Origin of the sequence: Schlesneria paludicola DSM 18645, assembly GCF_000255655.1 — a bacterium.
Classification (GTDB): Bacteria; Planctomycetota; Planctomycetia; order Planctomycetales; family Planctomycetaceae; genus Schlesneria; species Schlesneria paludicola.
This window is the reverse complement of the sequence record NZ_JH636435.1, coordinates 230,686-288,356: the sequence shown is the minus strand read 5'-3', so window position 1 is coordinate 288,356 and position 57,671 is coordinate 230,686. Positions and strand designations below refer to the sequence as shown.

Genomic DNA, 57,671 nt, shown 5'->3' with positions numbered 1-57,671 from the left:
ATCGCTTCTGATTTGGACATGACAGCTCCCTGCCAAAGGCACGTGGAATACGAAGGGCGCATCCGTAAATGGGCGACGCATCATTTTGGTGCACAGAGATACAAGCCTTCAGGGCTGTTTTTTGCAATAGCATAAAAACGAACACTCCACCATTGACTACAAGCGACATGAGTATACACTTGGCACCTTGAAATGGGAGTGATACGCGGCGAAACGTCTTCGTTTATATGTACCGCCGTTTTTTGCATCGCCTTAATCGAGCGGTGGCGCACTCGTCCAAAGCCGCAAAATATCGACAGTGTTCTAGTTTGCCACTCAGCAGAAGGATTACTGGGATGCCTAGTGCGTTGACCTATCCTGGCGTGTATGTGGAGGAGGTTCCGAGCGGACTGAGAACTGTTGTCGGAGTCGCGACCTCCGTCACCGCGTTCCTCGGTCGTGCCACCCGCGGACCGACCACGGGGCCGGGAATTTCCGTCTTCAGCTTTGATGAGTTCGAGCGCCGCTTTGGCGGCCTTTCACTTGAATACCCGTTAACCTTTGCTGTGCGAGACTATTTCCTCAATGGCGGATCGCAAGCTGTCATCGTGCGGTTGGTGCGGTACGACAGTGAAGCGAATAACGCGACCTTGAATGCCGCCGTAAAGGCCGCCGAGGATGCGTTGATTGGGCATGAAGATGATGCCGCGTTGCAGAAGGACCTGCGCGATGCCCAAAATCTTCAGAATGTGACGGCAGAGACGGCGAAAATCAGTCTCGCGGCTGAGGATGACTCGAATGCGGCAACCAAATCCGAACCTCTGGATCTTACCGCTTCATCCCATGGCAATTGGGGAAATCATCTGTGGATCAAGGCGCTGGTCCAAGTGTCTGACGACAATGGAAATCTGAAGAAGCGGTATCATGTCGAAGACAGCAGCGACCTTTTTGATTTGACGATTGTGGAACGCGTGCCGTTGTACTCCAAGAATGGAGTACCGATTTATCAGGTACTTCAACTGGAAACAATCCGGAATATCGTCTTCAAAAAAGATTCGAAGTCATCGCGTCGAATTGATCGCGTTCTAAGTACCGAATCTCAATTGTTAAGTGCGAACAACACCAAGCTCAGCGACAAGAATCCATTACCGATTTTCGAGCTGGACGAGACTGGAAGGCGAATCGCACTCATGGCGGGAGTAGCGAATTCTGCCGCAACGGCCAAATTTGGTCCGATGCTCGGAGAAGAATTCAGCACGCAGCTACCAAAGGTCAGCGGTGCGGCGACGAAAGTTGCAATCGCAGCCACTCTCGCTGGAAAAACGGACGCCGATATTGCTCAGGACGCCGACAAGGTTGCCTCGGACATCGCGGATGCCATCAAGGCAAAAAAACAAGACACAGAAATAGAAACGATCGTGAAAACGGCACTTGCAGCCATGGAAGCTGCAGTGCCAGCACGCCAATTCGAAGGTGGGCGGAATGGTCAGGAGTTGCTTCCAGTTGATTACAAATTCAAAGCCCGCCTCCAACGGGTGGACATCTTCAACTTAATGTGCCTTCCCCCGGATTCGATCGATGGGGAGATCGATCCTAAAACAACGATTCTAGCTGACGCCCTGGACTACTGCGTCAAACGCCGCGCGATGCTCATTATCGATCCACCTTTAAGTTGGAAAGCGGCAGGATCGGATGTGGCCGCTGTGGTCGATGCGCCTTCAACTAGGCTGGCAGATCTCAACCTCAATGGTCCCGAGACCAGAAATGCGGCGGTTTACTTCCCCCGCGTGACCCAATCGAATCCCGTCCGCGATGGCGTCGTTGAGGCATTCGTCCCTTGCGGGATCATTGCGGGACGTATGTCCGCAACAGATGTTTCGCGGGGGGTTTGGAAAGCCCCAGCAGGCATTGACGCATCGGTTGGCGGCACAGTCGGATTGGACTACGACTTGACAGACGACGAACATGGACAGTTAAACCCCGTGGGGATCAACTGCCTGCGTGGCTTTCCGATTTATGGCCGAGTCATTTGGGGCTCGCGCACCTTGCGTGGTGCGGACGCGCTCGCAGACGAGTACAAATATGTTCCAGTACGCCGCCTGGCCCTCTACATCGAGGAGAGCCTGGTCCGCGGTACGAAATGGGTTGTTCACGAACCAAATGGCGAAGTTCTATGGTCCCAGATTCGAGCGAACGTCGGCGCCTTCATGCAGAACTTGTTTCTTAACGGGGCACTCGCGGGAACCTCGCCACAGCAGGCCTACTATGTCAACTGTGACAAGACGACGAATCCGGACAATTTCGTGAATCTCGGAATTGTCACGATCAAGGTCGGATTCGCACCGCTACGGCCTGCCGAGTTCGTTGTCATTCAATTGTCGCAGATTGTCGGCACAACAGGTTGATCGGACTCGCTGGATCGAATCTCAGTTGGTCCACACGATTTCCTGGGCGGCGCGAAACCTGGCCTTCGACCGCACCGATCTTCCAATTCTCCAACAAACACACTTGGGAGTGCCCTTCATGGCCCAGTTTCCAGGCAGCATTACGAAGCGCCTCGATCCTTATAAAAACTTCAAGTTCCGTGTTTATTTTGTCGGTAAAACCGCTCCGGTTCTAGGCGTTAGCAAGCTCGGCGGCTTGAAGCGTACGACCGAAGTTGTCTCGCATCGGGACGGCGCGATTCACAACCATAGTTTCAAGGGCCCTGGGAGGACCAACTTCGAAGCGATCACCATGGAGCGTGGGGTCACACACGATACGGAATTTGAAGAGTGGGCGAACCTCGTTTGGGCCCAGGGCACCGTCGCCGGTGCGCATATGTCGCTGGAGAAATTTCGCCGCGACCTCTATATCGAAGTGTTGAATGAACAGGGCGTCAAGGCGATCGGCTACACCGTCTATCGATGCTGGGTTTCGGAGTTCCAAGCCTTGTCGGACTTCGACGCGAATGCGAATGCCGTCTTGATCGAGCATCTCAAGATTGAAAATGAGGGTTGGTTGCGCGATCCGCAAGTCCAGGAACCAACGGCTCAATAATGTTGGCCGCAATCTGACGAGGTGCCTATGCGCGGTCTGAGCGATCAGGAAGTGATGGACATCTGGGACCGCGGGCAACGTCAACCAGCGTGGTTTCGGGCGTTGCTTCCGCTGTCGATGATTTTCGATAAACCAATCGAAGAACTACTGGATTGGCCACTGGGTTTGCGAGATGGCTGGCTACTGACCTTGCGAGCCTGGACTCTCGGACCGACTTTGATGGCGGCGGGGCAATGTGGTTCCTCTCGTTGTCAAAAAGCCGTGGAAGTCGAAATTGCCATACAGACTTTGTTGGAAGCCTGGCCGAAAGACTGGAAGGCGTTGCAAGGTATATTGGCTCATGCTGGCGGTTCGTGGACTTTGCGAGCCGTCAATAGCCGTGATGTCGCGGAGGTGAGCGCCAAGGGATCTTCTCCAGAGGATCTTTTGCGGCGGTGTGTTGTTGAAGGTGGCGACTTCCACGATCTCATGACAGAGAGCTCACGAACAGCGTTCTTGGCCGAAGCCGAAAGGGTGCTTGATCGCCTGGACCCGCTGTCGAATATCGAATTGGAGTTAACCTGCCCGGACTGTCAGACAATATGGAGCGAGCCGCTCAATGTTGTCGAATTCTTTTGGGAGGAAATTGCCGCCGCCGCGAAAACAGTGGCTCGAGATATTCACGATCTGGCAATTGCCTATGGCTGGACCGAACGAGAGATCTTCGGATTGAGCCCCGCGCGACGAACGATCTACCTGAGCCTGATTCGCGGACAAAGTCGGCCGAGCCTGCGGTCTGGAACAACTCAACTGGGCGGCACCTTTAGAACCGGAATGATCTGATGGGCCACCTTCAAACGATTCTGCAACGAGAGCAAGCCCCCGTCGCGAGTGCGCCGCCACTGGTCGGTCCAGGCGAATCGCCGGGCCTTCGTCCATGGTTTGCTTACCGAGATCTGCGAGTCACCACCGAGCAAACAAGCGCGACTGACGACATTCCGATCTTAGAACATTCACTCGAAGAGCCCGTCTCGAGGGCGTCCCAGTCCAGAACAGCCCCCGCGGACCAGAATTTCCGCGTCCGGCCAACGGCGTATGAGCATTCTCATTCACAGTCGTTCCCTCAGATTCCTAAACTTCCGTCAGTCATGGTGCCACGCATACCGTCATGGGGAGAATCACTTCCCGCACCAGTCCGAACCATTCAGTCACCTCCGCAGATTGTTCCGGATCGGCAAGCTCCAGAGTCCACGACGACGCCCGCCTTTTCGCAACCTCTCAAACCAGCATTGCCAAAGCTTTCAGAGAATTGGAGCCCGCCAGATCCCTATTCACGTCCCTTGATTGAGCCGGATACATCGGCCGCTCATCAGCCACGGGGAATCGACTCGAGTTTCATGTCTCGCCCAGAGCTTACGGAGGATGAGAGACATTCCTATCCCTCGCAACAGTCGCCCCCAATGGAATGGACCGAAGCAAAGCCTCCTAATTCAAGTCTTGCAGCCAGCTCCGCGTCTGGATCAGCGCCTGAGACGACGACGCGGCTTGAATCGATCAATTCGGTTCGCCGCGAACCATCCGTCGATCGTTCTGAAGAACGAAGTCAGCGTACCCCTGATGAGATGACTCGCCGCAACCAGCCTGTCCCCGCAAATTTCATCAGGTACGAAGACGACTCCAAGACAGCCGCAGAACCAATCGTCCAGCCAGCTCCTTTGCAGATATCGATCGGCCGCCTTGAAGTACGAGCGGTTGTCGAACCGCGACCGCAGTCTGATCGCCGGACATCGGATCGATCAAAACCTGCGATTCCCACCCTTTCCGAATACCTCGAGCGTCGTGCGCGGGAGTCACGGTGATGGTGGAATACCACGCAATTAAATCTGTAACGCGGGTGCTTAAGGACATTCTGACAGAGGGAGTGCGCGGTCCCAAAGTCGAAACCGTCCCGCTGGACCTAATCAACAAGGATGTGAATGCAGGCCTGAACCTCTACCTGTATCAGGTGGAACGTAACGGTCGTTGGAACAATATGTCGGTTTCACCTTCGACAAAGCCTGTCGAAGCTCGCGCACCGTTGGCCGTGACATTGCGATATCTGTTGACCGCACATGGCCAAAATGACTTGGATGCACAAGACGCGCTCGAACGCGCTCTGTCCCTGTTCGCCGACCATCCACAGGTCCTGCACGACCGAATTCAAAAGATCGCGGCGAATTCGTCGCTCGCACGACAGATCGAACCTGTTCGCTTAACGATGATCAATGTCGAAGCGCGCGATCTCTTTCATTTGTGGTCGACATTCCAGGCGCCGTATCGAACCAGTGTGCTTTTCCAAGTCGAAGTCATCCTGATTGAAGGTGGTCAGCCGAGCGGTTCGCCGCCACCAGTCGCAGTCCGTCAACTGGGCACCCCAGCCATCGGTCTCGATCCCCCATTTCCTTTTATCCAAGACGTTGAAATTGTCACCGAAGTAAATCGCACCATCGCATTCCGAGCGGAACGGGAGTTTGCTGTCGGCGAAAAGCTGGTGCTTCGCGGTTACCACTTCGATAACGTTTATTTCGTACGCTTCACTCCTTGGCCAATGGTTCAACCAGACCAGGAAGAAGTACTCGTCCGCGTCACCACTGCTGATCGGACGAACTCCGACGTAACCATCACGCTTAATCCCGCCCCCGGCAACTGGCGGGCAGGCAAGTATCGCGTGACCACGCTGACGCCGCAAAGCTCGCCTGAAAAAGCTTTCGAGCAGCAGTCCAACGCGGTCATCATCGAAATTGTGCCTCAACTGGTCAGCGTGCGCGTCAACGGAAATGCGCCCGTATTTGATCCGAGTCAGCCCCCGGAACGAGCCATCAAAGCCATCCCAAACGAGCACGGCGAGATTGCGATCTCCATTAGCACCAATCCTCCAGTCCGTGCGTCGCAAAACGTCATTCTAATGCTGAATAGCCAGCCCATTCAGCCGGACTCACCACCGGATGGGACAGATCAAATTCACTTTACCATGACGAACTTCGATGAGGGAATCTACTGGTTGCGACTCAGCGTAGATGGCACCGAAAGCCGACTGATCGATCGCTCTCAAATTCCTTTGGCATTCCGAGCGTTCCGAGTGGAGATCAAATTCGCATGAAAAGTACCGCTCCGCAGTCAGCGCCCGTCGTCACCATGCCAAACCTCCCTTTGCCGGAGCAAGATCTGGCTTTCCTGTCCGCGGCACTCCATTGTCTCGAATTGAGACTGAGAAAACTCGCCCATGGTGAAGGCCATTGTGAACTGCCGTCCGACTACGCGGGTGAGTTCAAAAAGGCCCAGGAGGCTTTCGATCACGCTCGAAGCCATCGCCCCTCCTTTGAAGTGATGATTGAACGCCTCCAACTCACTCAGTTCGAGGCCCATCTACTGCTGCTCTGCATTGTTAATGAGTTGAGTTCGGTGATTTCGGTTCTGTGCGGGATGGTCCCACATTCACCTGGCGCATACGTTTCGCTGGCAGTGGCCAAACTTGTGTTTCCCGGTGAATTTGATTGGGCCGCATTGAGCCCGGATCGTCCCTTGCGCCGATTGCGTTTGATCGACATAACTCAGCCTGCAGGCAGAACATTGCTGACGTCTCCGCTGCGCGTTGAAGAGCGGGTGTTTCACTATGCGCGAGGTGAACGTGATCTCGATGACCGATTGACCGCTTGGCTGCACCAGTTCGAGCCACCATCCCTCGCTGGTCCTTTGCCTGACTCGCATTTAGAAATTGTCAACAACCTGCTGGATGGCCTGCATCGATTCCCGCGTGGCGCAGCACTACCTGTGGTGCAACTGGTTGGTCCCGACCGACTCGGGAAGCAGTTGTTCGCCCACGAAACCGCCGCCAATTGTTGCCGGACGTTGTTTCAGGGTGTCGCCAGCGCGCTGCCGTCCTCGATCAACGAAATGGACGATCTCGCTCGGATCTGGGAACGGGAATGCCGCTTGATCCCAATCGCGCTGTACCTGGATGCCGACGATTTGGATCCACCTGGCTCGGACGTGACCGATTCGCATCAGGGTGCCGCGACGGGTCTGTCCGCAGTCAGCGCTCAGTCCGTACTCCGACTCATCGTGCGGACGCATCGGCTGGTATTCTTGAGCGTGCGAGAGCGTTGGCCGCTGAATAGTCTAGGACGCGATTCACTGACTTTCGACATCGGCCGTCCTCATCCCGATGAACAAGAGGATGTCTGGATTGAATCACTCGGTGGTGACGCGCACGCCGAGCAGCAGGCCACGCTTCTTTCCGGCCAATTCGACCTGCATACGGCCGTCATCCGCCAGGTCGCGAACGACGTTCCACGCCCCGATCACCATGGCAGAGAGCTCGTGCGATGGAAGGACGCACTGTGGGACGGATGTCGTCAGGAAGTTCGGCCGAAACTGGAATCGTTGGCAGCTCATCTTGACCCCAAAGCCAATTGGGAGCGGTTGGTTCTGCCCGAACCGCATCTCGAGCAACTGGCGGAGATTGCCAACCAGATTCGCTTCCGTCACGTTGTCCATCGCCGTTGGGGACTCAGCGATCGCTTTTCACGCGGGCTGGGGCTGTCTGTCTTGTTTGCGGGGGAAAGTGGTACGGGCAAGACGCTGGCAGCGGAAGTGCTGGCCTGCGACCTGCGTTTGGATTTGTTCGTGATTGATCTCTCTGCAATCGTGAGCAAATACGTCGGCGAAACGGAAAAGAATCTTCGACGTCTCTTTGATGCCGCTGAACAGGGTGGCTGCGCACTCTTGTTCAACGAGGCGGATGCATTGTTCGGGAAGCGTAGTGCTGTGAAGGAAAGCCAAGACCGTTTCGCCAACATTGAAATCGACTACTTGCTTCAGCGAATGGAAGAGTTTCGCGGCCTCGCAATCTTGACAACAAATCGGAAGTCAGACCTTGATCAGGCCTTTCTACGTCGGTTGCGCTTCATTGTCGATTTTCCAACTCCTGATCGCTCGCAGATGATCGCGATCTGGAAACTTCTGCTCCCCCCGCTCGAAGGATATTTCGATCTCGACCAGCTAGTTGAACAGATGTCTGCGGGACGTGCCGGGCGACATCCTGACCAGCATCGAGTGATCCCGACCAAGAATCTGGACTACCCGCTCTTGGCCCAACTCAGCGACCAGTTGAATGGTGGTGGCGCGTTCAATGCGTCCATCAACGCGGCATTTCGAGCAGCCGCATCGCGATCGGCCGTCGGCATGGAGCACGTCAAGCCTGCGATCAAGGCCGAGTTGGATAAACAGGGGCTGTCGTATCGACCGTCCGATTTCGAAGAGGGGGCGACGTCGCCACCTGTGTCGCCTCAGCGCCGCGAGGCAGATCGCTTGCGTCAGGCGAACGGCAACCACGTCAAGGCGGTTGGAGGCACGAAGCGATGAGCCTTCACCCTCGCATCGCGGCACCCCAGGCCCAGGCCCAGGCCCAAGCTTCGGCGCCGGCAAATCGACCATCTGCACAGGTCGTCATCGATTCGGTCGTGTTGCATGGCCTGCCACTGAAACGCAGCGACGCCGACCGGGTGCGCATGGCCCTGGTGTCGGAATTATCAGCCCGTTGGACCGTCGCGGAACTTACCCGTCTGGAACACAGATCACAGCAACTTCCCGAGATTCGCATTCGAGCCACGGATACGCCCGAATCGATCGCTCGAGCGTTGGCCAATGCCCTGATGGAACAAGAATCCAGCCAAGGGGGTTCGCGATGACATTCGCCTCAAAATCGCCACTCACGGTCTCTGCGATTGCGAACTCGTCGTCAGACTTTCTCTACCGTCAGTGTGCCTGCGGAGCTCGTAGGTCTGGCGGTAAAACGTGCACTGCGTGTCAGTCGCGCGAAGAAGAACAATCCGGCGGCAACTTTCTGCGTCGATCAGCGATTTCATCCGGCGCCGGTGCTTACAGTGCTGTGCCGCCGATTGCTGGCGATCTGTTCCATAAATCAGAATCGAAACAAATACAACGAAAGCTGATCGTCAACGAACCGGGTGACAAGTACGAGCAAGAAGCGGACCGCGTGGCCGAGCAAGTCATGCACATGTCGCAACAAGCGACATTTTCGGTGAACGCAGGTGGCCAGTCATCATCTGTAATTGGTGACGCACATGATCCTCAACTTTTTCGACAAACTGCGCCAACGCCTTCTCCACCAAGAGTCCCAACTCATGCTCTTGAGTCAATTCAACCACAATCCTCCAACATGCTTAGCAACGCCGTCGTTGCGATTTTTCGCGATGCAGCACGAGATGTTCAAGCAGCGACCGGGTTTGATATTTCGGCTAACGTCGGAGACGCGACCCGTGCGCTCGGATTCACAACGAACAAGGCGGGAGCCTCGAATTTCACTTGGCATAAGACCGGACGAGCGGTAGATCTTCCCCAAAACCTTCCATGGATCGTCATTGAAGACCCCGCATCGCAAACATCAATGCGATTTCGACTTTTCCTGCCAGTAGCAACCCCCACTACAACTTCTCCTCCAGATGCCGGTGCCACTGCGAATGCTCAAGCAGTATCAAACGTGCCACAGCATCGATTCACACGCACGCCGAAGACTCAGGATATATTACTTGATGGCAGGTCAGTGAAGATCAATGGCGGATTCCCAGGAAACAAGATCTTCAAGAGCGTTTATATTGATGTCACAACGATCCTGGAAACTAAGGGGTTTTCGAGGATTGACGCGCAGCCACAATGGGAGACGGTCCCCACTAAGACTGAATGGTGGCACTACGAGCGGCGCGATGGAAACGACTATTTCACTTCATTACAGCAACTGTATTCGGACGCAGAAATTGAAGCGGGCTTTAAAAACGTCGTCGCTGGCATGGCAGCGGCGCAGAAAACCGCTGCGGCAACGCGGATGCGGAGTGAAGGATTTCCCGAGTCGATCGTCAACAAGATTATTCCCCCGCCAGCACCTTCGCCATCGAAACCCCACCGAATTCAGCGACATCCTCGCGAACAAGGATCTGCGATTGCCTCGCCGATGGTACACTCCGTAGTCAACAGCCCGGGTCAGCCGCTTGATCGTCCAACCCGACACTTTTTTGAACCGAGATTCGGATACGATCTATCACACATACGTATCCATACCGGTGATGCTGCATCGCAGTCCGCGGCCGACGTCAACGCAACGGCCTATACCGTTGGAAATCATATCGTTTTCGCTGATGGGCAATTTCAACCGACTCTTCAATCCGGGAGAAAGCTGCTCGCACACGAACTCACTCATACACTTCAGCAAAATCGCCCGCCACTTGCATCAGATCTCATTTGTGCCGCAGGCAACCCAACCACAAACGCTCCAATTGAATACGCCTATCGTTCTACCGCCCCCCAGTTACAACGACAGCCACATACTAGCCAGACTCTCAGTGCACCGACGGGCCTCACCGAAGAACAGATGGCCTCGCTCGCAGCGCTTCGAAAATACTTTAATTTGCCCGCACTTCCGACGAAATCAAAGCCGACCATTGTTGGCATTCTCATTCTTCCAGATGGATCACAAGCACGAATTCACAGTGGAACCTTTGGTGGTCCGGATGGCGGAACTCATCGCGGCCATATACCGAGGGGAAGCGGCACTGGCTTCGATCGCTTCACACTTGGTCATGTTGAGGGCCACGCCGCCGCAATTATGCATGAGCGTGGCATTTCGTCCGCAACACTCTTACTAGAAAAGAAATTTTGCCCCAATTGCGATTCGAATTTAATGCAAATGCTACCACCAGGATCTCAACTGAATGTTGTTTCTCCTGAGTGGACCGAAGGTGTGAAAAGCTCGGTGTTTCGACATCCCGCAAGTCCACTGATCGAGTCTCGGCCACAAACAAACAAACGTCTATCGTTGCCGACGACAGTCCCCATTGAGCCCACCGGCAAGTCATTGACTGCTCCCGAGGCCTCTGTCAGTCCCCCCGTTGAACGTCAGAATCGAGTGGTTCGGCCCAACACCCCGGCACTGCAAGTCATTCCGCCTGAAAAACCTGATTCTCTCGTAACGAATGCGCGCGACATCGCACGTTCCGTCTCCGATTCATCGTCGTCAGAAATCAAAACGCTTCGACTCGCTAAATGGATGACGAATGGGCTTCAGTTATTGTCGTTTCTCGACAACCTAAAGTCGTATAGCGACTATTCTGCGATGTCGGTGAGCGGCCTTGCTGGACGGGGGTTTGTGCTTACGAAAGAGATTCAACAAGCCAGAGAAGCCGAGCAGAGATCGAGGCGCACTCTTGATGAGTATCAGCAGTTCTCCCGCGAACTTAGCCGCAAACAGTTGCAATTCTTCCGCTCTTCGCGGGACCCAAGAGCCGCCAGCCAGGTCGCGTTTCAACTCAGTAGCCTGGTCGCAGAACTCATCAAACGACGACTTGAGTTCGAGAATCAGATGTCTAGATTGCTTGCAACCGTCGCGGAAGTGAATTCAAAGCGAGGAGCAGCGTTAGAGATTTTGAAGGATCCACATGCATCAATGGGGCTTTTTATGGCCAGCGTGGGAACTGGAGAATTGGCCATGCTACTCGGTGCCGCCGAAGATTTCGCGAAGATTCGTGGTGCGTTGAATTCTGCGGTAGCGAGCATCAATCAAATGTTGTCTCAAATGCGTTGTGATGAGGAGTTTATAAGAAGCTGGTATGAGGCATCGATTTCTGTCTGTGAGAGAGATGGTGTGTGCAATATGCCTCGTGCGACAAAATAGTATAGACGTAAGTTAACGTAGAAATTCGAATGCTGCTCTTGCTAACAATAAAAGTAAGCTCGCAATTATGACATCATCCCCCGTTACTCCTCTCATTCTCAAAGGTGCGCTTGTCAGCATCGGTTTGTCGCGGGTGCCCACCCTTGTGCTGTTTCAGTACAATCCAGAGAGCATCACACGAAATCTGATGCCTCGGCGGGCCATGTCCAAGGGATGGGACGCCGAATCCGGCAACCCGGCTGAGTCGTTAGGATTTGCCGGGCCACCGTATGAAACGATTTCATTTACGCTTGTGCTGGATGCGACTGACGGGCTGGAAGTCAAGAATAAAGTCGCAGTGACGACGGGGATCTTACCCGGCTTGTCGGCTCTCGAAATGCTGATCTCGCCTTCAAAAGCTGGCAGTCTTGCGACGGAAGGTTTGAAAAAAGCAGGGGTCATCAGTGCAGTCCCGGATAGTCCACCGTTGACATTACTGTTTCTCGGTCCGGCGCGCGTCTTGCCTGTCCGCATCGACAGCCTGGCGGTGACCGAGGAAGCCTTCGACCCCAACCTCAATCCGTTTCGAGCCAGCGTGGCTGTCAGCCTTACTGTATTAGGCCCCGACGACGTCGAAGACAGTGGGCTCCCCTATCTGTGGGCCGTCAATTACTCGACCGTCGTCAAAGAAGCGCTCGCCCTGGTCGCCACTGGCCAAGCGGCGGGCAGGATCGACTCCACGATTCAAGAAGCTATCAGCCGATTTTAAGCATTGATGTACGGGAATGATTTCGAGAGGTGCGTTTCCATGGTGTCCGAAAACAGCCGGTACTACGAATGCGAACATGCCAGGGTCAGCATCATTGACGGAAGCGGCCGTCCGCGCGAAGTGACCTACCTGAGACGTCGTTTCCTGCCTCCGCTTTCCGATATCGGCATCGACACAGACCAGGAAGGCTCGCCCACATTGGCAGAATCGGGCATGCAGGTGACGGCTCTGGGGCAAACACTGCGAGCTCACGTGGTCGATGCCTGCGATCGATTGGACATCCTCGCTTGGCTCGCGCTGGGTGATCCACTGTTGTTCTGGAGAATCGCAGATAGCAACCCCTGCATCTTTCCTGATGAAGTGACCGAAGAACCTGGGACTTGGATTGTCGTGCCGGAAGGTGCGGGGCGGTCACTCATTCCACTGCGATCGTTCTAAGATTTGAAAGTGCTCCCCAATATGAATTTGCTCGCCGGAACACGATTGGCGTTCTTGATCGGCAAAACGATACCAGAGCCAGCACCGGCGTCCTTCGTCCGCGCTATCGAAGAGATCGAAGTGATTCAAGGTGACACCGCAACAGGTCGCGATGCGTTTCGGATTACGTTAAGCGTCGGACGATCGGGAGTTGGTGCTGTTGAATACGATCAGCTTTCCACGGGATTGCTAGATCCACTGCAGAGGGTGGCTGTCATAGGACAGATTGGGGCCAGCCCGGTGGGAGTTCTGGATGGAATGATTCTGGACCACCATTTTGCGCCGAGCACCGAGCCGGGCCGTTCGAAACTGATTCTTACTGGTGAAGACATTTCCGTCTTGATGGATTTTGAAGAGAAAAACAAGGCGTATCCAAATCAACCCGACGGGATCATCGCGATGCAGATCGTCGGAGGCTACGCAAAATATGGCCTGGTACCGCCGGTGTCTCCCTCAGGGCCGATGGAGACCGTGTTGCAACGTGTTACGACCCAAACCGAAACTGACTTTGCATTCTTAACGCGTTTAGCCGCACGCAACGGGCACGCATTTTATGCCGAGCCAACTCCCGTTCCGGCCGTCAGCCTTGTCTCCTGGGGACCGGAACGACTCGGTTCGCCTCAATCCGCTCTCACGATGAATTTCTTAACTGGAACAACAGTGCACGGTTTGCGTTTTCACTTGGACGCGTTTAGCCCTCGAGAAGAAACACTGCCGGCGACAGGTGCGTTGCCAGGCTTGGGAGGTTTCGCCGGGGCACAGTCGACGAGTCCGCCATTGGCCGCCATGCCCCAAGCCCCTGTACGAAGACGCATGGCCCGTGATGCCACGAAAATGTCGACGGCACGAGCTCAAGCGCGCCTTGCCGCAGGAAGATCCGCCTCGCCCGATGCCTTGGTTGCCGAGGGGGAATTGGACGTCGCGCGCTATGGCCAACCATTACGTGCCCGACGACTTGTGGGTCTACAGGGCGCGGGTCCTGCCCACAGCGGCCTGTATTACGTACGCCAAGTCACCCATCGCATTCGACCTCGGATGGGTCAGTATTTACAGAGTTTCACGATGGTCCGCGAAGGCCGCGGCTCGACCACCGCAGTGGTCCGTCGCTAACCGCATTTGGTTCAGATTGACAGTTGAGGGACATACCTATGACCAAATCAGTTGCCGCTTACCACGCTCGGAACTCGCCGGACATCATGGGCCGAGGTTTCCTCGGTAAGTTCCGCGGCAAGGTGGTTGATAACCTCGATCTCGAGCAGAAAGGCCGGGTCAAAGTTTCAGTCAAAGATGTGCTCGATGGAGAAGAGCTGGGCTGGGCGATGCCGGCCATGCCCTATGGCGGCAATGGTGTGGGCTTTTTCATGATCCCACCCAAGGGGACCGATGTCTGGGTCGAATTTGAAGGGGGCGATCCGGACTTTCCGATCTGGACCGGTTGCTTCTGGCCAAAAGATTCCACAAGTACGTCGCAGTTGCCGCCGGGTGCGGGGTTGCCGTCTGTCAAGGTGATCCAAACCGAATTTGTCACGATCACGATTGAAGATGTTGCAGGCGGAAAGTTGACGATTCAGACGAAAGCCGGAATGAAGCTCGTCATGAATTCCGAAGGTGCTGAAATTAGTACCAAGGCCGGCGCCAGTGTGAACCTTAAGGGTAATGAAGTCTCGATCAATCAGACGGCTTTGCAGGTGAAGTAACATGCCAGGATACCTGATCGAAAAGGCGGCCATCATCTCTTGTTTACATCGGGGAACGTGTAGCACGCAGATTGTGGCTGAGCGCGTTCGGCTTAGCGGCAGTCCGGCCCTATTGAAGACCAGTAACCTGGTCATTTCCGGTTGTTCATTGCCTTCTCCACCGACAGGAAATGGACCGGATATCAGCGCCACCTGGATCGCCGGAGCGACGCGCGTGAAGTCCAATGGCGTGGCATTGCTCTTGTCCGATGCTCAGGGGCAATGCAAGTCATCTGGACTGGGTGTCACGATCAAACAGACGCAGAAACGCGTCAGGGCAACGTAAGTTCAAACGGCGCAACGCCCCCCTCCGGGCGACACCATTCACCGTGAAGAGAAGGAAACCGCCATGTTTTCAACATCGAAAACTCGAAACGCACGGCCAGATCCCCGACGAAACGCCACGCCTGCGTCCCCCTGGTCGATCGGAAATGATGGGCGCACCAATACCGTCGTGGGCGCCGCCAAGGTGCGCCAGTATCTAGAAACCTATCTGTTCACCGCCCCGGGCGAACGGCTCAATCGCCCCACCTATGGTGCCGGAGTGATGAACCTGATCTTCGGTGGCGCAACGCAAGTTGAGCAAACTCTGAGGCAAGGTATTGAAGGTGGACTGACGCAAGAGTTACTGGATCTTATCGAAATTCTCGCAGTGGAATCGAACGTGGTGGATTCCAAAATCTGCGTCACGATTCGCTATCGGCTCCTGCAACCTGGCACTGCCGGTGAACAACCCCTGCATGAGACTTTTGAACGCCCTTTGTAAGGCAACTTTCCATGATGATCGAGTCTCCGATGTGGAGCAATGATCGATGAACGTGCTTATCGACGACCAAACGGAACCAGACCGCCGCAGGCCGGCGTGCGCAGACCGTGCGCAACGCCGGCAATGGGTTCGGGACAATCCACGCTGGTTTGGCATCGATTACATCGAGGTCGAGCCACATATCGACGGGGACTTTTGGAAACTTCGCGTTGGATTGCTCGACGCCGACCTACCGGGTCAATTGGTTGCGGCGAATTTTCGAATTGAAAGCGCTGGCGAATCACGTCGGCCGACGATTCGGGTACAAAGCGTCGAACTGTGTGACCCCTGTGATCCAACAGTTCCTGCCGCCGCCATGCTGACTTTACGACCCCAGGATTCTGATCCGTCCGATGCTTGCCCGGGCGACTTCGGAACCTATTTTCTTCGACTCGTGGAAGTACAACCCGACCGACCTGACGAACCATCGCTTCAGCGGAAACACGATGTCGATCCTGTTTTTGACCGCGCGAACTTCCGTTTCACACCGCCAGACGACTGCGACGATGGAGTGGAAGTCGATTGCGCATTGCGGACTCCCACACGAGTGCGCTCGACCGGTGGATCTACCGCCATTGACTATACGGCCCGAGATTATGAAGGTCTGCGCGAACTCCTCATGCGTCGGCTGCAATTGACGACCCCTTACTGGACAGAGCGGCATGCCTCCGACTTATTTGTGACGCTTGTTGAATTATTGGCCTATGCGGGGGACCGATTGTCCTATGCACAGGATGCAGTGGCAACCGAAGCTTACTTAGCCACAGCGCGCCGCCGAATCTCGGTTCGTCGGCTCGTTGGGCTCATCGGTTACAAGATATCAGAAGGCTGTGCCGCTCGATCGTGGCTGTGCCTGGATCTCGAGCCAGGTGACAAATGGGTCAAAATCGAAGTGGACGACGTCGTGTTTCTCACGGCCTCGCGAATCAATCGGTCCTATCAAATCGTCGACGGCGGACCGCTGGCGTTTATTCCGCTCGCGCCAACTTGGGGACAGCGAGAAGAAGGGGCAGATGCGTATCTATTCCACCCGTCTCTCAACACACTTTATTTCTATTCATGGGGAGACGAAGTGTGCCAGTTGGAGAAAGGCGCCACTTCAGCCACGCTCTGGCACGGTCCAGGACAGTTTCCGACGTACAAGCCAGATCCGCATAAGACCCAACGCACGAGGATTGATTCTGGTCCATCGCCTAGTCCTGGAGACGTGATTGTCTTCATGGAAGTGATCGGTCCGCGTACCGGTGCTCCTGCTGACGCCGATCCCGCGCATCGCCATGCCGTACGCCTGGAGGATGTTCAACAGGTCTACGATCCCGTGATAGAGCAGACTGTCTGGCAAGTTTCATGGAATGTTGCAGACGCCTTGCCGATGCCACTAACAATCTCTTGCCTGATCCCCAAGCAGATCAAGAACCAGACGGACACAACTCGAGCCAACAAGATGACCCGACAATCTTGGGAATGCGAACGATGTTCCGATGTGACAGTTGCCAAGTGCAACGTCATGCTAGTGGAGCATGGTGAATGGCGTCTGCAAAAGCAACATGTGCAGGTGCCTGCCAACTTGATGCGGCCTCCCGAGTGCCAGTCATCCGGCTCCGCCGGTGACCCGTTGGAAATTGCGGCCGCATTTTGCCCCGTCATCGCCGATGGTCCGATCACTCACGCAGAACCGTTCCCACGAATGGATGATGTGGCACTTCGGCAAGCGCATCTACTGAGGAAGTTCCGATCGCGGCTCGATGGAGTCTTGGTGCGAGCAAACAGCTTTCTAACGACCAGAAAGCGCCCTCTGACCGAACATGATTCGATCGGACGTCTGCTACGAGGTCTGTATAGTGAGGTGGATCGCGGCCTGGCAAAATTGAATCTGAGGCCCCCATCTGCCAGGGCGACTCCGGAAGATCTCGCGAAGCGCTGCGCCGAACAACGCCGTGCCGTCGGGAAGCTGCGAATGATTTCTCGAGTTCGTCGAAATGAAGTATTGCGATGGATTGACGCCTTGATTCGCCGACTTGAACGAGGTCGGCCGCTCATTCAAGAAGACCTAGAACAGTTTCAGAACGAGTTCGGTCTCACACGTGACCACTTAGAAGAAGAGGGCCTGATCTGGAACTCTGCGCGATGGCTGGGGCCAGCCGCAGAAGCCTTGACCTCTGATCCATCTCGATCCGTCCCAAATATTGTCCTACAGGACGCTCAGAGAACGAACGAGTTCTGGTTGCCACAGTACGATCTGCTAGCCAGCGGACCAACTGATCGGAATTTCGTGGCAGAGATCGATGAGAGTGGACGAGCCCACCTGCGATTTCCGCTTCCCGTCGATTCGGCCGCATCGATCGCTGATGATGATACGCTGGGACAGTGCGTCAATCCCGGTCAGGAGTTTATTGTCAGGTATCGCACAGGATCAGGTGCGATTGGCAACATCCCCGCCGAGGCCCTAACGACTTTCAAACTGATAGAGCGAGATCGCACGTCCGCTCCGCCACGTATGGCAGCGATTCACGATTCGCAGCCAGTCGAATCGCAATTCGCAGCGATCACACCAACAACCATCACGGGCATTTTTCAGCCACTTCCGGCGAAGGGTGGGGTGGACCCCGAAACGCTGGAGCATGTTCGTCGCCTGGCGCCCGGTGCGATTCAAGGTCGCCTGGACAGGGCCATCACACCTGACGACTACGCCACACTCGCCCGCCGGCATCCTGGAGTCGCGAACGCCGCAGCGACTGCTCAATTCGATGGCGTCGGCACGCGCATCGTCCTGGCAATCGACGCAGCCGGACAGGCCGAAGCATCGGCTGAACTGCTGTCACAGATCCGGGGCAGGATCGACGCCTTCCGACGAATCAATCACGACATTGCCGTGGTACCGGCGATTTACGTCGCATTGGGGCTGACGCTGTCCTTCCGTGTCGAGACCAGTGCACAAGCAGGACATGTCCGCGAAGCCTTACTGAAGGTGTTCTCTTCGGAACAAGGTGGCTATTTCCATCCTGATCTTTGGACTTTCGGGCGGTCCGTGGAAGTTGGAGCCATCCTGGCGCAGGCGAGGTCGGTGGCGGGTATCAGGGATGTGTCCGTCACCCAATTGACTCGGCTCGATCCCGACGGTGGCGCGACTCGGGACGATCGAGTTCAGCGTGACGGCATGTTACGCATCGATCCAACGGAAATTGCTCGACTGGAAAACAAGCCGAGCCGATCAGAAGGGGGAAAACTGCGATTGATCCTGATCGACGGAACTGACGACACCTGTTCATCCTCGACTTCGGGGAGCACCAAATCGTGAGCCGGAACTTCGAGGCGGATGACTTTGACCCTGATATTGCTTCGGCCCGCGCTGCGGCGACCGGCGGAGATTGCGATGCCTGTCGCGCTGCCGCTTTGCCTCCAGCTCACACGCCGCTGCCATTCGGGAATCTCTCCGGACAAGACGCACTTCACTATCGTATCGGCACGCAAGAGGACTTCCGATCGACGATGATCGATCGCCTGTGGGACGATTCGGACAATCCGCTGAAGCGGCTCATTTCTCGTTCATCTGATGAATTTGTCGTCTCGCTCCTGGACGCGGGGGCAACTCTCTTCGACGTCGTCACGTTCTATCAGGAGCGTATCGCCAACGAAAACTACTTGCGGACGGCCACCGAACGTTTGTCGATCGAAGCGATGGCAGAATTGCTCAACCATGTTCCACGGCCTGGAGTCGCCGCAACGACGTTTCTGGCGTTCACGGTCGAACCTGGCAAGGCACCCACGATTCCGAAAAGGACTGCAGCACAAAGCCTTCCCACTAAGCCCAGTGAGTTACCCCAGACATTTGAAACAATGGAAGAGATCGAGACGGCGTCCAAACTGAATCGACTCGGATCCGTCCGAGCTCGTCCGAACAAGCGTTTCCAGGGAGAGTTCTCACCTGGTGCACGATTGACCTTGAGCGGAACCGGGTTCAACGTCCAAAAAAACGACGTCCTTCTATTTGGAGTGGACATGACCGGGCTGTCGATCGTCAAAGCGATTCATGAAGATGTCGGCGCGTCTCGGACAACACTGCGTATTCGCCCGTGGCGAGACCCAGAACCACCAGAGATCGCAAGTCCAATTGGACGGAGAGCGTGGCTGCTCGCCTTTCAACAAACGATTACTCAGCTCGTCACTGACGCGGAGACGGCATCTTCCCTGGCGACAACCGAAGCAACGATCCAAGCGACCAAACTGTTTGCAGAAAAGACTCGGACAATTCTAACCGCGATTACGAAGGCGCTATCAACTCCCCCCAGCGATGCGGAGTTCATCGATTGGCTTGTTGATCGAAGCAAGGATCTGACGCCATCCCACGACGTCGATCAGAAGGTACAACAGTCTGCGAGCGGTGTCATTGATCAAATATGGGGTCTGATCGCTCAAGCGTCGCCAAAACAGTTCATCAAGAGTTATCTCGACACCGAATTTGTGACGCCACTTAAAGACGCAATCACTCGCATTGTCGCAGATCCAAACGTTGCGCGGACTTTGACGGAACTTTTCGAAATCGACGTACTGAGAGAAAATCTGAGCCCCCAATTGAACAGCATGTCTGATGCCTCAAACATGGCAGACATCGTTAACGAACAACTGAAGTCGCTGCGGTTGTTATTGGTCCATAACTTCGAGAGCCCACTGCCTTCCGACGTCGAAAAATGGCAAGATTTCGCTGTTCCCGCATTTTTGCAACTGGCAGACCGCGCTCAGCGATTCGATCCGACCCGTTACAAGTTGTATTCAATCGTCCCACGCTATCTCGAAACGCAACAAGCCGGCATTCCGATTGATAGTGCGATTGCCAGGCGAATCAGGCAGATCTTGAGCAGCATTCGCAATACGCTGATCGGAACGAGTACCGCGGACCTCCCGACCGAGCTGTATCCATTACTGTCGCAGTTACAGGTCGAACAAGTGAATGCTCTCGAAGAACAATACGCGCGGATCAGGCCCTGGATTGATGCCATTGTTGATGACCTAACGGACGTACTCGCATTGGTGGCCAAGACTTTTAGAGCGTTCAAGCCGGATGACTTATCCACGGCGAAAAGCCGCGAGGCGATTCAGACCGAAATCTCGAAGGTTGTGAATTCACTTCAGAATTCGGGACCAGATATCGAGCCCGAGGATCCAGGTCCGGATATGGTTGCTGCCATTCCAGATATGTTGTCGCAAATCCTCGCCAGTTCCGGGTTGACCTCGCCAGACTCAATAGTCGCTGCGCTCGAAAATGTGGTTGTCGCATCGAGCGATCTGCCCAACCACATCAAGATTTTTCGTGAACATGCCCGCCCGTTCGGAGTCGATCTAGGGCGTTTGTATCTGTCGAATGGCACGGAAAAGGATGATGAGGACATTAATCCCAACGTCCAATCAGAAAAGCTGCTCACTCTCGATCGGGAGTACAAGGAGATCATACAAGGCAGTTTGATTGTGATCGATCGAGCGGGCACAACCACGAATGGAGTTGACGCCCAGGGCCCCTTCATTTTCCGAGTCGACAAAGTTGAAGTTCTGACGGCAAGCGCCTACGGCCAGTCGCGGCCCGCAACACAACTCACCTTGGACAAGAAATGGACACTGGATGAGAAAAAGCTTAGCGATTTGCGAAAGATCACGATTTACGTTCAAAGCGAGACGCTGCCTTTGGGGCTCGAGCCTTATGACGCAGACATTGCTGGCCTGACAATTGAATTGGACGGAATTTATCCCGGACTTTCATCGAAGCGAAAATTGATCGTTCGCGGCGAACGGACAGACATTCCCGATTCGGGTGCTCGCGTGGGCGAGCTGGCTGTCATTCAATCGGCAGAGCTTGTGTACACACCTCGTCGGCCGGGGGATCATCCGCATACCCGGGTCACCCTGACGAAGCCGCTCCAGCATCAATACAAACGTGCTACCGTCGAAATTTTTGGCAACGTCGCAGAAGCGACACACGGGGAAACCGTCGCTGATGAAGTGCTGGGAAATCCCACAGGCCGCTCGCTCTCCGTGAATGGTGTGACCGAGTTTGCTCTTCGCCAGGGACCACTCACATACGTGCCCGATGCACAAAGCCGGGCGGGTGCTCGTCCGGAATTGGTAGTTCGTGTCGACGGAGTTCTGTGGCATCAAGCGGAACAACTGGCCGGGCAATCGCCCAACGCACAGGTCTATGTCGTTCAAAATCCCATCGAAGGAGGCGCACGCATCTGCTTCGGGGATGGCCATGAAGGCGCTCAGCCCTCTCCCGAATTCCACGGCATTCATGTCCAGTATCGCCACGGCTTGGGACTGGCGGGGAATGTTCCTGTGAATGCGATCTCACTACCGGTAACACAAGTGCTGGGCATACAAGCTGTCACCAATCCATTGGCGGCAACTGGTGGAGCCGATCGTGATTCACTCGAGACGACACGTATCCGCGCACCGTTGTCTGTCGCGGCGCTGGATCGACTGGTGGGGCTGCCCGACTATGCTGCCCACTCGCTGACGTTTGCCGGGATCGAAAAAGCCCATGCGATCAAGCTGCCACCCGCTGCAGGAGGTTTTCGCCCCCGAGTCGTAGTGACCGTGGCCGCGGCTGGAGGAGAGCAGTTGACGATGGATTCTGAACTCATCCGTCAACTGCGTCGATCTCTTGAAACGAAGGGCGATCGATCTGTGGAAGTGGTGGTCTTACCGCGTCAATTGATTAGTGTCGGTTTCGAAGCACGGGTACGGATCGGCTCGGATTTAATCTGGGAACAAGTACGAACTCGAATCGAAACGGAACTTTTGGCTCAGTTTGGGTTCAGTCGCCGCGATTTGACTCAGCCTCTATGGCTGTCCGAAGTCGGGGCAACACTTCAACGCGTATCAGGCGTGCTTGGATTTGCCGTGGACGCGTTCGGCGAAGTTGCCATGTCAAGTGTTTCCATGGGATCCGATTCCGTCAACGTGAATGCGATCGAAACAGCCATGAATTCACTTCGTGGATCGACCCCCAAAGCGCTCGTTGTTGTCGCGCGCTCCACCAAGATCTCGCCAGTGAATCAACAATTGCAGCCCGCACAGTTGGCGATTCTGAATCCGAGCCTGGGGGGCACGCTCATCCTGAAACCCTGGGATGCACAACGGGGGACGATCATATGAAAGTGCCTCAACCTTCAACTTCACTCGCATCCCCCCTTTATCCCGCGTTGGCAGGTGACCCAGATCGTCTGTATCGGCTGCTGCCTGCAGATTTGCGGCGGCGCGACCAAGAGGGTGACGCGGTACTGCAGGCACTGCTGCAAATTCTGGGGGCACAATACAATTTACTCGAAGCGGACATTCAACAACTTTACGACGACTTTTGCGTGGAAACATGTCGTCCAGAATTACTCCCTTATCTCGGTGATCTCCTGGGATTCCACTTGCCGCGCACATCGGCGGGGGTGGAAGTCGGCGGTTCCGCGGATTCAGCGAGAGCCAGCCGACAAGCTTCCCTGACGAGACGACTGATTGGAAGTCTAATCCCCACTCGCCGCCGCAAGGGTACGATTGCCGAACTGCGGCGAATCGTCAGAGACTTTGGGGGCGCGTCTTCTTTTGTCGTCGAAACGCTGTTCCGGATTGAACGCACTCCTGCCGTCCGCCGCCCGGTGCACTTTCCACTGGCATCCAGTGAATTTGGGCCGGCGTTGCGGGAACGCCGAGGTCTATCCAGCCCCTTTGCCTGGCTTCCGCTCACAGCCGAGGTCCGCCGCGTTCGGACAGAGCCGGAAACAACGCCGGGCCGCGCGCATCCTGACGGCATCGAAGTTCACCTGGGAAGATTGAGGTCATATCCCATCGTGAAATCGCCCGCTTATTGCGTCGAGAGCGACGATAGTACTTATCTCCAATTGGGAACTTTTGATCCGCTGGGGGGAACCATTCCGCTCTTGACCCGCGAGCTGAATGCGCCTGGGCCCGGGGAAGCGATTAGTCCCGCACACTTCGTGTATCCCATTGATCGTCGTGTGATGACGTCTCGGTTACTGAATTATTATGGTCCCGGAAAGAGTCTGGAAGTCTGGTTCGACAACAAGCCCTGGCCTTCGCAGCGAATCCTGGTCGTTGATTTGCCTGGTAAGAACGGAAAATGGTCGATTCCCGCAGCGACCATCGCAACGGGCATGCTGTTGATTGATCCGCAGCGAGGTCGTCTGGCCCTGCGTCTGAAAGCCCCTGGTAAGACACACCCAGCGACAACTTTAGGCCGGTCCTCCGCGCTCACCCTGACAAATGCCGCTCAGCAGCCTTCCGAGGCGGATGCAGTTGCAGAGCAGAAATCTGCGAGAATTCAAGATTCGCGTTTCCAAGTGTCATATTTTGCGGGACTGATCGGAAAAATCGGCGGGGGCTATCCGCGTCGATTGCGTGACATCGCCGATGGTGAGCAATACATCCGCGTACAAATCGACGGCGAATCGACATTGCAGAACCCTAAGGAATCCGACGGTCCAAGAATCGCTGTGTCCCTGAATGAGGCGCTCGATTGGTTTGAGAAACAACCTGAGAAATCACGTGTTGTCATTGAGCTCATCGATAGTCGGACTTACCTGTGGGAACGGGAAAAAGTCACTGTCCCGGAAGGGGCGCGATTGACCATTCGAGCGGCGTCAGAAGTCCGTCCGCTGATCTGGTGCCGAGATCGCAAACCCTACTTCGCGGATCGGATCAAGTTTGAAGCAGGTGGTCAGGGCGCGCGACTTGTACTAGAAGGCCTTAAGATCGCAGGGCGTGCTGTTCACTTGGAACACGATCTCCGCACTTCGATTCGTGATACGACGTTGGTTCCAGGCTGGATACCAAACAGCTCGTCAGACGACGTCGGGCGTTTCAATCCGGCCAGCTTAACGCTGCATGGGTGTCAAGCTGGCGTCACAATCGACCGCTCTATTATGGGACGGATCCAGGTTGATCCACAACAACTTACCGAACCCGTCCCATTGGTGATTCGAGATAGTATCATCGATGCCGGCCCTGCTCTCGAACCTGGGGCTGGTCCGGTGCTGGAGGCTGAGATGGCCTTGTCCGGCCCCAACAAGCAGGATGGAGGTTCCACTCTGCCGTATGCCTATGCGGTCATGCTGATGCGCAATACAACTGTGCTCGGAAAAATCAGAGTCCATCAGATTGCATTGGCCGAGAACAGCCTGTTTACAGGAGTCCTGCAAGCAGCCCGTCGCCAGACTGGATGCGTACGATTCTGCTACCTTCCACTTGAATCTGCGACGCCCCCTCGATACCGCTGCCAGCCCGACCTGTCTCGGGCGTACTTGCGGCGCCAGTTCCGTTCGTCATCCGCCTCAGAGACCACGAATGCGGCTTCTCTGGCGTCGCAACTGGACGCGGTTTCGAAACGTCTTGTGCCCTGCTTTGCCTCACGCCGCTACGGCGATCCCACCTATGCGGCTTTGCATTCCAGTATTGCGCCAGAGATCCGACTGGGTGCCGAAGACGGCGGAGAAATGGGCGCGTTTCACGACCTAGACCTCCCGATTCGTGACCTTGAACTTATCGACCGTCTCACAGAAAACGTCCCCGCCGGTCTGGACGTTCGCTTGATTATTCACCCAAGGAATGTTTCATGAGCCACGACATTACTCGTGACAGCCACCTCCTGAACGAGGGAAAGAATTATGCGAAGGTGCGTCGCTTGCAAGGACGTATCTTCACAGACGCCGACTTCAATGAGCAGGTCGACCTCGCAGACCGGCGAGTTCGCGACCTGATCGTTGACGTGGTCGGATATCACGCCGGTGCGATCTTGCCCGGTGGTGTTGCAGTCGGCTTTAAGATTACGGAGAAACTCTCTCAGAACAAGATCAACGACCTGACGATTGGAGTGGGAACCTATTACGTCGATGGCATTCGAGTCACGAACGATGCGAACCCCCAGTCACTCCCGACCTATTCAAGTCAGTGGCCCAACGTGCCAAGCAAGCCATTTCCCGTGATCGATAAGTTTTTGTTGGCATATCTTGACGTCCAGAACGTACCAGTCACTCCCTTGGATGATTCGGACTTACTCGATGTCGGTTTCGAAGGGCGAGACTCATGCAATCGAGAAAAGTGGGATTGGGTGGTTCGTGTGGCCCGGCTCAATTCAAACCCCGGCGAACTCTCCTCCATCAACGATCTAAAACAGGACACACTCGCGAATCCCGCTGAGATTCCATACGGCGAAACGTTGGGTCAGTTAACATTTTCGTATAGCACGCGAGACAGCGATCACTGTGTTTCTCCAGCCATGGATGCATTCTCGGGGATCTCCGACCAACTCTATCGGGTTGAAGTCCATGAAAAAGGAATTCTCGCAGAGGCACTTTCAGAGAAAGCGGCACCTCGTCTGAAGTGGTCTCGTGACAACGCCGCACCCGCGTTCGCCATCAAACCCAACGGATGGTCCAAGGAGGCCGATGCGGCGACTTGGCGCGTCGCCCTTGAAAGTCTCGATGCGCTCGGCGGTTCGCGTTCACTGGAGGCGTTACATTGGGTCGAGCCGGTGCTGCCTGACTGGTACCATCGGGACGTGTGTTTTCCATTGCTGTGGGTCGAATCCATCGATCCCGAGAATCTGGAGGCGATCGTCGCGCTTGGTCCAGATCGGCCAAAAATCTCTGAAAAAACGCCTATCGGGGATCCGCTCATCGATGCGTATAACGCGCTCAAGGCCCTGGAAGGGATACAACCCATCGGAAAGGCGAAACCCCGTTTGATTCTGTGGGATCATCTGGCCGGCGACTTCAGGGGCCTCAAACTCTCGGGGAAAGATGGCGACACGAACGATCCGGGAATTCAGTTAGAACATGGACTGCAAGCTCAACTGAAATTGGGTGCGAAATCCAGTCCTCGGTGCTACCGAGTCGGTGACTACTGGCAGCACGTTGTTCGTACGGCCGAGGTGAGGGTACCTTCGAGCTTTCGCGATCCTGATGGTCCAGAACATCTATTTGCCCCATTGGCCGTCTTTAGTGACACCGCTCTCGTAAAAGACTGGAGAAGGAAAATTAACAGTATTGGTGCTCCTGTCTAGCACTGTATTCGACCTCAAGGACTTGATCGCGTGCGAACACAGAGGGATTGATTCGATGGCAGACACAAGTCTGACGGCCAGTGTTGGAGCTCCCATCTACTCACACACGACACTTCTCGGCGGTGTCGCGTGGGTGGATGAAAAGCGACTTGTGACGGCAGGACGTGACGGAAAAACTTATTGTATTGACGTGCTCGCGCCGAGCGTCACAGAAGTGACTGGATCTGTTCCAGCTGAAAGCACCGCTCGAGTCCGCGTGCTGATTGGGAGCAAGACGTTGAGCTTTCTGGAGGGACGTAGCGACGGCACCGCAGTAATTGCACACATGCCGGAAACTGAAAAGATTTTTCCGATAATGACCCAGCGGCTCGTACAGAACGACGACAAGAAAAGCACGCTGATCGCCGTGGGGGGAGGGGGGGGCGAACGCAACGCCCATCGACTGGTAATGGAAACTTTGGCGCACGCTCAATCAGACGTCTCAACAAATGATGTGACCGGCACTGATGCGATTAGGTCTGCCGCGATCGCGGCGACGACTCCTGACAAAATTGTCGTTTTGACGGAGAGCTCAGGTGGCGCCGGCCGAATCTTCTCACTGGACGGCCTGACGGCGGCGTGGGTCAATGTTTTCCCCACAGACTTGGTTGAAGCACGGCCGCAGACATTGGCAATCGCTGATGACGGCACGGCCGTATGCATTGTTTCGAAAGACGCCGGCAGCAACTTCAGCTTGCAACGTTACGAATATGCAACAGGCAGTATTCAAATCATTCCGATTCCCTCGGGGCTGACTTCGACTTCCGCTGACATCTATGCTGCGACTCACCATGTCCGATTTTGGCCGGGAACCAACAATGCTTGGATTCTACAACTCACAGAGAATAACGCAGGGGTCTTGAAACGATCACTTCGAAAACTAATCTGGAATGAAACCACGGGAGACGCATCGAGCGCGGTTATTTATCCCGATGCGGCAGGCACCCGACTCTGTGCAGAACCTGTCACGCGAATTGATGGTGGCGATGGAACCGTCATCGTTTCGGCATGGGATGACGGAACGCTTCGTGTCCATCGACAGAAAGATTCCGCTCCAGCCACTGAAATCGTCAATATCACGATTACGGGAGAGAGTGTTACTGCAGTGGCATTGAGATTGAAGCCCACGTTATGTGTTACAGCACTGTCAAAGACAGCGGCAGCGTCGAAGACGACGGCGCGCGTTTGGATGATCGACGAATCTGGCCACACGTTCCGTAAACTTGCGGACTTTATTCCGACCGGAACGCAGCCCACCGTCAACTCGGGCATCCTCGGTTGGCAAGGCAATACGATCCTTGTGGGAACACTGGATGACTCGTTGCCACCCAATTTTCAACTTGAGTATTTTCCTCTGCCACAGATATTTGGGCCACCAGATCAGACCGACCCAGCGAAACTCTACAATGTCATCACCGCGGCAGGCTGGGTCGGTGGTGATGCGCCCGTCTTCGGCGTGGCCGATGGCAGGATATGGGCGTTGGACGGGGCCGCTTACAAACTCTTTCCAGAGCCCGCCCCAACTCCTGATCCTGGCCAGCTCGTACGGGCCATGGCCCAACCTGCAAATCTGCCGATCTTTGCATTTGCGCTGACGCTCGATGCGAACAAGATTCATGTCAGAAAACTGGCCAGCCCTGGCACCGATGAGGATCTTCCAGCCCCCACAATCAACGCTCCGGTAACGGCTCTGGCATTCAGCGCTGATGAAAGATTTCTTGCGATGGGCTCCACTTCCGGCCAGATTGAGATTTGGAATCTCAATACAGATGGGATCCCTACGACCCGAAAAGATGATGCGTTGAATTCCGCAAGCTTTCCGATTCAAGGATTGAGTTTCGTTAACGTCGATCATCTGCTTCGCCTGGCTGCGATTGATCACCGCGGGTTCGTTCGCGTTTGGGGTGCTTCAAACGATGGCGCAGATCCCTTCGAAGAAAAGTTCGTTGAAAAAACAGATCTGCTAGATATCGACCATCAGTCCAGCCTTTGCTGGTCTAAGAATGGCAAGTCACTGGCGGTGGCTTCTCAGTCGGGCAACGTCTTCGTGATCGATGTTCAAGCACGCAGCTAACCAGAGAGTGAACGAGCAGAGTACGAGAATACACATCGTGAATTAGCAAGATCACGCCAACGTCCGCCGACTGCTTTCTTGAAGTGGACCCCGTTTTTCGGACCACCGGGAGCCATTTCTTAGATCGTCTTCACTGGGCTCGGGGGCGAGGGATTTGATAGGCTTGCCAGGGCGTGCGGTTGGCCAATCCCTGGTGAGGTCGCTCGTGGCGATAGTACTGGAAGTACGCCTTCAATCCTTCATGACAATCGGCTCCCGTCGTGTATTCCTTGAGGTAGATGTTCTCATATTTCACGGTACGCCACAGTCGTTCAATCGTGACGTTGTCAATCGCTCGACCTTTGCCGTCCATGCTGATGGCAATCGATTCCTGTTCCAGTCGCTTCGTAAAGATCTGGCTCGTGAATTGAGATCCCTGATCCGTGTTGAAGATTTCCAATTGGCCCTGTTACAACGCTTTCTCCAGGGTCTCAAACACAAAACTCCACGTCCATGCTGTTGGACAGTGCCAGGCCAATACGTAGCGGCCGTACCAATCCATAACGGCCGTCAAACACAGATATCCCCGACGCATCGGAACGAACGTGATGTCGCACGCACACACTTGATTGGGTCGAACGATTTCAACACCTCCAAGCAGGTAGGGATAAATCTTGTGACCGGCTGCTCGCATCGTCGTTCGAGGACTCGGTGCGAGCGACTAAAGCCCCATTTCCCTCAGTAATCGCGGCATTTTCTTGCGATTCACCACCTGGCCGCGACGCTCCAATTGTGACACCATTCCACGGCTGCCCAACTGTGGACGCTACAGGTATTCCTCATCGTCTCGATGTCCCACTTAGAAGGCCCTGTAGAACCGCCAGACCACAACGCGCCGTTCAAGGTCATTGCAGTTGTCTATCCAGCAAGCTCCATCAGGCGCCGCAACGCCGCGTATGTTTGCTGGATCATGACGAGCACGAATCCGAGCAGTACGGCGATAATTGCCATCACAACCAATAGCTCGATCAGAGAATATCCCCGTCGTCGCACAGCACGCTCGCATTCGCCTCACGCGTGGACCGCAAACAATACAGACATTTCGTCTATTGTGGAAATAAACTATCCCTGGAGGTGAACGAAGTCAAGGAGAACTGGCTTGTGGATTGGCTCAATCCAATCCGATGACACGTCGGTGCCCATCCCGTCTGCTACATGATTCAGGTGGCAGTGACTCGATAGATGAGTGGGAAATCAGTTCGAGCCTTCCGAACTGAGATCACTCCGACTTCAACTGCGTGATCTTCATTTCGGCCCTCAGCTCGATGCCGCATCGACCGGCCAGCGTTTGCGTCGGGTAAGGCTGATCCCATTCCCACATGACTTAGCCACCTATGGTATGGCTCACTTTACTGAGGCAGGCGTGTCTTTGACGAACGCCAGCAGTCGTTTGGTCAAATCCTTCTCGAAATCAGCCAGCTCTTTGGCGATCAGTCCATGTGCAGCGAGTTGACCGGTTCCCGGATAATCAACAGTCACGAGCGTGCTTTGGGGCAGGACGGCGCTAAGTGCCTTCGATTCACTCACGGCTTCGGGGCGTTGCTTCACTGCTGCAATCACAAATGGCGGGCAATCATCGGGATTCTTCCGGGCTTGCTGCAAGGGAGATGCTTCATTTAGTGTTTTTGCCTCGTTTCCAAAGGCATCGGAGATCATCTTTTTTACAGCCGGAGTTCGAGTCGTCGTCAGATCGTAGCTGGCTGTGTCAATCGCCATGACACCTGCCAAAGCAGACTTCGGTGACAGGTCATGAGCCTGCAAATAGTTCGGTGCGGTGGCGACTAGGGCCACAAGGTGTGCTCCCGCCGAATGCCCCAGCAGAAAAACTCGCTTCGGATCACCACCGTATTCCGCGATATGCTTGTGAACCCATGCGATTCCCGCGGCAACGTCTTCAACATGAGCCGGATGAACCACGGCCGGAGTCAGTCGATAGTCCAGCCCGACGACGACGATTCTGGCTTTGGCCCAAGTCTGGCACAGGTTGATTCCGGCGCGATTGTCCTTGTCTCCGTTCCGCCAGCCGCCGCCATGAACCCAGATTACCACTGGCAAGGATTGCCCCTTTTCTTCCGCCGCAGGCCGGTAAACATTGAGGGATTGCTTCGAGTCCTTGCCATATTGAACTGCGACCGGCTCCACGGCGTGGACTGTCCTGGTGATGACGAATCCGCAGACAACCAACAGTCGTAACCAATATCGCATCGTGAAGCCCTCAGATGTTCGCCATGTTTGTACGCATTCTGGCCAATTTGATGCGGTCATTCTAGCTTGTGATTCTGGAAGAATTCTCACCTCAGATCAATTGCCGAAATGTTCTCGCTGACATGCAGGTGAAGCCGACCAGTCTTGAGTCAATTCATCTGGAGCCCATAGGATTCGACCGTTGAGCGGTGGAGCGACGTATCGAGTCGCGTTGGCAGATAGGGGGTCACGGTGACGCTCAACCGGCCAAAGTTGCGTCGGCCCAGCCGCGTAGCGTCCCCCGACAGACGGCGGCTCGATCGATCAGTCTTCTGGCTGCAAGGTTAAGTGCCGTCGTGAAGTACGTAGACGATGATCATTTGCCGAAGGCGGTTGCGGAATTTCCGCGATCCAGCCAATCAAAACACCGGATTCTTGCTTCAAGAGAATGCGTAGTGAGCAAACTTTTGATCGCCGTAGGGATCTACGCATGACCGGTATGGGGTTTGCCTGAAAGTGGGAGTGCGATGCACACGTAAAAATCGCAAACAGTATTCGCACTTCAATTCAAAAGGCAGGAATTCAAAATGGCAAATACAGTTAAGGATAAAATTGTCGAGGCGAGTCACGCGGTGGTCGATGCGGCCAAGAAGGCAGGCGACAATATCGCGAAAGGAGCTGAGAACGCCGTTGACTTTGTGAAAACGAAGACCGGATTGGGCGGGCCAGCAGAGGGTACAGATGCGGGTTTGGCTGGTATTAAAGATCATATGGACGTGATCGCGTCGTGCGGCAAAAAGGTGGGTGTTGTCGACCACCTCGAAGGGAGCGCGATTAAACTGACCAAAAAAGACAGTCCTGACGGACAACATCACTTTGTGCCCGTTGCCTGGGTGGAGCGGGTCGATCGTCATGTCCATCTGACGAAGAATTCGAAGGAAACTGAAGAGAGCTGGAAGCCTGACGCGGCAAGTTGCGGCTGCAGTCATTGACCGCAATCACAGATTGATCATTTGATTACGAGCCCGTACCAATCTGGACGGGCTCCTTCCCTTCCCGACGAGCGATCACGTCGTCATTTCAAGCCGGCAGGTCCGTCCGTCAACTTCGATAGCAAGTCCTCCAAATCCGAGAAGCTGACCGGCTTCACGAGATGACCGTTGCATCCCGCGTCCCTGGATTGAGCTCGATCACCTTCCTGCCCCCAGCCCGTAAGGGCGATGATCACAATGGATTTACCCCATCGCTCCTCGCGGATTCGCCGCGTCGCCTCATAACCATTCAACTTCGGCATGCCGACATCCATCAGGATGACCTGTGGGCGGAACTGCTCGCTGGCCTCCACAGCCTCAAGGCCATCGTTCGCGGTTCGTACGTCATTGCCAACGAGCTTTAACATCATGGCCATCGAAGTCGCAGAATCCCGGTTGTCGTCAACGACGAGAAATCGCCGCCCAACGTCGCACTTTGGAGGTTCTGCGCAGTGCGTATGCCGCAGATCATGGCCGTTTTGATGTTCCAGCGCAGGAAGCCGAACCGTAAATGTACTTCCGCGTCCTGAACCTGGAGACTCCGCCGAGACGCTCCCACCGTGCATTTCCACCAAACCCTTTACCAGTGCCAAGCCAATACCAAGTCCCCCAGTGCTCCTCTCAATGCTGCGGTCGACTTGTGAGAACATGTCAAAAATGGAATCCAAGGACTCATTCGGAATTCCAATTCCGTCATCGCGTACAGAAATAACGGCCTCATTCCCACGTCGCTCGGCGCTGATCCAGATATCGCCACCGTGGGGAGTGTATTTTGCACTATTGCTTAACAAATTGCCGAAGACTTGAGCCAGTCGCGTCAGATCGGCGTCGAGAAAGATTGGCTCAGGTGAGAGCGAGACCATCAGCCCATGTCCTCCAGCATCAATGAGCGGCCGCGCGGTCTCGAGCGCGCTGTCCAGGATGTCGGCAACCGACACCCGTGATCTGCGAAGCTCCATCTTGTTGCGGCCAATTCGCGAGACGTCGAGCAAATCATCGATCAGACGAACCATATGCCCAAGCTGTCGCTCCATCATCGAGCGGGCCTGATCAATGGCGGTCACGTTATTCGCTCCGAGCTGCAAAACTTGCAGGCCGTTTCTGATTGGGGCGAGAGGATTTCGTAGTTCGTGCGCCAGCAAAGCGATGAACTCGTCTTTTCTTCGATCTGCATCGCGCAGCGAATCTTCGGCTCGCTTTCGCTCTGTGATGTCCGTAAACAGGACTGCGACCCGACGACTGTTTGGGCCACCGGGGCGATAGGCGGACACGTCGTACCAGCGTCCGAGCGCCTTTGCTTCGCTCACAAATCGCACCGAGCGACCAGTCGATGCGACTCGATCGTAGATCTCAAACCAATGCGCATCGTGATCTGGGACGAGTTCGCGCATTGTTCGCCCCACGGCATCTTTCAGGCCAGTGTGGACTTCAAACGCAGGATTCACTTCCAAGAATCGGTAGTCAACGGGCTGATCGCAATCATCATAGAGCATTTCAATCACACAGAATGCCTGCCCCATAAAATCAAACAATGTGCGGTATCGTTCTTCACTCCGTCGGAGGTCCGCTTCGATTTGAGTTCTGGAGGTGATGTCACGCGCCACTTTTGATGCTCCGACCACACGCCCTCCGGCGTCCCGAATCGGGGAAATGGTTAACGAGACATTGAGTGTGCGGCCCCCTTTCGCCAACCGAACCGTCTCGAAGTGATCGACCCGCTCGCCGCGCCGAAGCCGGTTCAGAATCTCACGCTCCTCGACAAGACGTTCAGGAGGCAGGATCAAGGTAATCGGCTGGCCGATCGCCTCGGTCGAGGAATAGCCGAACAGTCGCTCGGCCCCGGCATTCCACGTACGAATCACTCCATCCAGAGACTTGCTGATAATGGCGTCATCAGACGATTCGACGATCGCCGCCAGTCGAGCTTGGGCTTCTTCTGAACGCTTTCGCTCGGTCACGTCGCGAAAGACTAATACGGCACCAACCTGATTGCCCGAGCCGTCTCTGATAGGAGCAGCGCTATCATCAATCGGACGCTCTGCCCCGTCCCGGGAGATCAAAATCGTATGATTTGCGAGTCCGACGATCACACCCTTTTGCAATGCCCGTAAGGCGGGATTCTCGACCAATTGGCGAGTATGTTCGTTGACGATCCGAAAGATTTCCGACAAATGGCGACCATTGGCCTCGGTCTGAGACCACCCCGTCAATCTCTGGGCCACGCCATTCAGGAACGTCACCTTCCCATCTGCGTCAGTGCTAATGACAGCATCGCCAATACTGGCGAGAGTGATTCGGAGTCTCTCTCTCTCCGCAGCGGCTGACTCTGCCGCGACTTGACGTTCGATGAGATTATCCCGCACCTCGTACTGGCGATTCCTCGCGCGCAAGGCCGATTTGATGACGCTGATCAGTGTATGCATCCGCACCGGACGCTCGATCAGAGTCACATTCACTGGCTCTCGAAACGAGAGTTTGCTCCGACTTGCTCCCTCGCGACTCAGGACAATCAAAGGGACGTCGGACCAAGAGGGTTGATTCTCCAGGGCACTTGTCAATAGTTCTGCCCCATCTTCAGCAATCGTCTCATCAGTCAGCAAGATGGCTCCGGCCCCTGCCGCAAGCTCGCGGCAGACGGAATGAATGTCGGTGCACTCGAAGCCATCAAGTCCAGATTCTCGGAGAAGGTCGCACGTCCGCGCCGCGTCCTGCGATGTTGGCATCAGGAGGAGCACTCGGGCCTCAATTGCCAATGCGGGTATTGTCATCCGCTACACGTCTCCTTGGCGGCGATACCATTTTCACCGATTAGTCTGGTCTCCCCAATGTACTCGGGTGTCCCGGTCATAATTCCTCGGAATCCCACTAATGGGTGTCCCACTGAGACACCCACTTCGGTGATTCGCAATTCTCTGACCGTGCGCTGATGCATTCCTGTCCGCTTCTTAAAGACGCTCACAGCTTGACGAATCTCACCAAGGGCTTCGAAGTATCGAAATAGAAGAACCGTATCCGCGAGGTAACTGACATCGATCTCACTCATTCCCCCAACCATTAATCCATGCTGAGCAACCACCATAATGGTGATCACGCCCTTTTGATTGAGGTAAGCGAAGAGCTCGTGCAGGTGAGTGATTAAGAATCGCTCTTCTGGCATTGCATTCATGTAGCCATTCAGGCTGTCAATTACGATCAGTCGAGTTCCCGCTTCGACAGCCATGCGAACCTCATACGCGAATGCGCCGGCGGTCAATTCCGCCGCGTCAATCTGTTTGGCGCGAAGCAGACCATCGGCCTGGTACTTGCGAGGTCCGCCCGGCAGATCGCGACAAAGCTTTTCAGACCGGTCGAAAAGCGTGTCGATGACTTCGTCAAATGTATAAACCGCTGCGGGTTCGCCCTTCCTGAGAGCGGTTGCGACATACTGCATGGCCACGGTCGATTTCCCGACCCCGGCGGGACCTAGCAGGAGCGTAGTCGTTCCCGTGGTGAGACCTCCCCCAAGCATCTCATCGAGCGCGTCGACACCGCTCTCATACGATGATCGCTCGAATCGCTCATGATGCTCTGCGGCCACGAGACGAGGATGTACAATCACGCCCCCGTCAATGATTTCGTAGTCGTTGTACCCCTCACGGAAATTCGCTCCACGGACTTTGGTGACGAATAACCGTCGTCGAGCTTTGCCGTATTCCGGAAGGAAACGCTCCATTACGATATTCGCGCCAACTAAGCTTTCTGGCTGAATATCGTCAAATCCAGAAGACCTGTCGTCGAGAAGCAATACCGTAATCTTTTTCTGCTTGAAGAACTGCTTGAGTGCCAAGAGTTGGCGACGATAACGGAGCGAGTCACCCGACAGAAGACGCAGTTCGGCGAGCCCATCGAAGACAACATGTTGGGGCTTAAGCCGCTCGACTTCCGCCAGAATCGCCTTCGTCGTCTCTCCGAGTTCCGTTTCTGATGGGTGAAAAACGGACGCGCGACTTTCCCCCACAAACTGCGCCGCATTCTCGGTGAAATCGCAAATCTGGAGACCTTCGATGGTCCAGCCGTGCGACGCACACGCATCCTCTAAATCGGCTCGCGATTCCGTTAAGGTCACGTATAAACAGGCTTCGCGCGCCTTCACTCGTCCAAGCACAAATTGAAGCGCCACAGTTGTCTTGCCTGACCCCGGATCTGCCTGAAGGAGATAAAATCCCTCACGAAGAAATCCACCATGCAAGACTTGATCAAGCCCCGGCACGCCCGACGGAATGTAAGCGCGCTTTGTACTGCCTGAACTGCTCATTGAGGTCTCTCGTGCGAGAATGCGATCACAGCGCGGCGGCTGACGCATTGGGACATAAACCATATCTGGATCGCAAAATCACTCTCGAGTCGGCGAAGGACTAATGATTAGCCTCACAGCATAACCACACCGCCCGACTGGATTCCTGATTGCACGCACATGCACCAGACCGATCGCGCAGCGTTCAAGTAACGATCAGTGCCAATGCAACGTCAAGCCACATCGAAGCAAAGCAAACAAATCCGAAACCTTGAACAATTAAGGAATTCGCCCCCGCAATTGGCGTGCCGCAGCAATATCCTTGACAGGACACTTTCGATTCCGCAGCGACACTGGCTTACCGGGTGAAGGTCGTTGTAACGACGAATCGCAGGTCTCACCCCTAATTCCTCGGAGAGATCAACACTGGCATATTTCGTGCATGGTTGGCGATTGCTTAAGTAGGATCGTAATGCCGTTTGCGTAGATGGGCAGACCGTTCCTAATTAAACACGTGCGGAGGGCGGAGTTTCTTCGCCATTGGTTCTGTCACTTCGGGGCGACAGAACCAAACGCTTGCCGATCATCATGGCTTGTTAGCCTCGCGATGGGTTCCGGAAGCGAATCCGCTGAGATAATGCCGACTCGTCTTGAATTCATGTTGGTTTTCAAGACGAGCGGCATTGTTCTGAGGCCCTGTGACTGGGCCCCTCGATCGAATTCAATCAGTCTTCCTCAAAGAATCTTCGTCAACTCAGGGGCTGGCAGTAGATTGGCAGACGAACGCCAATTTCTGAGCGATCGAAGGCAAAGGGACGTCAGATGGACAAATCGCCGCTAGCGCCAATCCCCTATGCTGAGTCCATCGAAACCATTCCGTCCGATGAAGCGGACAACATCACTCAAGCGGTCCAACGTTTGGAGTCGATCCTGTGCGGGAATCAGACGGGGCGTAAAGAAATCCACGGGCAGATTCATGCCAAAACGCACGCTCACGCGCAAGCAGAATTTCGTATCCTTTCAAATCTTCCGCCAGAGCTGTCACAAGGCCTCTTTTCCTGTGAACGTGCCTACAGGGCTGAAGTCCGCTTTTCCAACTCAGCAACACAGCCGCAGGCGGATTACATTCCGGACGGTCGCGGGATTGCGATCAAGGTGCTTGAGGTGTACGGCCCACGCGCGGTGGCAGGCGCTGATGTTCGATGGTCCCAGGATTTTTTGATGGTGAATCATCCGTCGTTTTTTGCCAGTGACATTCGCGAGTTCTTGCGACTCGAAGAAATCCTGACGGAAGAAAGCGATTCGACCCTCAAAAAACTTCAGAAAGCCGTCACCGGGGGCGATTGGAACCCACTCAATTGGCACTGGCGAACCGCGTCAACGGCATTCCAGAACGCCAGCCATCTGCCAATGCATCCGGCAAGTTATACCTATTTCAGCATGGCTCCAATTCGTTTCGGAGCGTATGTCGCAAAATATCGTGTCAAACCTTCCGGTGATCTTTCGGCTTCGGTCATTGATATCGTGTCGAAGCTAGGTCAGCAAGCTGATGCCATGCGATTAATGCTCGAAGAGACGTTGGCAAATCAACAAATCCTGTTCGAATTCCAAGTTCAACTCCGGACATCCAGTGAAACGATGCCTGTTGAAGACGCCTCGGTTGAGTGGCCCGAATCACAGTCGCCCTATCGAACCGTTGCCCTCCTGGTGATTCCTCGCCAAGACGTCCGAATTCAGTCAGAAACAAAGAACCCGCGCCCACACACATTTAGCGTTTGGAATGCACTCGAAGATCATCGTCCGCTCGGAGGCATCAATCGACTACGACGAGCGGTCTATCCACGATCCGCTGCTCAACGTTCATCTGAAACAAGTATGCAGACGGACAGATAGCCGGAATACCGTCAGCCGGCGATGTCGAGAGCTTTAGGGCGAATACTGGTGCCAGATCTCGGGAACCTCGCATTCGTTGTCATGAAAAGGGAGTTGTGAGAAAATCGAGAAAGAACCTCACGACAGAATGTCTCGCAGAACCTGGCCATGAACGTCGGTCAAGCGGAAGTCTCGGCCAGCATAGCGATAGGTTAGCTTTTCATGGTCAAACCCCAAGAGGTACAGCATCGTGGCATGCAAGTCATGCACCGATGTGGGCTTCTCGACCGCTTTGAATCCGAATTCGTCAGTAGCTCCATACGTAGTCCCACCGCGAATTCCGCCCCCGGCCATCCAGACGGTGAACCCGTAATGATTGTGGTCCCTCCCCAGCGTCGACTTGTCTCCCCCCGTCAATTCGACCGTGGGGGTTCTGCCAAATTCGCCGCCCCAAAGGACAAGAGTATCTTCCAGCATGCCGCGTCGCTTGAGGTCCGTCAGTAATGCCGCGATGGGTTGATCGATATCCCCTGCGAGGGTCCGGTGATGTCCAGCCAGGTTACTATGGTCGTCCCACGGTTGGCCGGCTCCGTGCCAGAGCTGAACATAACGCACTCCACGTTCCAGTAATCGCCGTGCGATCAGCGTTTGCCGCGCCTGTACCCCGTTGCCGTACATCTCTTGGATATGTTGGGGTTCCTGTGCGATGTCGAACGCATCCGTTGCTTCCATCTGCATCCGGAACGCCAATTCAAAAGACTGAATGCGTGCATCCAACCGATTGTCGTCTCGGCGGGATTGATGAGCCTCGTTCAATGATCGCAGCAAGTCAAGTTGGCGGCGTTGAGTTTGCGTGGACGCGTGGCGGCTGCGGATGTTTTCAATCAACTGGTCGATCTTCTGGAACTGGGGATCGACATAGGTTCCTTGATAGGTTCCCGGGAGGAAGCCCGCCCCCCAATTCTCTCCACTTTTGATTGGAAGTCCATTGGGGCACATTGCGATAAACCCCGGCAAATTCTGGTTCTCGGATCCCAATCCGTACAGAACCCAGGCTCCCACACTGGGTCTCGACAGAACCGAATCACCGCAATTCATCAACATCAGCGAAGGTTCGTGATTGGGAACCTGGGCATACATTGAGCGAATCACCGCGATGTCGTCAATGTGTTCGGCCGTTCGAGCGAAAAGCTCGCTGACTTCAATGCCGCTTTGACCATACTTTCTAAAGGCAAACGGCGATGCAAAGGCCGCTCCAGTTTTTCGTTCGGTCGCCAGATTGACCGGGATGGCTTGTCCGTCGTACTTCTTGAGCAGCGGTTTGGGGTCAAAGGTGTCGACGTGCGACGGACCACCATTCAGAAAGAAGTGGATGACGCGTTTCGCGGTCCCAGGAAAATGCGGCGTTTTGTTGTTATTGGCATCCGCGGAATTCGTCGCCGCCAGAGCCCCCGGCTGGCTCATTAGCCCTGCCAGCCCCAGCGTGCCCAGTCCCATGCCACATTGCCCCAGCATCAAACGGCGGCTGAACATGGATGTCTCTTCGGCAACGGAACGCATGATCGAAATTCCCTTGAAAGCCTGTGATTCGGGCATGACGGTCTCCTGCCGCTGGTTCGTCAATCCACGAACCGGAATTCATTCGAGAGCAGTAATACTTGGGCCAATTGTTCCCATGGCTTCAACGGCGGCGACAGCGGAGTCCCGGCGAAATCGCTGGTGGAATTCCAACCTCGTGGGGTTCCACTTGTCGCAGAGGTTTCACGAATCGAAACGGTCCACAAGTATTGATTGCTGTTCAAAGCCCCGTTGAAATCAACGACGAAATCCAGCGTGTCACCGGCATGCACGGAAACGGCCGAATTCTGGATTTTTCTGGACGAAGTGAGGAGCGTGAATTGTTCTAAAACCTTGTTCTGATTCGCGATGATCGATCCGCGAATTCCTTTTCCTTCCGCAGGCTCATGCCGTACGTCACATTCGACAACAAGGATTCCGTCCTTTGCCGCGGTCCAGCGACGAATGGCGGCATGATTCAGATCATTTCCAGGATGCCCTCCATCAGCGGTCAATCGCACCCAACCCAGTTGTGGATCTGGCCATTGGCCACCGCCTTGCCAGGCCGTTCCATTGAAGTGGGGTAACGGTTTGAAATCGCGAATTCCATCTCCCGCTTCGCTGATGGCTCCGTAACCATATTGCCAGGCCGCTTGCTCGGGAGTAGGTGGTGGTAATGGATCAAGTTGGGCGCTTGCAACAAATTGCAGCGCCGCGGCTCGTTCTTCCGGCGTAGCCGCCCGTTGATAAACCGCTTCGAATAACTTCTCGACACGTGCCTCTGGCGACAGATTTGCGAGTGACTCGAGTCGCGCCGCGAGACGGCGTGCTCGAGTGGCTACGAAGGGATGATTCATCTCGAACAGCGCCTGCTGCGACACCGTAGTCTCGGATCGAGTGGGAACGTGTAGATCGGGATTGGCGAAGTCGAAGACACGATAAACGCTGGAAAGCTTTTCGCGGTCAATGAAGCTGTAAAGTGTGCGACGGTGATTCGTGTCCCCCTCTGAAAACAACGGTGTTCCTTGTCCACCTTGTTGCGGATCGAGATCACCGGACACTGCCAGTAGAGAATCCCGGAATTCTTCAAACGTCAGTCGGTGTGGATTCTTCCTCCAGTACAACCGATTGTCTGGATCGATCTCCGCGGCCCGCTGCCTGATCAACCGATCCGCTGGCCCCAAGGAATTTTGACGATACGTTGAAGAGAGCACGATTTCCCGGTGGATGGCTTTGGTGCTCCACCCCTTCTGGATCAGTTGGCGCGACAGCCAATCCAGTAGTTCCAGATGTTCCGGTCGAGTGGCGCGTGTTCCAAAGTCACTGGGAGTGGCGACCAGGCCCGAGTCGAAATGGTTCTGCCAGATGCGATTGACCCAAACGCGCGCTGTGAGTGGATTCTCTGGCGAGGCGATTTGTTGTGCGAGCTCCAGCCGCCCACTTCCCCGTTGATATGGTTGCCGGTTTGAGCCAGCGATGATCTTGGGAGACTGGCGAGGCACATCGTGCCCCTTGTTGAGTGGATTGCCACGACGAAAAATGCGAGGCTCTTCAAAAAATTCTGGCTGTCGATCAATCATCCGCACGGTGAAAGCAGCGGCCGCGTTGGAATTCAACAGCGTTGTTTCCAGTTCGTTTTGAAACTTCCAAATCTCGATCAGCTCACCGGTCGTGAAGTACGGGCCAATCGCCGTCAGGTAGACGTTGGGGATCGTAAATGGCGACCCCGTTCCGTACAGAACCTGCCGGATTGCTTCGTGCTCAGGATTGGGCAAGGCACCGGGAAGTGCGCTCTTGGATGCGTCGTTGGCAGCAGCCAGGGTTTGCCATTCTTGATTGATCTTCGCCAGAAGGGTCCCATATCGTTCCGCGACATCCTTCATGGATTTTGGAGCCGTAGAAAACAATTCCATCACCAGCGGCGAAACCTCTTTCGATCCGAGCTGCCGCAATTCATGCAAAACGCTTTCCGCCGAGGACTCAAACTCGTCTTTGCTCAATGCGGCGAATCGGTGCCACGGGACAAAGAGGGGGTTCTTTTTTGTCGCCTCCCGCCGGAGATACTCTTCCCACCGCTCGACGTAAACCGGGAAAAGATCCGCTGGACCCAGGATTTGCGAGAACGGAATATTGGGGTATTGCTCCGGCGACAGTTGCGCGACCAGGTAGCCAGCCACGTTCGCTCGTGCACGCGTTTCGATGGCATCGCGTTTTTGTTGAACGGCCTGACTCAACTGGTCTTGCTTGACTCGCAAATCCTTTTCGAACGCGTCGCCCAACTGGCCGGGCGGAACGGGCCCCACCGTCAGTTGCTCGACACTGTTGTGAAAGATCCCGTACAGAGAATAGTAATCAGCGGCCGGAATGGGATCGTACTTGTGGTCATGGCAGCGAGCGCAACCAAAGGTGAGTCCCATGGTCGTACGGCCAACCACGTCAATTCGGTCGTCGATAATGTCGTGATCGTTGCCCAGAAACCTTCGACCAATGGTCAGGAATCCCATTCCCAATTGGGCGGACGGGTCATCGGAGGCGACTTGGTCCGCAGCAATCTGCAGCAACAGAAAGCGATCATAGGGCATGTCCGTGTTGAACGCGTTGATGACCCAGTCTCGATACGCTGGAGCGTGAACATATCGGGACATCTCCCAGCCATAGAAATAGCCTCTCGTGTCGGAATACCGAGCCAGATCAAGCCATTTTCGTCCCCACTGTTCACCATACTGCGTCGAGCGCAGCAAACGCTCGACCAGGACTTCATACGCTTTGGGATCGGTATCACTCACAAAGGCCTCAACCTCGCCATGCGTGGGTGGCAAGCCGAGCAGATCAAAGGTGACGCGACGAATCAGCGACTCGCGGTCTGCCGGGGATGAAGGAGCCAGATTTACGCTCGTCAGTTTTGCAAGGATGAATGCATCGACGGGCGTCTGACTCCATTCGGGATTCGTTGTGGCAGGCGGTACGGGATTGGAAATTGGTTGAAATGCCCAATGGGTCTTTAGTGGATCGCGCTTCGCCATGTCGGATGGCGAGGCGGCCGGCCACGGCGCACCGAGTTTCACCCACCTTTCGAGGGTGACTACCTGTTCGGCGGTCAAAGGTTTATCCGGCGGCATTTGATAGTCTCCAGTGCGGCGAACCGCGGAGATCAGCAGGCTCTTTTCAAGATCGCCTGGGACAACCGCAGGTCCAGAGTCTCCACCTGCGAGAATGTGGGCACGCGAATCGAGCCGCAAGCCGGCCCACTGCTTCGTTGCGCCATGACAGGAACCGCAAATGTCCACGAGAAGTGGACGGACGGACGACTCAAAGAACTCAACATCGGCCTGAGATCCGACCGCATTATCAGGGACTTCCTCCGCAGTCCCCTGAATACCACAGACGATTGACAGCAGGACGATCAGGGCGACTTCGTTCATGCGGCGTCTGATGATGGAATCTCCCAGTTCTGCGAGTAAGTATGTTCGCTGGCGGCAGAGTAAAACGTGTGCCCGAGACACAGGAGGGGCAATGCGCAAACGCCTCAGGTGACGTCGGCGCCGCAGGCTGCTGAAACACGCCCCGTGTCTCCCACGGGGGATGCGCCGATTGTTAACAATGCAAACCATCTTGTCAACGATTTTGCGGACATTCCCTTGAACTGATTGTTGACAATTCTGGGGTGTAATGCGTACACATTGAACTCTCGCGCGAGCCGCCTCAGCTCGTTTCTGCCGACGGGCATCCGCTCCAGCTCTTGGGGTGATTCCATCCAATCCCATTTTCGGATTCGTAGTTGAAGGTCTCAAAATATGGCTTCATCGCGGCAACAGGCGACGCAGTCCGATCAGATTGCGGGTGAAATTCGGATGGATATTCTCTGTGGCCGCATGGCCGAGGGGCTTCGTTTGACGGAAGCTTCTCTCACTGAGCGGTTCGGCGTTGGTCGTGGCCCCGTGCGCGAGGCAGTGCGATCGCTCGCGTTTCAGGGGCTCGTGGAAACTCGTCCGAACTGTGGCGCCGTTGTGGCCCCTGAGGCGCCCAAGATGATTCGGGCAGTCATTGTCCCCCTACGTCGAACGCTCGAAGTTTATGCGCTCCGAGAAATTTATGATGATTTGACGGACGATGACTTCCAGCAGTGGGAAGCCATTCTCGAAGAGATGCGGCGGGCATGTGAGTCGGAAGATCTACACGGCATCGCCGAGCAGGACATCGCCTTTCATCGCTTTCTTCTGTCGCGCCTTAATCAGCCGGACCTAATGGCGATCTGGGAACTTTTGGTTGGCCGAATCCGTTCGCACTTTCGTCGCGTGCAGCGTCGACGCTGTCGGTCTATGATGGAGATTCACGACGAACATCGGCTGATTCTCGATTCGTTTCGTGCGGGAACGCTTGAAGAATCAATGCGACTGCTAAAAGAGAAGATTGATTAGCGCCGAATCACCGGTTGAGCATGGGGACCTGGCAATATCCGCGTCACGCACGAACCCTTCTGCACGCGACCGACACCCCCTCGGCAACGCGGCCCCTTCTTTCGACGACAACAAATTCGATCCCGATCGCCCACGAAACGTGGCAAACTCACTGCCGTTGATGTTTAATTTTTGGGGGGACGGAGCCAGCTCTCGATCGACGATGTTAGCTGCCACGGGATGTGAATGATTGGAATCCGTGGTTGTCGCACGAAACGTCTTTACTGTCGCGGCCTTGATTCCGGTCTCTTCCACGCGTTTGGCGACGGTCTCGCGATTGCCTAAATTGCCATCTCACTCCGTCGGCGAGGACGTTTCGAGGCGTTTCTTTCGACTCTCAAATAGTGGACCGGTAAATCTGAATCCTGTGCCGCGGTCAAATGTGCCAAATGTTGCCATCACTCCATTGAGCGACTCAGCGTGTTCCGTGGCCGCGATCACTCGAATTCGATCTTCAAAAAGCACACAATCCAACCGTTCATCGCAATCGTACGTGAATTGCAGGTTCAGATTGATCGACTCGTCCGTCAGCGATTCAAAACCAATCCGCAAGATAAGCGGATTGATTTCTCCTGGGAAGCAGAGATCCATGATCCTCAGCAATTCTTCGACAGCGACGTTGTCGAAAAGAACTTTCGGCCCCACTTGAGAGGCGACAGGTTGAAACGCTCGGGCAGAGGCCAAGTCCTTGATCGAAAAAATGCCGAGCGCCATCATCGTGACAGATGACCGCATGAAGTCTCGACGCGATGGTCGGTTGGTTGCGTCGCCGTTGCTCATCCCGAGACCTTATCTTTGGACGTGATCGATCGATGGAGAACCGTCATGAATGGCTCTGAATGCACCACAATAATGACAGAACGTCGTGATTCCAACCCCTGAAAGTCATCGAGGTGTGAATGCAAAAGGATTCCATCGCGCGGCCCTTGGCCAGGAATGGAATGGGCTTTTGAAGACTGGGACAGAACTGCACGCAAATCTTCGACGCGCCTGATGCATTTCAAACCCTCATCCTTGATCGAGAATGAACCCCACCTAAGATCTTTCAATGGCACGGCATCTTGAAGGACTTTCAGATCCGTCGATGCAATCAGAGCATTGAGCAGCCGGAGTTCACGGGAGCAAGAGAACTCATGGAGTCAATGGACAACCTTGTCTTTGAACCGTTTGGTTCCATCGAAGTCAAAGAAAACGTTGCCGATCGGGCAACGAAACGCCACGTTCAATCCTTCCCCTACAGTTCGATCTCTTTAATCATCGAGATTTCATGGAGATGGTTCCGCGCGGAGCCAATATTCGACTTGAGTGCCCAGCCTCCCATAATCATTCGCCCCACTGTGATGCCGCAACCTTGGAGTTATTGATGCCAGACCTACCTTCGCCGAAAGTCGAGTTGCTCCGCGCGGCGTATGCTGCGTTCAACAATCGCGACCTCGAGGCCGCCTTCGCCACCATGGCCCCAGACGTGGAATGGCCGCGGGCGTTCAAGGGGGGCGTTGTCCGCGGCCATCAAGAAGTCCGAGCCTACTGGACGGAGCAGTGGTCACAGATTGACCCGCACGTCGAGCCGGTGTCCTTTCATTCAGAGAGTCCCGCCCACATCTTGGTCGATGTACATCAAGTCGTCCGTAGCCTTGATGGGGATCTTCTAGGTGATGAACACGTTGCCCACCGGTTCACGATCGAAAACGGCTTAATTCAATCCATGGAAGTCTGCCAACTTCCGCCGTCGAATCACGACGTTTAAAAGCAGAGCCCCCCTCCTTCACGTCATGAACGCGGGCGGAATTGCGTGCGAAATTGCCCTCAAGTTCGAGGAGCAAACGTCCACGTCGATCGGACGATTGGCTTCCCGGACACGCATCAACCCGGCCAAATGATTTATGACGTTGACATCATCTTGAAATGCGAAGTCGCCAAAATGACGAATACGTCTACTATAAAGCGAACCTGAAACCGCTCCAGATTGACGACGGTTTGGGTTCGACGCCAGTTGAAATCACGGGTAGTCCGTTCACTGTCCGAATAGAGGGGTACAGGCACATTTTCCCGGTTGATTGGAATTCTCAGTGCATCGACCGAAGCATTCCTTCTCACTGCCGCGTGAAAATGAGCCTGTTCCCAGCCTATGAACTGTTAAAAATCACAAGTATTGGTGCCACCCAAATTGGAAAACACCACGACCTTGTGAACACAAAATGTATGCCCTGTTCATTTTCGACAAGCTGTTCGCCGTATCGTCCGAGACACATCAAATTCGTTTCTGCAAAGGCCTGTGAATGATTCGCAACATTCTTTTGACGGCGTGTTTAGGAGCCGTTTCTTCGACGGGGTTCGCAGCGGGACCTGAATGGCCTCAGTTTCGAGGGCCAAATGGTTCGGGAATTGCCGTCGGAGCGAAGCCTCCTGTCACATTCGGACCGGACCAAAATGTGAAATGGAAGGTGCCGGTGCCATCTGGCGCATCGTCTCCTGTGATCGTCGGCGACAAACTTTATCTGACCGCCTTTGATGAAGGTAAGCTCTTCACCATTGCCTACTCCACCACAAACGGTCGAGAGCTTTGGCGTGCCGAAGCGCCTGCCAAGGCGATCGAAGCGTACCACAAAACCGAGGGAAGTCCTGCGGCGTCGTCGGTCGCGACCGATGGCAAGACCGTCGTCGCTTATTTTGGGTCGTGTGGCCTCTTCGCCTACGACCTGACTGGAAAAGAGCTCTGGAAATATGAATTACCGATGGCCAAAACGGCCGCAGACTTCGGCACAGGTGTCTCGCCTCTCCTCGTCGATGGACTCGTCGTTCTTCAGCGCGACGAGATGAATCAACCACAAATCGTTGTGCTCGATGCGGCGACGGGGCGGCCGAAGTGGGAAGTCAAGCGACCGCCCGCCACGAGTTATTGCACGCCGGCCGTCTGGGATACCGCAGGGGGAAAGCAGATCGTGTGCGGCGGATATGGCCGCATGGTGAGCTATGACTTGCAGACAGGGGAAGAAAAATGGAGTGTCGCGGGAATGCCCTCGGCAACCTGCACCACGCCCGTTGTCGGCGATGGAATGCTCTACTTTTCCGGTTGGTCTCCAGGCGATGCCGAAGACAGTGAATTCAAGTTCCCGAAATTCGACGACCTTTTGGAATCGGGAGACGTCAACAAGGACGGGCAGGTCTCCCGCGACGAGAGCGAAAAGACATTTCTGAAAGGTTTCTTTGACAGCAACGACACCGACAAGAATGGCCAGCTCACCCGGGAAGAATGGGATGCGATCATCAAGTACATGTCGGCCGGAAAGAACTCCGTCTTTGCGGTCAAGGCAGGTGGTCACGGCGATATCACGAAGACGCATGTGGCGTGGAAAAAGACGAAAGGAATGCCCTACGTTCCGAGCGCAATCCTCGTCGGCGGCCAATATTTCATGGTGAAAGACGGAGGACTCTGTACAGCGTACGACGCAGTCACTGGCAAGGAGATCTACGTCCAGAAACGCGCCGTGGCGGCCGGCCGCTATTATGCTTCACCCGTATCCGCCAATGGCAACGTCTATGTCGTATCGCTCGACGACGGAACGTTCACCGTATTGAAAGCCGGAACCGATCAACCTGAAGTCGTCGCCGAAAACCCCAAACTCGACGAAAAGACCAGCGCGACGCCCGCAATCGTCGGCGATACGATTTACGTCCGCACCGCGAATCACCTTTGGGCTTTTGCAGAGACGCGATAACAGGACCGGACAAGAAAGAAAACAGTTCTCGTTTATGCTGGAAAATGCAAAGCAACGACCATCGCCATAAGCGTCGCCAACCTTCCAAACCATTGGAAACGACGCCCAAACTGGGCGTCACATTGTCGATCGCCTTTGCTATCCTGCGGCACTGACGATGCTGGATTCGTTTTTTCGAATTGTTTTCGACGTCCAGAGATCAGGGCCGTGGTTGGTGCCGCGCAAGGATGTTGCGGCGGCAAGCCTCAGGCCGGAGCGCCGGCACCCGCTCTGTTCAATGGATCGCTGACGTCTCATCGCCGCGCGATGACGATGCCGCTATCGGTCTGCTCGCAGGGTTTCCGAAATTGCGGTTTCGAGGGGAAATCGAGTTCCAATGAGCAACATGATGATCACATAGTTTTTCCCATAAAACATAGGAGAAAAAGCAAGTTGCTCATTTTCGTCAGGCAACGTTGAAAGGCGGGCAATTGTCGGAAAAAGCCACCGCATCCTTGCGAATTGCACTCTTGTACGTGCAGCGAAATGATCTTTCACATTGTGGTTGAACAACGGGCGATCCGAGAGGCAGGTCGCAAGAAGCATCCGCACCTCTTTCGACATACCGACGTCGCTCGCTCCAATGGACTTGCTGCGGAATGATGCTCTTCGTTCTCGAGTCTACACGTAGCCAGCTCCCGTGATTTCAACACGGCAGCTATGCTGCCGCCACTAATGCAACGCCCCGTTAGTCTGTCTCCTCAGATCCCAGGAATTGTCAGCAGTTTGTGGTTAAGACGATGTGGTCGCTGGCTGACTCGATCGTGGAATCAGGTGAATCGCAGGGGCTTTCAGAAGTGCCACGATCGAATCGCCGGGGGTCAATTGCAGCTCTTCACAGGCCGGCCGCGTGATCAACGACGTGAGTTCGAATCCGCAATTGACGACGACGCGGACCAAGGGCCCTTCGGGCGTCAATGACAGAATCGTTCCCGGCAGATGATTGCGAACGCTGCTAAAGGTGGGTTCCTCTTTTTGCAGTGTCACATCCTCACCTTTGATGCACACATAAACTTGCCTTGTGGCTTCTGGCCGCGCGACGGCCATCAAATGTGCCAGCCCCACATGCACAACCGACAGGCCTTCATTGATACTGACAATCTCGCCCGAAACAACAGTTTCGACGCCGACCAGGCGCGCCAGCGCCACGTTTTGGGGACGGGTAAACACGTCCTGAACCGAACCGATCTGTGCAATCGAGCCGGCGTCCATGAGCGCCACGCGATCCGCGAGTGAGATGGCTTCCATTCGGTCGTGTGTGACGATGATGGTCGGCATCCCCAGGGCATTCAAAATTCGTCGCAGCTCAGTTCGGAGCTGGTCTCGCAGCAGCGAATCCAACGCAGACAGCGGCTCGTCAAGCAGCAGCAATTGCGGGCGCCGCGCGACTGTCCGTGCCAAGGCGACACGTTGCTGTTGACCGCCTGATAGTTGACGCGGGAAACGCTGGTCCAATCCTTGTAGATTAAACAGATCGAGCATTTCGCCGATGCGGTGTTTTTGTGTCGATTCTGGATCCGCCTGAATTCCGAACGCGATGTTCGCTGCGACGGTCAGGTGCGGAAATAGCGCATAGTCTTGAAATAGGAAGCCAATATCCCGCTGTTGCGGCGAACGGGCGATCTGGCTACGGCTTGAGAACCAGACTTGATCATTGAAAGTGATCATTCCTTCGTCGGGGTGTGTCAGCCCGGCCAGGCACCGCAGTAAGGTCGTCTTACCGCATCCCGACGGACCGAAGAGTGCCGTGACAGAATCACCCTCTGTCAACTGACGGAAGTCGATCCGAATTTCTGGTCCACCGCGAAAACGCTTGACGAAATGTGCGATCAACTCCGCCGTCATCGGGGTGCTCCTCGACGACTCACCAGCCACTGCGTGGCGCATAGCACGGCGAAAGACAGCAGCAATAGGAAGAGCGCCGTTCGTCCGGCACTGCCGTAATTGAGGGCCTGCACATCGTCATAAATCGTAATCGACAATGTGCGTGTCGCATTAGGGATATTCCCCCCGATCATGAGGACGACACCGAACTCACCGACGGTGTGTGCGAAGGTGAGGATCAGTCCAGCCAGGATCCCGGGCCAGCAAAGCGGCAATGTCACGCGGCGGAATGTCTCGAACCGTGAAACTCCCAAGCACCATCCGGCCTCAATGAGTCGCCGATCCATGCTCATGAACGCCGCGGTGAACGGACGGACGGCAAACGGCAGGTTGAACAGAATCGAACCGATCAGGATTCCACTGAAGGAAAATACCAATCGTCCGCATCCCCATCGTTCAAGGGTTGCGCCGAGCAGGCTGTGAGGTCCCATCGCAGTAAGCAGGTAAAACCCCAGAACCGTAGGCGGCAAGATCAGAGGAAGCGCCACCACGGCTTCAATGAGAAACTTACCACGCCAGTGTGACATCGCGAGCCAGTATGCGAGGGGCAAGCCGATCAAAAACAGGGTCAATGTTGTTGCTCCTGCCAGCTTTATGGTCAGCCCAATGGCATTCCAGTCCACGTGAGTTGGTTCCTCGTCAGCGACATCGGCCGGCGAACGACACTCGTCGTAAGCCCATTTGATTGATCTTCCCGGCAGAAATTGACGCCCTATCTTGGGAGACGAAACGACCAAGTTGACTACAGTACGAGATTCTCAGGCCGATTTCAGCATTGGCGCGGCCCGCTGCGAGAATTCAGGCGGATCGGTCTATGGACACCCAAACTGCCATGACATTTTCGTATTTGAGCGACGCCCGTTGCCGTGGCCTCAAACGATGGAAGGTCAAATACACGTGAAAGTCTGTTAATGAATTGATTTCGTGGCCACGTGAAAATTGAATCGCTGCATAAGGTTCATTACGATCTCGTGCGATGACAGAGTCACCGGCGCAGCGAATCTGCCCGCTTCTGACGACCATTTACCAGCATTGATGAGAATGGAGTGAGTATGTGTCGACTGAGTGTTCCACCGACCGTTGCTTTGCTGGCCTTCCTTGCGTGCGCGCCGTTTGCGATGGCGCAAGACGCCCCCAAGGCTGAAGAGAAAAAGGCAGCAGAAGAAAAGCCCGCCGAAAAAGCGGAAGAAAAACCTGCAGAGAAGGCACCCGAGAAACCCGCCGAACTGCCGACGAAGCTCGTTGTGAAGCACCTTGAGAACCCCTCGGGTGTGGCCGTGCATCCAGGAACGGGACATGTCTTCATCACCTCACGGCAGGGCGTTTTCCGCTGGCCACCGAAGATGATGTCGAAGATCTATCTGGAAGTGGATGGGTTTCCGACGGACGAGTACGGTAAGGGACCGAAATACAACATTGGCCCCCTGGGTGTCACGTTGTGGGGAACCGATCGGTTAATCGTTCCTGACGGCAGCAAGCCAGACGGCGAAGAAATCGTCCGCATCTATAAGATCGCCGACGATCTGCCTGCGAAACCTCGTAAGGCCGACGAAACCGAATTTGTCCTGGGACCGATCAAAGGCAATCCGGAAATCAACTACAAAGGCGAAGGGAACTACTACGCCGCCGCTGTCTGGAACGACACGATCTATGTGACGGCCAATGGAGACGACACCAAGGGCTGGATCGTGACGTCCAAGATCGCCGATGGAAAACCGGGCGAACTGACGCCAGCAATTGCCACCAAGGAAGCCACTCAAGTTGACGCTCCCGTCGCAATCACAGTGACACCCGATGGCTCGAGTCTGGTCGTCGGCCAGATGGGCGAAGTGAGCGTTCCCGGCGATTCACTGCTCACTTTCTACGACAAAGAAGGAAAACTTACCAAGAACTTCAAGTCGAAGCTGAACGACATCACCGGCCTGGCCTACAGCCCCAAAACGGGCAAGCTGTACGCGACCGATTTCGCTTGGGCGGAAGAGATCAAGGCCAATGGCGGATTATTTGAATTGGTGATCGAAGGCGAAGAAGTCACGCCGAAGAAGATTTTGAGTCTGGATCGCCCTACGGCCCTGGCGTTCGACAAAGATGGCACGCTGTACATCACCGTCTTCGGTACCGGTGTTGATACGGGAGACAAGCCAACCGGAGGCTTGCTAAAGGTTGAACCAGGTCTGTGAGCGATTTCAACGACGCTGCGAAACCGATCTCTATTTAACAACGCAGGCCGCAAGTCTCTGATTGATTTGCGGCCTGTTTTAACTTTAGCGTGTGCTCGCTGAGCCGCTCCGCATTCGTTCCGTCAGAATCGCATTAAGGATTCGTGACTCGTCCGGCCAAGGCATCGTTCGCGATTTGCATATGTTTGTCAAACGCCTGATCCGTGTTGACAAAGATGCTGGGGGAGTCGAGCATGGGCAGCAATCCCAGCGTCCCCGCTTCGTACAAGGCTTGTTCCGCGGGGTGTCGGCTGTTCGCTCGCGATTTGATTCGGTTGACGAGCGATTGAATGCGTGGGCGATACCCTTGAGCAGCTGTGGTCCATTCAGGTCCCATCACCCGACGATCCTGCAATCGTTGCAACGCGGTCCGGCAACTCTTGAACTCGCGATAAACCGTCTCGGCGGGCGGTGGAAGTTGCCACCAGTAGTTGATTGCTCCAACAGCCAGCAGTGTAATAACCAGCATACGCAATCGGCGGGTTCCGCCAACGAGCGCTGCAATACTGTGCCACACGTGCTTCAGTCGATTCGGTCGCTTCTGAAGGTCGATCGTCCATGCTTTACCAGGGCGATTAAACTCACGCTCCGTTTCAACGTCGTCGCTCGCTCGATCGCCATCATCGGTGGGTTGGGCACCTTTGCGTCGCCGAGGTCGAAACTCTTCGGACAAACTGAGGTCACCCTCAGACGACTTTGCGGCCGCCAGCAATGGAACGTCATCGAGCTTTTGCCACAATCCGGTCTCGCCGTGGCGAATGACATCGGCAGCATACAGCTCTCGATCATGTCGCATTTGGCATAAAGAAATGAGATCCAAGGGCCCCCGCGTGACTCCACGAGTCATCAACCACCACTCGGGTTGCGACAAATGGTCGGATTCCAGAGTACTGATTTTGCCTGGGTCGGCACCTGTCGACTCGTGGTCTGCATCGTTTGAGAGGACAGTGGTGGATTGGTTGGGATCAAGCTGTGATCGAACCCTGATCCAACTTGCCGACGCAGTTCGAGCCAACCCGGCGCCTGATCTGTCCTCGGCAATTCCGGTCTCAATCAGGCGTTCCCGGACGTCACGGAAGAGTTCGGGATTGCTTTCAACGAGGCGGTAAAGATGCGCGTTGAGAAGTTGACCTCGCTCGTCGAGCAGCCGCGCCGCGGCCTCGTATGCGTCGTCTAATGTCATGACAGGTGCTCGCCCGCGTGAGGAGAACGTTTCAAGGGAACCGAAGTGAAGTGGTCAGCGTCCATCGCGTGTTCGTCGCTGGGTTCGCACCATGCAAAATCCACGACGGAATACCGCGCATCCAGCAAGGAAAACGACGACGGGAAAGCCTTCGTACGATTATACACGACGCCCCAATCGCCCGCATGAATTTTCGCGTCATCCGCGGGGAGCGGACTTACGTACGGCGTATGAGCAAGTTTGGCGCGATTTCACCCGCGGGAACGACGCGATAGGGACGCATGAAAAGGTCATGAATATCGGTTGTCGGATCGACTCCCAACGCGGCATAGATCGTCGAAATGATGTCGCCGGGAACCAGGGGATGACTCGCGGGGAAGGCCCCCGTCGTATCACTTGTCCCGTGGATCAATCCCTGCTGGAATCCCCCCCCGATAAGCATCACGCTGTAGCAGAAGTTCCAGTGGTCGCGTCCGCCGTTATTGGCATTGATGCGTGGCGTCCGTCCGAAATCGCCCAATACGGCGACAATCGTGCGTTCCAACATGCCCCGTTCGGCAAGGTCCGAAACCAGACTGGCACAAGCAGAGTCGAATTGGGGAAGCAGCGTGTTCTTGAGCGTCGCGAAATTACTCCCGTGCGTATCCCAGGTCGCATTTGCATCGGGTGCCCAGGAAATCGTGACAATTCGGGTTCCGGCTTCGACTAATCGGCGCGCGAGCAATGTACTTTGACCATAGATATTGCGACCGTAGCTGTCCCGTGTCGCGTCAGATTCGTCGGTCAGGCGAAACGCGCGTTGCGTGTGTTCGGACGTCAATAGATCCAAGGCGCGAGCCTGCATCCGCGACATTTCCTTGCTGGCGGAGGGGCCCTGTGCGACGCTCCCGTCGGCGGTTTCGAACAATCGCCGACGAGCGGTCAGCCGGTCGGCCGACACTTCATTCTGAAGTGTCAGTTCTGGAACACGGAAATCGGGGGCATTGGGATCTTTCAAAACGAACAAAGGGTCGAGCGAACTCCCAAGGAATCCACCAAAAAATCCTGGCTGTGGAGGACCGCCGGCTCCTTCTTTCGTCATGTAAGGCAGGCACACATGCGGGACGACATTCGCTGCGGTCGGACGCAGCCGGGCCATGATGGAGCCGAGCGACGGGTGGTCGGTCGATTTCGTCCCCCCACCTTGTTCCCCACGATCGTGTCCCGTCAATGAGGCGTAAACGGCAGCGGCGTGAGAATTGTTGACCGTGTGATTCATCGAACGCACGATCGTGGCAAGGTGTGCCTGTCGAGCCAGCCTCGGCAGATGCTCGCACATCTGATAGTCAACCACCGACGTCGCAATGGGCTGAAATTCCCCGCGAATACCTTCAGGTGCGTTGGGCTTCATGTCCCACATGTCGAGATGGCTGGGACCGCCGTTCAAAAACAACAGGATGCAGTTGTCGGCAAGTGACGGGCCAAGGCGCTGGCCGCCAGTGGCATCCGATGCGAGCAGGCGGGGCAGTGTCAGACCCATTCCCCCCAGGCCGAGGCTGCCCAGTTGCAACAACTTCCGTCGTGACACAGGAACCTGATTCCACCAACTCCAGGGCTGTGACGATTTCGCTGTGCGACCTGACATCCCATCAACTCCTCATGATTTCCGACGGCGCGTCTGGTACGTGGATTCAACAACTGGTCTGTCGCGGCTCTGTGAAAACCCGATTTCGCATGATGCAGTGGTCGTTTCCGTCGAAGTACCACAAAGCGTACGCCACTCTAACGAGCAACGACATTGGGAACGCGCCGAAAGCAAAAGTAACCGCTGATGCGTGGGGAGGGCAATCCATTCTGGATGGATTTTACCGAAGCGGACATCGGCCGCGCCCAGCATGATCGATGCAATCAGTGCCAGCAGACTCGTCGATGGAATGAGAACCGCGCGTTCGTTCCTTGCTCACGGAATGGCAAAGGTCGCTCGAGAATTCAGCGACAGAAAGGAAATTCGCAACACCCGATTTTGATTTGTCACCTTGATATCGAATAGGATGCATCGACAATCCGGCAAATGGATGAACGAGGCTTGCATCACGTTGCCGGACAGCGGCGACGTGATGCAAGCCATTGCCGATGCGAAATCGATGTTGCCACAGATTGAGGATACGCGCGTGATGGGACAAGTTGCCTGCCGATTCGCAGTGATGGTCGCGATCGGTGTCTTCTGGTTTTGCTTGTCGGAACCTTTGGCGATCGCAGAAGATCGTGAGGCTGATCGTGTGGATTTTGTCCGCGACATCCAACCGCTACTTTCAAGCCGCTGTGTTGCTTGTCATGGTTCGACCGCGTCGAAGAGTGGTTTGCGGCTGGATGTAAAGCAAGCGGCAATCACAGGTGGTGAATCGGGCCCGATCATCGTCGCGGGTGACAGCAAATCCAGTGCAATCATCGAGCGAATCAGCAGTCGCGGCAGTGATCGCATGCCGCCGGAAGGCCCCCCCTTCTCTTCGCAGCAAATTGAACTGCTCGCGCGCTGGATCGATCAGGGGGCAACGTGGCCGGACGGCGTCGACAAGGTCGCGTTGACAGATCCGTACGACTGGTGGTCACTGAAAGGTCTCGTTCGCCCTGCAGTTCCTCATGATAAGACAAAAGTACCTGAGCAGGCGACCGCGATTGACTCGTTTGTACTCGCGAAGCTGGCTGAGAAGGGATTGAGACCATCACCCGAAGCGGATCGTCGGACGCTGGCACGTCGGCTCTATTTCGACTTGATTGGCCTCCCCCCCACGCCGGAGGAGATGCAGAACTTTCTCGCCGATCGCGAACAGGGGGCATATGAGCGACTCGTCGAGCGGTTATTGGCTTCGCCGCACTACGGTGAACGCTGGGCGCGACACTGGCTCGACGTGGTTCACTATGGCGACACGCATGGCTATGACAAAGATCAGCCGCGCAACAACGCGTGGCCCTATCGCGACTATGTCATTCGGTCATTCAATCAAGACAAGCCGTATCATCAATTTGTGGAAGAGCAAATTGCCGGAGACGTGATTGCCCCGGAGACGGAAGATGGAATCACGGCGACCGGATTCATCGCCGCCGGGCCATGGGACTTTATCGGTCACGCCGAAGTTCCCGAGACGAAGGTCGACGGTATGATTGCCCGAATGCTTGACCGCGACGATATGGTCTCAAACACGTGCAATTCGTTCATCAGCCTGACGGTGCAATGTGCCCGATGTCACAACCATAAATTCGATCCCGTCGTTCAAGACGACTACTACCGATTGCAAGCCGTTTTCGCGGCACTCGACCGTGTTGATCGGCAGTACGACATCGATCCCGCCGTTCGGTCTTCTCGGGCGAATCTGCTGGCAAAACAATCGGAACTGAAAACTCACCTTGGGCAACTTGAAGCTCGCATTACGGAATTGGGAGGCGAATCGCTTCAGGCACTCAACAAACGAATCGCGGCAGCGGGCCGCCCGAAAGCCGAAACCTCTGTGCAATTTGGGTATCACAGTCAGATTGAATCCTCGAACGATCGGCCCAAGTGGGTTCAGATTGACCTCGGGAAATCGCGAGCCTTAGAGTCGATCCAACTGGCTGGTTGCAGCGATTCATTCAATAACATCGGCGATGGGTTTGGCTTTCCGGTACGGTTCAAGGTTGAACTCAGTGATTTCGACAATTTTGAACAGTCGACGATGGTTGCGGACCTGACGGGCCAAGACGTCATGAATCCCGGTACGAAGCCACTGATTTTCTCGGCCGGCGGAAAAGCGGGACGGTTCGTTCGTGTCACCGCAACAAAACTGGCTCCACGCCAGAACGACTTCATCTTCGCGCTGTCCGAACTGTCTGTCGTTGATGGCAGTGGATTGAACATCGCGAGCGGCTGCCCTGTGCGCAGCCTTGATTCAATCGAAGCGGCACCGCGCTGGCAACGATCGAATCTGGTCGACGGGTTCTACCCTGGCAATGCAATATCACCGACCGAATCCGTGACTGCACTGGAACGGCAGCGAGAGGAGTTACTCGATTCCGTCGTCGATGCGAATACGCTTGCGGCAGCCAGCGACGTCAAGAAGTCTTTGGATAACGTGAAAGGGTCACTTGCAGCACTCCCCGCACCCAATCGGGTCTACGCGGGAACAATCCACACGGGAAGCGGGACATTTCAAGGGACAGGACACACAGGCGGGAAACCACGTCCGATCTCTGTATTGGCCCGAGGAGATGTGACCCGTCCAGGAAAGGTTGTGGGCCCCGGAACGGTGGCGTTGCAGCGTGGAGGAGTTACAGAGTTCGACAACTCGCCCGATCAGTCGGAAGGTACACGACGGCTGCGGCTCGCGAAGTGGATTACGGCCCAGGACAATCCCCTGACCTGGCGTTCCATCGTCAATCGGGTATGGCAGTATCACTTTGGCCGAGGAATCGTCGATTCACCCAATGATTTCGGGCGCATGGGTCAACTTCCGTCACACCCCGAGTTGCTCGACTGGCTTGCCATTGAGTTTCGTGACGGCGGCCAGAGCTTGAAGCAACTCCATCGACTGATCGTCAACA

At 55.2% G+C, this 57,671-nt stretch carries 40 protein-coding genes and 1 pseudogene (2 of these 41 only partly in view); 26 read left to right on the top strand and 15 right to left on the bottom strand.

Translation table 11 applies throughout. The annotated features are described in order from the left end of the window. Window positions 1-20, bottom strand: the 5' portion of a protein-coding gene (locus OSO_RS0118525; protein ID WP_010584693.1) for a hypothetical protein. It extends 1,045 nt beyond the left edge of the window; only the first 20 of its 1,065 coding nucleotides appear in the window; the start codon lies at window positions 18-20; its stop codon lies beyond the left edge, outside the window. A gap of 315 nt (window positions 21-335) precedes the next feature. On the opposite strand from OSO_RS0118525, the gene OSO_RS51740 reads away from it, so the two are divergent. From OSO_RS51740 to OSO_RS0118430, 19 genes and pseudogenes are all read left to right on the top strand, one after another. Next, window positions 336-2,384 carry a phage tail sheath family protein gene (locus tag OSO_RS51740; protein ID WP_010584692.1) on the top strand — a complete coding sequence of 683 codons (2,049 nt, stop codon included), beginning with the start codon at window positions 336-338 and terminating at the stop codon, window positions 2,382-2,384. A 118-nt stretch (window positions 2,385-2,502) separates the two neighbouring features. Then, window positions 2,503-3,018: a phage tail protein gene (locus OSO_RS0118515; RefSeq protein ID WP_029247189.1), complete on the top strand. Its 516-nt coding sequence runs from the start codon at window positions 2,503-2,505 to the stop codon at window positions 3,016-3,018. Window positions 3,019-3,045: 27 nt separating this feature from the next. Beyond that, window positions 3,046-3,840, top strand: a complete 795-nt coding sequence (locus OSO_RS0118510; protein ID WP_010584690.1) for a hypothetical protein — start codon at window positions 3,046-3,048, stop codon at window positions 3,838-3,840. 1,015 nt (window positions 3,841-4,855) lie between these two features. Further along, window positions 4,856-6,136, top strand: coding sequence for a Pvc16 family protein (locus OSO_RS0118500; RefSeq protein ID WP_010584688.1), 1,281 nt, complete (start codon window positions 4,856-4,858; stop codon window positions 6,134-6,136). Next, entirely contained in the window at window positions 6,133-8,400 is a 2,268-nt protein-coding gene (locus OSO_RS44115; protein WP_010584687.1) for an ATP-binding protein, read from the top strand. The genes OSO_RS0118500 and OSO_RS44115 overlap by 4 nt, the downstream gene beginning before the upstream one ends. Beyond that, window positions 8,397-8,726: a hypothetical protein gene (locus OSO_RS0118490; protein ID WP_010584686.1), complete on the top strand. Its 330-nt coding sequence runs from the start codon at window positions 8,397-8,399 to the stop codon at window positions 8,724-8,726. Before OSO_RS44115 ends, OSO_RS0118490 begins: the two co-directional genes overlap by 4 nt. Beyond that, window positions 8,723-10,783: pseudogene (locus tag OSO_RS52645) on the top strand (eCIS core domain-containing protein); the annotation flags it as partial. The gene OSO_RS0118490 and the pseudogene OSO_RS52645, both read left to right, overlap by 4 nt. Window positions 10,784-10,957: 174 nt before the next feature. Beyond that, on the top strand, window positions 10,958-11,722 hold the full coding sequence (locus OSO_RS52035; RefSeq protein WP_237729313.1) for a hypothetical protein: 765 nt from the start codon (window positions 10,958-10,960) through the stop codon (window positions 11,720-11,722). A 67-nt stretch (window positions 11,723-11,789) separates the two neighbouring features. Next, window positions 11,790-12,470 (top strand): hypothetical protein, encoded by a 681-nt coding sequence (locus OSO_RS0118480; RefSeq protein WP_010584684.1) that lies wholly within the window; start codon window positions 11,790-11,792, stop codon window positions 12,468-12,470. Between the two features lie 39 nt (window positions 12,471-12,509). Continuing rightward, window positions 12,510-12,908 carry a hypothetical protein gene (locus tag OSO_RS44105; protein WP_010584683.1) on the top strand — a complete coding sequence of 133 codons (399 nt, stop codon included), beginning with the start codon at window positions 12,510-12,512 and terminating at the stop codon, window positions 12,906-12,908. Between the two features lie 21 nt (window positions 12,909-12,929). Beyond that, entirely contained in the window at window positions 12,930-14,057 is a 1,128-nt protein-coding gene (locus tag OSO_RS0118470; protein ID WP_010584682.1) for a phage late control D family tail protein, read from the top strand. Between the two features lie 38 nt (window positions 14,058-14,095). Then, a complete protein-coding gene (locus OSO_RS0118465) occupies window positions 14,096-14,644 on the top strand; it encodes a phage baseplate assembly protein V (RefSeq protein WP_010584681.1) in 549 nt (182 codons plus the stop codon). A gap of 1 nt (window position 14,645) precedes the next feature. Then, complete coding sequence (locus OSO_RS0118460) at window positions 14,646-14,969, top strand: hypothetical protein (RefSeq protein WP_010584680.1); 324 nt, start codon at window positions 14,646-14,648, stop codon at window positions 14,967-14,969. A 63-nt stretch (window positions 14,970-15,032) separates the two neighbouring features. Beyond that, entirely contained in the window at window positions 15,033-15,449 is a 417-nt protein-coding gene (locus tag OSO_RS44100) for a GPW/gp25 family protein (protein ID WP_010584679.1), read from the top strand. 46 nt (window positions 15,450-15,495) lie between these two features. Beyond that, the gene (locus OSO_RS0118450; protein WP_010584678.1) at window positions 15,496-18,786 is read left to right on the top strand and encodes a baseplate J/gp47 family protein; all 3,291 of its coding nucleotides are present in this window, start codon (window positions 15,496-15,498) and stop codon (window positions 18,784-18,786) included. Beyond that, entirely contained in the window at window positions 18,783-22,634 is a 3,852-nt protein-coding gene (locus tag OSO_RS0118445; protein ID WP_010584677.1) for a putative baseplate assembly protein, read from the top strand. Before OSO_RS0118450 ends, OSO_RS0118445 begins: the two co-directional genes overlap by 4 nt. Beyond that, window positions 22,631-25,102, top strand: coding sequence for a hypothetical protein (locus tag OSO_RS0118440; RefSeq protein WP_010584676.1), 2,472 nt, complete (start codon window positions 22,631-22,633; stop codon window positions 25,100-25,102). Before OSO_RS0118445 ends, OSO_RS0118440 begins: the two co-directional genes overlap by 4 nt. Further along, complete coding sequence (locus OSO_RS0118435) at window positions 25,099-26,547, top strand: DUF6519 domain-containing protein (protein ID WP_010584675.1); 1,449 nt, start codon at window positions 25,099-25,101, stop codon at window positions 26,545-26,547. Before OSO_RS0118440 ends, OSO_RS0118435 begins: the two co-directional genes overlap by 4 nt. Window positions 26,548-26,602: 55 nt before the next feature. Then, the gene (locus tag OSO_RS0118430; protein WP_010584674.1) at window positions 26,603-28,660 is read left to right on the top strand and encodes a WD40 repeat domain-containing protein; all 2,058 of its coding nucleotides are present in this window, start codon (window positions 26,603-26,605) and stop codon (window positions 28,658-28,660) included. A gap of 130 nt (window positions 28,661-28,790) precedes the next feature. Here the strand turns inward: OSO_RS0118430 and OSO_RS0118425 are convergent, their stop codons facing one another. The 5 genes from OSO_RS0118425 to OSO_RS48225 all read right to left on the bottom strand — a co-directional run bounded on the left by OSO_RS0118425 (window position 28,791) and on the right by OSO_RS48225 (window position 30,904). After that, window positions 28,791-29,099 carry an integrase core domain-containing protein gene (locus tag OSO_RS0118425; RefSeq protein ID WP_010584673.1) on the bottom strand — a complete coding sequence of 103 codons (309 nt, stop codon included), beginning with the start codon at window positions 29,097-29,099 and terminating at the stop codon, window positions 28,791-28,793. Between the two features lie 9 nt (window positions 29,100-29,108). Then, a complete protein-coding gene (locus tag OSO_RS52640; RefSeq protein WP_010584672.1) occupies window positions 29,109-29,333 on the bottom strand; it encodes a DDE-type integrase/transposase/recombinase in 225 nt (74 codons plus the stop codon). Window positions 29,334-29,360: 27 nt separating this feature from the next. Then, window positions 29,361-29,456, bottom strand: a complete 96-nt coding sequence (locus OSO_RS52635) for a hypothetical protein (protein ID WP_157605336.1) — start codon at window positions 29,454-29,456, stop codon at window positions 29,361-29,363. Between the two features lie 101 nt (window positions 29,457-29,557). After that, complete coding sequence (locus OSO_RS49940) at window positions 29,558-29,692, bottom strand: type II secretion system protein (RefSeq protein WP_083842922.1); 135 nt, start codon at window positions 29,690-29,692, stop codon at window positions 29,558-29,560. Between the two features lie 351 nt (window positions 29,693-30,043). Beyond that, a complete protein-coding gene (locus tag OSO_RS48225) occupies window positions 30,044-30,904 on the bottom strand; it encodes an alpha/beta hydrolase (RefSeq protein ID WP_157605335.1) in 861 nt (286 codons plus the stop codon). Window positions 30,905-31,515: 611 nt separating this feature from the next. Between OSO_RS48225 and OSO_RS49465 the strand changes: the two genes are divergently transcribed. Beyond that, a complete protein-coding gene (locus tag OSO_RS49465; RefSeq protein ID WP_202799957.1) occupies window positions 31,516-31,875 on the top strand; it encodes a DUF2171 domain-containing protein in 360 nt (119 codons plus the stop codon). Between the two features lie 83 nt (window positions 31,876-31,958). Here OSO_RS49465 and OSO_RS44090 read toward each other — a convergent pair whose 3' ends face one another. Both OSO_RS44090 and OSO_RS0118390 read right to left on the bottom strand, forming a co-directional pair. Continuing rightward, window positions 31,959-34,682, bottom strand: a complete 2,724-nt coding sequence (locus OSO_RS44090) for a hybrid sensor histidine kinase/response regulator (protein ID WP_010584669.1) — start codon at window positions 34,680-34,682, stop codon at window positions 31,959-31,961. Next, entirely contained in the window at window positions 34,679-36,208 is a 1,530-nt protein-coding gene (locus tag OSO_RS0118390; protein ID WP_010584668.1) for an ATPase domain-containing protein, read from the bottom strand. Before OSO_RS0118390 ends, OSO_RS44090 begins: the two co-directional genes overlap by 4 nt. A gap of 801 nt (window positions 36,209-37,009) precedes the next feature. Between OSO_RS0118390 and OSO_RS0118385 the strand changes: the two genes are divergently transcribed. Continuing rightward, entirely contained in the window at window positions 37,010-38,080 is a 1,071-nt protein-coding gene (locus OSO_RS0118385; RefSeq protein WP_010584667.1) for a catalase family protein, read from the top strand. A gap of 117 nt (window positions 38,081-38,197) precedes the next feature. On the opposite strand, the gene OSO_RS0118380 is transcribed toward OSO_RS0118385, so the two are convergent. Next, on the bottom strand, window positions 38,198-39,655 hold the full coding sequence (locus OSO_RS0118380) for a DUF1501 domain-containing protein (RefSeq protein ID WP_010584666.1): 1,458 nt from the start codon (window positions 39,653-39,655) through the stop codon (window positions 38,198-38,200). Window positions 39,656-39,678: 23 nt separating this feature from the next. Next, the gene (locus OSO_RS0118375) at window positions 39,679-43,038 is read right to left on the bottom strand and encodes a PSD1 and planctomycete cytochrome C domain-containing protein (protein WP_010584665.1); all 3,360 of its coding nucleotides are present in this window, start codon (window positions 43,036-43,038) and stop codon (window positions 39,679-39,681) included. Between the two features lie 372 nt (window positions 43,039-43,410). On the opposite strand from OSO_RS0118375, the gene OSO_RS0118365 reads away from it, so the two are divergent. After that, window positions 43,411-44,034, top strand: coding sequence for a GntR family transcriptional regulator (locus tag OSO_RS0118365; RefSeq protein ID WP_010584663.1), 624 nt, complete (start codon window positions 43,411-43,413; stop codon window positions 44,032-44,034). Between the two features lie 333 nt (window positions 44,035-44,367). Here OSO_RS0118365 and OSO_RS0118355 read toward each other — a convergent pair whose 3' ends face one another. Beyond that, window positions 44,368-44,808 carry a hypothetical protein gene (locus OSO_RS0118355; protein ID WP_157605333.1) on the bottom strand — a complete coding sequence of 147 codons (441 nt, stop codon included), beginning with the start codon at window positions 44,806-44,808 and terminating at the stop codon, window positions 44,368-44,370. A gap of 628 nt (window positions 44,809-45,436) precedes the next feature. Between OSO_RS0118355 and OSO_RS0118340 the strand changes: the two genes are divergently transcribed. Both OSO_RS0118340 and OSO_RS0118325 read left to right on the top strand, forming a co-directional pair. Then, window positions 45,437-45,820: a nuclear transport factor 2 family protein gene (locus tag OSO_RS0118340; RefSeq protein WP_010584659.1), complete on the top strand. Its 384-nt coding sequence runs from the start codon at window positions 45,437-45,439 to the stop codon at window positions 45,818-45,820. 532 nt (window positions 45,821-46,352) lie between these two features. Beyond that, window positions 46,353-47,792, top strand: coding sequence for a BamB-related PQQ repeat family beta-propellar protein (locus OSO_RS0118325; RefSeq protein WP_010584657.1), 1,440 nt, complete (start codon window positions 46,353-46,355; stop codon window positions 47,790-47,792). Between the two features lie 771 nt (window positions 47,793-48,563). Here OSO_RS0118325 and OSO_RS0118310 read toward each other — a convergent pair. Then, a complete protein-coding gene (locus OSO_RS0118310) occupies window positions 48,564-49,676 on the bottom strand; it encodes an ABC transporter ATP-binding protein (RefSeq protein WP_010584655.1) in 1,113 nt (370 codons plus the stop codon). Then, on the bottom strand, window positions 49,673-50,338 hold the full coding sequence (gene modB, locus OSO_RS0118305; protein ID WP_010584654.1) for a molybdate ABC transporter permease subunit: 666 nt from the start codon (window positions 50,336-50,338) through the stop codon (window positions 49,673-49,675). Before modB ends, OSO_RS0118310 begins: the two co-directional genes overlap by 4 nt. A 429-nt stretch (window positions 50,339-50,767) precedes the next feature. Here modB and OSO_RS51615 point away from each other — a divergent pair, with 429 nt between their 5' ends. After that, window positions 50,768-51,895 carry a hypothetical protein gene (locus tag OSO_RS51615; protein WP_010584653.1) on the top strand — a complete coding sequence of 376 codons (1,128 nt, stop codon included), beginning with the start codon at window positions 50,768-50,770 and terminating at the stop codon, window positions 51,893-51,895. A 133-nt stretch (window positions 51,896-52,028) separates the two neighbouring features. Here OSO_RS51615 and OSO_RS0118295 read toward each other — a convergent pair whose 3' ends face one another. Beyond that, window positions 52,029-53,117 carry a hypothetical protein gene (locus tag OSO_RS0118295; protein WP_010584652.1) on the bottom strand — a complete coding sequence of 363 codons (1,089 nt, stop codon included), beginning with the start codon at window positions 53,115-53,117 and terminating at the stop codon, window positions 52,029-52,031. 217 nt (window positions 53,118-53,334) lie between these two features. Further along, window positions 53,335-54,741: a DUF1501 domain-containing protein gene (locus tag OSO_RS0118285; RefSeq protein WP_010584651.1), complete on the bottom strand. Its 1,407-nt coding sequence runs from the start codon at window positions 54,739-54,741 to the stop codon at window positions 53,335-53,337. Between the two features lie 406 nt (window positions 54,742-55,147). On the opposite strand from OSO_RS0118285, the gene OSO_RS0118270 reads away from it, so the two are divergent. Beyond that, on the top strand, window positions 55,148-57,671 hold the 5' portion of the coding sequence (locus OSO_RS0118270) for a DUF1553 domain-containing protein (protein WP_010584649.1). Its footprint extends 614 nt past the window's final position; the window shows 2,524 of its 3,138 coding nt (coding positions 1-2,524); its start codon is at window positions 55,148-55,150; the stop codon falls past the right edge of the window.

Excerpts from the sequence above, each read along its gene's own strand:
- OSO_RS0118510 (WP_010584690.1), top strand. The coding sequence starts at position 3,046 with ATGCGCGGTCTGAGCGATCAGGAAGTGATGGACATCTGGGACCGCGGG.
- OSO_RS44105 (WP_010584683.1), top strand. The coding sequence starts at position 12,510 with ATGGTGTCCGAAAACAGCCGGTACTACGAATGCGAACATGCCAGGGTC.
- OSO_RS0118375 (WP_010584665.1), bottom strand. The coding sequence starts at position 43,038 with ATGAACGAAGTCGCCCTGATCGTCCTGCTGTCAATCGTCTGTGGTATT.
- OSO_RS51740 (WP_010584692.1), top strand. The coding sequence starts at position 336 with ATGCCTAGTGCGTTGACCTATCCTGGCGTGTATGTGGAGGAGGTTCCG.
- OSO_RS0118365 (WP_010584663.1), top strand. The coding sequence starts at position 43,411 with ATGGCTTCATCGCGGCAACAGGCGACGCAGTCCGATCAGATTGCGGGT.
- OSO_RS0118385 (WP_010584667.1), top strand. The coding sequence starts at position 37,010 with ATGGACAAATCGCCGCTAGCGCCAATCCCCTATGCTGAGTCCATCGAA.
- OSO_RS0118450 (WP_010584678.1), top strand. The coding sequence starts at position 15,496 with ATGAACGTGCTTATCGACGACCAAACGGAACCAGACCGCCGCAGGCCG.
- OSO_RS0118355 (WP_157605333.1), bottom strand. The coding sequence starts at position 44,808 with ATGCGGTCATCTGTCACGATGATGGCGCTCGGCATTTTTTCGATCAAG.
- OSO_RS0118515 (WP_029247189.1), top strand. The coding sequence starts at position 2,503 with ATGGCCCAGTTTCCAGGCAGCATTACGAAGCGCCTCGATCCTTATAAA.
- OSO_RS44090 (WP_010584669.1), bottom strand. The coding sequence starts at position 34,682 with ATGACAATACCCGCATTGGCAATTGAGGCCCGAGTGCTCCTCCTGATG.
- OSO_RS0118310 (WP_010584655.1), bottom strand. The coding sequence starts at position 49,676 with ATGACGGCGGAGTTGATCGCACATTTCGTCAAGCGTTTTCGCGGTGGA.
- OSO_RS0118380 (WP_010584666.1), bottom strand. The coding sequence starts at position 39,655 with ATGCCCGAATCACAGGCTTTCAAGGGAATTTCGATCATGCGTTCCGTT.
- OSO_RS44100 (WP_010584679.1), top strand. The coding sequence starts at position 15,033 with ATGTTTTCAACATCGAAAACTCGAAACGCACGGCCAGATCCCCGACGA.
- OSO_RS44115 (WP_010584687.1), top strand. The coding sequence starts at position 6,133 with ATGAAAAGTACCGCTCCGCAGTCAGCGCCCGTCGTCACCATGCCAAAC.
- OSO_RS0118465 (WP_010584681.1), top strand. The coding sequence starts at position 14,096 with ATGACCAAATCAGTTGCCGCTTACCACGCTCGGAACTCGCCGGACATC.
- OSO_RS0118470 (WP_010584682.1), top strand. The coding sequence starts at position 12,930 with ATGAATTTGCTCGCCGGAACACGATTGGCGTTCTTGATCGGCAAAACG.
- OSO_RS48225 (WP_157605335.1), bottom strand. The coding sequence starts at position 30,904 with ATGCGATATTGGTTACGACTGTTGGTTGTCTGCGGATTCGTCATCACC.
- OSO_RS0118490 (WP_010584686.1), top strand. The coding sequence starts at position 8,397 with ATGAGCCTTCACCCTCGCATCGCGGCACCCCAGGCCCAGGCCCAGGCC.
- OSO_RS0118285 (WP_010584651.1), bottom strand. The coding sequence starts at position 54,741 with ATGTCAGGTCGCACAGCGAAATCGTCACAGCCCTGGAGTTGGTGGAAT.
- OSO_RS0118390 (WP_010584668.1), bottom strand. The coding sequence starts at position 36,208 with ATGAGCAGTTCAGGCAGTACAAAGCGCGCTTACATTCCGTCGGGCGTG.
- OSO_RS51615 (WP_010584653.1), top strand. The coding sequence starts at position 50,768 with ATGTGTCGACTGAGTGTTCCACCGACCGTTGCTTTGCTGGCCTTCCTT.
- OSO_RS0118440 (WP_010584676.1), top strand. The coding sequence starts at position 22,631 with ATGAAAGTGCCTCAACCTTCAACTTCACTCGCATCCCCCCTTTATCCC.
- OSO_RS0118430 (WP_010584674.1), top strand. The coding sequence starts at position 26,603 with ATGGCAGACACAAGTCTGACGGCCAGTGTTGGAGCTCCCATCTACTCA.
- OSO_RS0118500 (WP_010584688.1), top strand. The coding sequence starts at position 4,856 with ATGGTGGAATACCACGCAATTAAATCTGTAACGCGGGTGCTTAAGGAC.
- OSO_RS0118460 (WP_010584680.1), top strand. The coding sequence starts at position 14,646 with ATGCCAGGATACCTGATCGAAAAGGCGGCCATCATCTCTTGTTTACAT.
- OSO_RS0118480 (WP_010584684.1), top strand. The coding sequence starts at position 11,790 with ATGACATCATCCCCCGTTACTCCTCTCATTCTCAAAGGTGCGCTTGTC.
- OSO_RS0118295 (WP_010584652.1), bottom strand. The coding sequence starts at position 53,117 with ATGACATTAGACGACGCATACGAGGCCGCGGCGCGGCTGCTCGACGAG.
- OSO_RS0118340 (WP_010584659.1), top strand. The coding sequence starts at position 45,437 with ATGCCAGACCTACCTTCGCCGAAAGTCGAGTTGCTCCGCGCGGCGTAT.
- OSO_RS52640 (WP_010584672.1), bottom strand. The coding sequence starts at position 29,333 with ATGCGAGCAGCCGGTCACAAGATTTATCCCTACCTGCTTGGAGGTGTT.
- OSO_RS0118435 (WP_010584675.1), top strand. The coding sequence starts at position 25,099 with ATGAGCCACGACATTACTCGTGACAGCCACCTCCTGAACGAGGGAAAG.
- OSO_RS0118325 (WP_010584657.1), top strand. The coding sequence starts at position 46,353 with ATGATTCGCAACATTCTTTTGACGGCGTGTTTAGGAGCCGTTTCTTCG.